We start from the raw sequence: 57671 nt of genomic DNA, 5'->3' as shown, positions 1-57671 counted from the left end.
AGGCGCGTAGCGCATTGGGACTCCCAGCGAACAAATTCGTAATCGCCTCAGGTGCTTTGAATCTAGCAGATCCGCGCAAAGGCGCGGATATCATGCGTCACCTGCTGCATGTTTACCGAGATAACAAAAACGTTCACTGGTGTTTGTTTGGCAAGGGACTTGCAGAACTGGTCGATCCGGTGCCTGAAAACTGCACAGGTTTTGGCCTCATCCGCGATGAAGTCACTCTTAACCAGATATATTCGGCGGCCGATGTGTTCGTGATGCCCTCACTTCAGGAGTCATTCGGCAAGGTCACGGTCGAGGCGATGGCATGCGGAACTCCTGTCATCGGGCTCTTTAAAACGCCAGCCGAGGAGATCATCAGCCACGGGCAGACCGGATGGTTGGTAAAGCACGGTGACGCTGATGCAGTAGCGGCCGCTATTGAGACAGCACGGGCCCTGCCAGTTCCATCATTAAGGAATTTTGGAGTGAGCGCACGCGCCGCCGTGATCGACAGATACTCACCAGAGGCTATCGCCCGTCGCTATATCGACCTGTATGAATCCTTGTTGAGTGGTGATCAAGCATGACCCGTGCCACACGTAACCGTCCTGAAGCGTGCCCGGGTCCTGAGGCTTCTGGTCACAGTCGTCGTCGCGCGATGCGGTGCTGGCCATGCCTCGATCTGTAACGGTACCATGCGGAACTCCGACTCGGATTCGTCAGACGTCAGTCGAAAAGATCATCTGGCAAGTGGGAAGTATGAACGAACCTTATCGTGCGTAAGATCTTTATAGCGTTCCGAACGTTTTCAAGTCTGGTTAGACGATACTGGAGGTTTATTTCAAACTCACTCTGGTTGATTTCCGACAGGCTGCTAGCAAGTCTGATAGGGCTTTTAGTTGTGGCGGTAGTGGCTCGCTATCTCGGGCCGAGCGAATTTGGATTGCTATCCTATACGTTCTCTACGGCACTCCTGTTTGCGGTCGTGGGACAACTTGGGCTCGACGGACTAGTCATTCGAGAAATCGTCAACCGCCCTGACGACGTGCCACGCGTACTCGGCACAGTGTTCGTCCTGAAATTCTCCGGGCATTTGCTGGGAGCCGCTGGTTTGGTCGTCTATGCGCTGTCTATCGGCGTGCATTCGACTGAGCGTGCAATGTTGTTTTTGGCCGCAGCCTTCATACCCTTGGCGTCGCTGTCAGGGTTCTTCGGCCTCTGGTTTCATTCGCGCGTTCAGGCCCGGTACAGTGCCATTTCCTCCAGCATATCCGCGCTACTGGTCGGCCTGGGAAAACTCGGTCTTGTATGGAGCGGGGCTGCAGTGATGGCGTTCGCCGCTGCAAATGTGGTCCAGGTGTTGATTGCGGCCATGCTCTCGTTTCGCTTTTACAAGCGGCAGAAAGGTCCGCCTTTGTCGGCATGGCGGTTCTCTCCGGCATTGGCGAAGGTGCTGCTCTCCGAGAGCTGGATGCTTTTTCTTGGATCCATATTTGCGATCGTCTACCTAAAAATCGATATGATCATGCTTCGCTGGCTGGCCGGGCCGGCAGAGGTTGGTACCTATGCGGTGGCGGCGACCCTTTCCGAGGCAGCATACTTCGTGCCGGCCGCGTTGGTCGCCAGTGTGTTCCCCAAGCTGATCGAGTCCGCGAAAACCGATCAGGATTTGTTCGGCAGGCAGCTTCAGACCGTTTTCGATGTCTTGTGGCTCGCGGGACTTGGCATGATCGCCACGATGTTCTTGCTTGGCGGGCCGCTTATCCGGCTCCTTTTTGGAGCTCAGTACGATGCATCGATCCCGGTGCTGCTGGTTCATGTCCTGTCTGCGCCCTTCTTGTTCATGCGAATCGCATTTACGAGATGGACCATCATAGGAGGCGGCGCCACATTCTTCATGTTAACCGAAGGCCTCGGTGCGCTTACAAACGTGGCTTTTAATTTTCTTCTCATTCCCCACTATGGGAGTATTGGTGCCGCGCTTGCGACGCTCGTGTCATATGCAACGGCCACCTACCTCGCCTTGGCCATCCCACGCCGAACGAGGCCGATTTTCGTAATGATGTCGCGCTCCGCCTTTATGCCGTGGCGCGCTCCCAAAGATTTCTTCAATTATGTAAGACGAAGCGCCCATGCCTGATCGATCAGTCAGTCCAACGGCAGGACCTCTTGGCGTTCAATTGCAGCTCGGGTGAACGGGCGTCCTTGTCAGTTTCAATGGCCGAAAGAAGTGGAGTTACGAGCGCATGACAGTGCTAAACAGGGTAGCGACAAAGTGGAACCACTTTGCGCAAGCTTCCAACAATACGCGAGCTGCGGTAGAATTATCCCGGCTTGGTCTGCCGTACTTGCCATGGTCCGACGCGTCCCTGCTTCCTTCTGCCCTGCAGGTCGTGCTCAACGAAATTGAAATCAATGCTCGCAAGACAGTCGCGGAATTTGGAAGTGGTATTTCCACGATTTACATTGCGCAGATCCTGTCACGGCTTGGCGGCCGGATTGTCAGCTTCGAGACCGACGCAGAATGGGCGACTTTCGTTGAGAACCGCCTCGCAGCGTTGAGCCTGTCCGAATTCGCCACAGTCGTTCGCGCGCCATTGGGACCCTGCACCTTGAGCAAAAATGGCTTGAGCTGGTACGATCAATCGATCGTCGCAGCGGCTGTACAGGATCTGTCGATTGATTGTGTGGTCGTCGATGGCCCGCCTGCTTACAAGACGGGATATGAATTGGCGCGTTATCCAGCACTTCCTGCACTTGAGGCACACCTCGCGCAAGATTACGTGGTGTTTCTCGATGATATCCATCGGCTGGGGGAGCAAGAGATATTACGGCTCTGGGCGGGTCTTTTCGGCATCGAATTCAGTTGCTATTTTTCCAAAGGTAACATAGCCCGCGGTATCCACGGCGTGGCACACTTCACCGTGTGAGTATACCCATTTCGGATTCCTCCGCATTGGACTCCACATGACGCGCGCGAAAATTATCTGCAGTCCTCTCCCGGAAGCACATGACGGCGAAGCTGTTGCAATGCCGCCCGTGCGTTATCGATTGCGAACAGACGTGTTCGTCAAAACGACTGGATATGCCTCAAGTAAATGCGATTGGCATTGCAGCATTGCTGTTTGAGCCGTGGCGAAGTTTGCGATCCGACGTTCCTCTGGGGGTTGTCGCTGGAATCGTTGTTGGGCTGATCGCTAGCTTGTTCACGTCTCTCATCGGGGATGCCCATTCCATAGCGGGCACTAAGCTCATTACGGTGGCGGCTCTTAGGCTCCGCCGCGAGCATCGTTTTAATGCAGATAGTCGTGACACTTATTATCTCCATCACGTTCGCGGATTCGGTGGCCTAAATGACGGAGCAAAAGTAGAATACAATGATCTTTAGCCGCCTATCCAGCGCTTCGATGGCATTTGTTCTGCTGTTTCCGACAGTTGGCTACTATACACTTGCTACATATGTGAATTTCATTATACCAGAAGGTAGTATTGGAGGTATTGCAATTAGAGTCATTTCTCTAGTTGTATTGCTGACCGCGTATGCACGACTTAGCCCAAGGATGACGAGGCCGGTTCTTCCAATTCTCTCATATGCATCTATATTTCTATTTATTTACTCATTTAGATTAATACAAAACATATATGTCGATGATATTTACTCTGGTCAGCGTGCGATATTAGTTATGTCAATATTTTTTCTTTCAGGAATCATACCGGCATATTTGTTGGCAGCAATAGAAAGAGGTATAAATGATCGCGAACTGGCCTGGGCTACTTCGGCGTTCTCTTTCGCGTTCGTGGTTGGGATAATCATCAACCGCGATGCGCTTGCTATGACATCTGAGAGTAGAATGACGCTGGATAAAGTGAACCCAATAGCACTTGCGTATGTGTCGTCCAGTTTCCTTTTGTTTTATTTTCTGCGCTTTACAAAGTCGAAATGGACAATACTAGAGGCTCTTTCTATCGTTCCTATCCTGCTGGTGGTTGTGTCGCTCTCGCGATCGCGCGGCATGATGATCTCTACGGCGATTACTTTCCTAGTTTACGTTCTGGTGCTCAAAGGAAACCGGAGAATATGGGCCGTAGCAGGACTGGCAACCGCTGCTGTCATGGTGCTGACATTTCTCAGCCCTGAATACCAATCTATAGTATTTGAAGCGCTGAGCAGGATCGACGTGGACAATGACATGTCGACCGCCGGCAGGGCGCTGGCATTTAAAGGAGCATGGGCTCAATTCCTTGAGAATCCTTTCTTCGGCCGCTACGTGGTTGAGCGGCTGACCGGCTATTATCCCCACAATATATATATTGAGTCTTTGATGTCAGTCGGTTTGGTCGGAACGGTACCCTTTGCTATCCACCTCGTTATGGCATTGAGGTCGTCAATTGGGCTAATTCGTAATTCAGAGGGGTCTTTTGCCGGAGCATTCGTCGCGTTGCTGTTTATAAGAGAAGCGGTGGGCGCTGCCGCGAGTGGCGGAATTTGGAGTGTTTCAGGATTTTGGATAAGCTCTTTTTTGGTCATAGTGATGTGGCAAAGTAAGAAAGTAGCTTTGACTAGATCAGCCTTTGATGCCCGTTCACTTGAAAGTATCAACGCAAGGGTCAGATATTTGCGAGGCAGGGGCTCGGCATGAGGTTTATAGTCGTACAACCTTCAGTTCCATTTTATAGGCTTGGGCTATTTAGCCGTCTAGCGAGCGAGTTGGGAAGGGATTTCACCGTATATGCATCATTTGAAGATCTAGGGGTGCTTAGCGAATCAACGTCGCTACCTGAATGGAAGACCTCGCTTGGTTCTATTTTTGCGATCGCTCCTGGTCTGTTCTGGCAGCGAGGCGCCTTATCGTTTCCCATTCAGCGAGATGACATAGTCGTTGTTTCCGGAGCGCCCCGCTGCATCTCCAATCTAGCACTGTTGGTCAAGGCACGGCTTCTAGGTGCCAAAACTGTGTGGTGGGGGCACTACTGGTCCGCAACTAGCCGAAACTGGAGCTCGCGGCTACGTTTGTTTGCGATGCGCTTCGCAGATTCGGTGTTGTTTTACACAGACGGGGAGGTCGAGGCGCATCGCGCAATGAGACGTCGCAACGACCGTCAACTCGTGTTTGCGTTAAATAATGGCGTTGAAACAACTGGAATTGCAGAATTTCGCGCTCTGTATGATGCGGAACGACGTCCGCGCGATTTACTATTTATTGGAAGAATTACCAAAAAGTGCGAGCTTAATCTATTGTTGGAGTCGCTGACCCATTCGAAATGTGCTTCTGTAACCCTGGACATAGTCGGAGCTGGCGAAGATAAAGACGCGTTACAGTCTCGCCTTGCCGAGAGTCAACTTGGTGACAGGGTGGTGTTGCACGGGGGCATGACCGACGAGGCCCGGATTGCTGAGATAGCGAACCAATGCAAGCTCTTCGTGTATCCTGGCAGCGTCGGGTTAAGTCTGATACATGCCCTCGCTTACGGCCTGCCCAGCGTGGTGCATGATGATCGCAAGACTCACATGCCGGAAATTGCTGCGCATGAAGAGCGAGTCAATGGGTTTTTATTTCGCAAAGGTAATGCGGAATCGCTCGCCAATACTATTGCAAACGCCCTGGCATCGCCGAAAGAACTTAATAGAATGTCTGGTGCGGCGTTGAAGACAACTAGTGAATCGTTTAATACCGCCGATATGGCGCGTCGTTTTTTGAAAATGTTTCGCGACATGGCGGCGTCTAGGCGTTGAAGATGTTTCATTTAGGTGCTTCAAAGGCTGCATTTTAAATTGCCCAAGATTATTCATACGATCTCCTCGATGGCAAGTGAGGCTGCCGGCACGACGATATGCGTGCGGAGGCTAGTCCAGGAAAGCATAGAGGCGGGCTGGCCAGCGGAAGTGGTGACCATCGAAGACGCAGATCTGTCGACCAATCAAAGCAACACAGGGTTCAAACTGCACGCATTTGAATCGAACTTCCGCAACTTGCCCTTGGTTCGCCGGTTAGGCGTGTCTCGCGCTCTTATTCCAGGGCTCGAGGCATTAGCCCGGGATGCGGCGGTTATTCATAATCACGGCCTTTGGATGATGCCAAACGTGGCATCTGGAATAGTCTCGAGCCGTGAAAGACTACCGCTTGTCATCAGTCCTCATGGGATGTTGGGGCCTGGCGCCTTGCAGTTTTCTCGCTGGAAGAAGCGCCTCTTTTGGTATCTGTTTCAGAAATCAGCTGCGGCTAGTTGCGCCTGTTGGCACGCTACAAGCGAGAAAGAGCTGGAGGATATTCGCTCATTCGGACTGAAAGCACCTGTGGCTGTCATTCCCAACGGAATTGACGATATGCTGCCTGCGGGACCCCTTGCTCATCGGAATACTGAAGCGCGCACCTTGCTATTTTTGGGACGCCTGCATCCCAAGAAGGGCGTCGATAGTCTATTACGTGTATGGTCTGGCCTTTCGTCGGAGTTTCCGGGTTGGCGCCTTGAGATTGCTGGGCCTCTCGATAATTCGTATGCGGCCGCCTATGAGAAGCTGGTGCGAGAAACGGCCGTTCCCAGGGTTAAATTCACCGGAGGGGTTTTTGGTCAGACGAAACTGGAAGCGTACCAGAAGGCAGAACTGTTTGTTTTGCCGACCCTTGATGAGAATTTTGGGATGACAGTGGCTGAAGCTCTCGTTTGCGGAACGCCGGTCGTTTGTTCGAGGGGCGCGCCTTGGTCTGAACTTGAGTCGCGTGGATGTGGTTGGTGGCCGGAGATTGGGGATTCTCCACTCGAGTATGCCCTTCGCGATGCCATGCACTTGTCGATGGACAAACTGTCGAAGATGGGCCAGCGGGGTCGGAGCTGGATGCTGAGCGACTATCGCTGGAATTCGATCTCCGATCGGATGCTGAGCGTTTACTCTTGGCTTCTTGGTCGCGGTAGCCGCCCCGATTGCGTTTTTCTATGATTTTTTCCTTTAAGATGCGTGATTCGCGACCGCCCGAATTTTCGAGTAAGCTCACTTCTTGGCGGGATTGATCTCGATCCAGATCTCCAATGGTATTGCCGCATTGCAGATCGTGCTGTTAAGGATTGAAATGGAAATAGACATGGAGCGACAGATGACGTCGCGCGCGGTTTTGCTACCGGCCCTATTAAAGAAGGCCCTTCACAAAGTCCGGCGAACTGTGCACCAACCTCGCGTATCTATTTCTGGCGCCCAAACAATGCGGCTCGGATCGGCGTATGGGGGATGGGATTTCATCGACGGGGAGGAGTTGCATGGCTCAACAGTGATCAGTTGTGGACTCGGAGAGGACGCCAGTTTCGACGTAGAGTTCGCGGCAAAATACGGTGCGCAGGTAATCATACTTGATCCCACCCCCCGGGCCATCGCCCACTACCAGGCGATTGTGGATCGAATCGCCCGCGGCGAACTGGTGCCGACTACAAGCGACCCGTGGCATCCAGGGAGGTACGATCTAACCAACATTAGGCCTTGGCAGCTGTTGCTGGTACGAAAAGCGTTATGGATAGAGGAGACATCTCTTAAATTCTTTGCGCCGTCTGATCCAACACACGTTAGCCACTCAATCATCGACTTTCAGAACAACTACCAAATGACGGGCACTCATATCCACGTTAGCGCCTTAACTATTGAAGCGATCTGCAGGGATCATAGCATAACAAAGCTGCCGTTATTAAAACTGGATATAGAAGGTGCAGAGGTTGATGTTCTAAAGCACATGATGCTCGGCAAAGTACGCCCCTCACAGATACTAGTCGAGTTTGATGAACTGACTCGCCCTTCGAAACGATCCACGGCGCGCTTTTTCGAAGGTCACGGGGCGCTGTTAAACGCCGGCTACCAATTGTGTTACAGGAAAGGTGCAAACTATCTCTACAAGCATGTTGGCTCGTCTGCGTCAGAGAAAAGTCCGTAGCGCTTCCTTTGATTTGTACAATAATGATGTACTATTAAAGTGCAGGATCAACCCGCTTATTTGTGTCTTTCTATGACTTATACCATTAGAACTCGTGATCCTCAATCGCTTGAGTTTTCGAGTACGCCGACTTCTAGGCCAGCGTTGACCTCGGTCCAGATCTCCAGAGGTATTGCTGCTTTGGCGATCGTACTGTTCCACCTAAGTGGAGCAATCGCCGCGCCGAAATATTTTGGCCAACCGCTTTTCAGCTATTACTTCCAGGCTGGTTCTGCGGGTGTGAATTTCTTTTTCGTTCTTAGCGGATTTATCATCACTTATGTACATTTTTCTGACATCGGCAAGCCTTCCAGGTTGTACCTGTATATTTTAAAACGTTGTTCACGTATTTATCCCCCATATTTGGTCATACTTGTCTCAGTTTCTGTAATTGCATTGTATGTACCTGGCGCATCAGAGTCTTTTCCAAAAGAGATTTCTGTAATTGCCAAAACGCTACTTCTTTTTCCGCAGGATCCTGCCGTTGTTGGAGGTACTGGTGCTCCGATTATAGTTGTAGCGTGGTCTCTTCAATATGAGGTGGTTTTCTATTTATTTTTTGCAATACTGATAGGCGGGTGGATGAGCGTTGCCCTGATTGGGGCAGCTGTGGTTGGATACTGGGCTCTTGATCTGCACTTTACGATTGCGTTTCTAAACGGGTACTTTATCACCCTTTTTGGACTCGGAGTTATTGTGGCACTATTGGTGCGCGCTCGTTATTTTAAGCCAGCGGCCGCGCCGGCTGTCGTTCTGGGCGCCGGCGGAATGACGTTAATGGTGATGTTGGTAAGCGTCAGCGAATTCTTTTCGGGGCCGGAATTCGATCTGCACAAGGACCCTGGTGGAATCCTTGCTTTCGGACTTTTTTCAAGCCTCCTCATTTTTGGACTGGTATCAAGAGAGCTTGCTGGGTGGAGGCCAGTCTCTGGCGCTGGGGAGTTGCTAGGGGATGCGTCCTATGTTCTATACTTAACTCATTTCCCAGTCATCAGTGTAATGTGCAAGTTAGCCAAGAAGGCGGGCTTGTCCGGTTTTGCAGGTGCGACGATCACATGGCTTTTAACCCTCGCTGTTTGTATTTTTGTCGCAATATTATTTCACTTTGTTGTTGAAAAGCCTCTGCATGCGATTTTCCGCGTTAAGGCAAAAACCTGAAGGGTTTTGCTATTTTAAGCCTCGATCAGGGGAAGGCTTTTTTTAACTGTGCCGCAGGTTCCTTCGAATGTTATTTGGAGCAGCATGGGCGAACGTCGCCCGGCAGAAAAGCAAGAGCCTTAATGAAGCTGCGGCCATAGAAAGCAGTAGACCGGCTTTCCCTGCGCGGTTCCTCGCTTCCTGATGTTGGTTCGCGCATAAGCGGCCCAAACGTCCTTGTCACCGTAAACCTGCAGAAGGAGAGGAAGAGCTCATCGACATAACGGACGAGTGCGGACCCGATTTTGATGTTTCAATCATTCTGCGCAACGGCCCCTTGCTCTCAAATGGTCCAGATCGGCAACGCGCTATAAGGGCCCAGCTTGACACTTGCATCTGCCTTTCTAAAGGCACAGCGCGTCTTTGGTGTTTTCTCAGTGGGCGACGCCTGTCTTGGCCCTTCATAGGCAGCATCCAAATGTCGATAGCGAGATGTTGATTGCTCCTCGCCAATGCCAGCGCTTGCTACACTGGCCGGCGTCGCGGACATCCGGTCTCAGAACATGAGAGTCGGCGATCGTAAGATGCTCGAAACCAAACGCCTGCGAATCGGGCCCGCCGGTGAAGTGTTGACCTTGAAGAGCTTGAGCGGAGCGCGTCTCGGTGGCTACGGACCAAGAGCTGACTAGAACGCAAATCGCGCAGAATATAGCCTTGCAAACATGATGGTTGAAACCCAGTATGGTGAACCGACGGATTTCCGCGTGGCCGAAGTTCGCATAATTCGATTCTCTTTTAGAACGACAGCTAGGACATTTAGAACGGCAGCTAGGATACGTGGCGGTCCTGCAGGCGCGCAAGTCGCGCAATTTTTCGCAGTGCCATGGGTCGGAAAAGGCCTGACGTGAAACTCGCGGTTTCGAAGCTTGCACCACCCAAGGGCCCGATCCTATACCGATATCCCGTATCAGCCACGCTTTGTAACATCTGAATAGGCCATGCCCGAATTGACCCTACGACGCCCTCGGCTGGAGGCGGTTCCCGCGCCAAGCTTCAAAGACAAAGTGAGGCGGTTGCAATGGCGCATTGTGGAAGCCACACTGTACAGATGGTCGCCTGTCCCAGTTCATGGTTGGCGGTGCTTTCTGTTGCGGCTATTTGGCGCCGCTGTAGGTAGGGGTGCTCATCCTTATCCAACAGCGCGCATTTGGGCACCGTGGAATCTGCGGCTTGGTGCTGCGAGCAGCCTCGGGCCCGGGGTGAACTGCTATTCGGTCGGGTCGATTACAATTGAGGATTACGTGACCGTTAGTCAAGGTTCTCATCTCTGCGCCGCAACGCATGACTATCGCGATCCTGCCTTTGCGCTGGTCGTTGGCGCAATCCAGATTGAGGCGGGCGCTTGGGTGGCGGCTGAGGCGTTCATCGGCCCTGGCGTGCGCGTGGGGCGCCGCGCTGTTGTAGGCGCGCGTTCGGTCGTCACTAAAGACGTCTCTGATGGAGTTGTGGTAGTAGGCAATCCCGCTCGTCAGATTAGTCTACGGTAGCGTAGGTATAATGGTCAATCTGACATGAGCAATGATGATAGTAGGGCACCGATCGCGATTCACGTCGTTATTCTGACCTTAAATGAGTCGATCCACATAGCCCGCTGCATAGAGAGTTGCAAAAATCAGGTTGAAAGCGTCACTGTCATCGATAGCGGCTCAACCGACGGGACGATCGAAATAGCTGAAAAGCTAGGTGCGGAAGTAATTAGTCACCCTTGGAAAAATTACGCGACACAGCTGAATTTTGGGCTCTCCGCCCTCGTTACCAGGGGCGGTTGGCTTATGCGTATCGACGCTGATGAGGTGCTGGATCCCGCAACGCCATGTTCGCTTTCTGAAACTGTTTCGCAAGTTGGAGATGATTGCGATGGCATACTCGTGCAGCGCCGAATCTATTTTCTTGGCCGCCGCATAAGGTATGGAGCAATCGAGCCTAGTTGGCAGCTTCGGCTTTGGCGCAATGGCCGAGGGCGGTGCGAACAGCGCTGGATGGACGAGCATGTGATAGTGAGCGGAAATGTCCAAAAATCAGGCGTGATAATTTCGGATATCAACCTGAATTCCTTAACGTGGTGGACGGCAAAGCATAATCAATATGCCTCTCGGGAGGCTATTGATTTGCTGAATGCACGATTCAAGTTTCTAAGAATAGACAAGCTGCCAGCTTCCGGTTCCAGCCCACAGGCCCGTGCGCGGCGCTTCCTCAAGGAAAAGGTTTATCTTCGAACTCCAGCCGGTGTTCGAACGATTGCCTACTTCCTCTACCGATATTTCGTGCGCCTTGGATTTCTCGACGGCAGGCCTGGGTTCTATTTTCACGTCTTGCAAGGGCTTTGGTATCGCGGTTTGGTTGACGCCAAGATTTTCGAAATAGAAGAACTCGCAAAGCAAAAGGGTGTGCCGATAGCAAAAGCTATCAAAGATCGTACGGGCTTTGTTGTGGATGAAAATTAAGCGGATTCCTGACTTTGGGTTAAGGCAGATCTAGGATAGTCAAAATGATTCAACTAAATAATCTAGAATATCTCTACGATTCTCCTGATGCGAATGATTCACATAGTATTTTATTACCTGCCGTTGATAAAATAGTGGAGGAGTTTTCTCCCGCCAGCATCTTTGATCTGGGGTGCGGCAACGGCAGCGTTGCAAAGCATCTCAGTGACAGGTATGTGGTCACTGGAATAGACCCGTCAACGTCTGCCGTAGCGATGGCTAACAAAGCCTATCCCAATATCAGGATCGAAAGCGGTTCGGCCTACGACGATCTGCGCGCTCGCTATGGCACTTTTGACCTGGTCCTCAGCCTTGAGGTCGTGGAGCATCTCTACGACCCAAGAGCATTTGCCAAAAATGTTTACGAACTCCTCAATCCAGGTGGCACAGCCGTCATTTCGACACCTTATCACGGCTATTTTAAAAATTTGGCATTGGCTGTCACCGGCCGGTTGGACTCCCATTTCTTGGCTCTGTGGGATGGAGGCCATATTAAGTTTTGGTCTATCCGAAGCCTTGGCATGCTACTCAACGAAGTAGGGCTAGAAGTTTTACGTTTCGAGCGCGTGGGTCGTATTCCTGCTCTTGCCAAGAGTATGATCGCGATCGCGCAAAAGCCTAGGTAGGGCGCTATGGGCCGGTGAAAAATGGCAGCTTATGCGGACTGCAGGCCCACCCCGCTCCAGCCTTCAAGTTTTGTCGCCGAGTTGGTGACTCAACCCTCGGCGGGTGCTCACAACCAAACTCTCTAATTAAGGGGTGCTTATGACCGAGCGGATCGTCAGTTATGTCATGAGCGGTGGCATTGGCTCCCGCCTATGGCCGCTGTCGCGCGAGGACAATCCCAAGCAGTTCCATGATTTTTCGGGCGATGGCTCGATGCTGGTCAAGACCTTGCACCGGCTGACGGCGCGGCCGAAGGGCGAAACGCCGGTCTTCCTGATCGCCTCGGAGCGGCACGCCGACCGCGTTCACGCCGATCTCGCCGGCCTCGACCTTTCCGGCGGTGGCCCGTTGTTCGAGCCGACCGGGCGCAACACCGCCGCCGCCGTTGCCCTGGCGACTCTGCGCACCCTGTCCGAATTTGGCGACAGCCTGGTGCTGGTGGTGCCGTCCGATCATGAGATTACGACCGCACGGCAATTCTGGCAGAGCGTGGAAAACGGCACCGGCGCGGCGCGTGCGGGCCGGCTGGTGGTGTTCGGCATCAAGCCTAGCCAGCCGGAGACCGGCTACGGCTATATCGAGGTCGCCGGCGAGAAGGATGGCATCCATGATGTCTCGCGTTTCGTCGAAAAACCGGACCTCGTGACCGCGCAGAGCTATGTGGCGGCCGGCAATTTCTACTGGAACACCGGCATCTTCCTGTTTCGCGCCAGCGCCATGCGCGACGCCTTCACTGCTTTCGAACCCGAGATCTGGAAGGCCACCGAAATTGCCTATCAGGCCGCGACCTCAGATCTTTCCGGTCTCTACATGCCTCTGGAACTCTACGCCGCCATTCCCTCGACGTCGATCGACTATGCCATCATGGAGCGCGCAAGCCACATCGCCATGGTGCCGGCCGGCTTCCGCTGGAACGATCTCGGCTCCTGGCAGTCGCTGCTCGATGTCGGTCCCTCCGACAATGACGGCAACGTCATCGTCGGCGATGTCGTCGCCATCGACTGTGAGAACTCCTATATCCGCAGCGACAGTCGTTTGCTCTCGGCCATCGGCTTGAAGGACGTTGCCATCGTCTCGACCGCCGATGCCACCTTCGTCGCGCCGGTCAGCCGCAGCCAGAACGTCAAGAAGATCGTCGAGCAACTCGAAAAGAGCGGCCGGCTGGAAACCAGGTTCACACCCGCCGGCGATCGCGTGATCGAAAGCGGCGCCTGGCGGCGCCGTGTTCATCACTGGCTGTTCGAAGAGACGGTGCCACTTTGGTCCACGGTCGGGGTCGATGAGCGCCATGGCGGGTTTCATGAGGCGCTCGGCTTTGACGCCACACCGCTGAAGAAGCCCAAGCGCATGCGCACCATGGCCAGGCAAGTCTACGCCTTCGCTGTCGCCAAGGCGCGCGGCTGGGACGGGCCTGCCGACCGGCTGATCAGCCACGGCCTCGAATTCATGGCCAGGAACGGCCGCACCGACAATGGCGGCTGGGTGCGTACGCTTAATGTCGACGGCACGGTCGCCGACCCCGCCGAGGATGCCTACGATCATTCCTGCGTGCTCCTGGCGCTGGCGCATGCTCATATGGTCGGCAATCCTGATGCATTACGGCTTGCCGAAGAAACGTTTTCGTTTCTCGACGCGCATCTCGAGGATCACCGCATGACCGGCTTTCTCGAAACGTCGAGCGGCGCGGGCGACCGGCGTTCCAACCCGCATATGCATCTGCTCGAGGCTTTCCTGGCCTGGCATCAAGCGACCGGCGAGCTCGCCTATCTTCGCCGCGCCGCGCGCATCGTCGATCTGTTTCGCAGCCATTTCTTCGATCCGGAAAGCTGGACGCTGGGCGAATATTTCGACGCCGAGTGGAGGCCGGCGGAGGGCGAGAAGGGTACATGGACGGAACCCGGCCACCATTTCGAATGGGCCTCGCTGCTGGTCGACTTTGCCGGGCGCAGCGGCCAGAGTGAACTGACCGGCTTTGCCAGAAAGCTCTATGCCTCGGCCATCGCCAACGGCCTCAATCGCGCCACCGGCCTCGCCTATGGCGCCGTCTCGCGGCAAGGCCTGCCGCTCGACCTTGTCTCGCGCAGTTGGCCGCAGGCCGAAGCAATCAAGGCGGCGATTGCACTCGACGGTTCAGGCGGCCCCGACCTCAAGCCCGAGATCGAAGCGCGTGTCGGCCGCCTCTTCCGTTGGCACATCAATCCGGCACCGCTCGGCCTGTGGATAGACCGGATCGACGAGCGCGGCCGCTCGCTGGCGACCGATGTGCCGGCAAGCATCTTCTACCACCTGGTCTGTGCGCTGACGCAATATCTCGACACCACCGTCGGCGAGCCTCAGTAGAGCGCCCCGCTTGGACACGCAAAGACGCTCTAACATTTTGGCCCTGCGCATGCCCCCTTTCTGGAAAACCGATTCCAATTTCCGGGCGGTAGGGCGGTAAGGCGGAATAGAAAATCTCTTGATTGAAATAGGCCAATGTTTTCGTGCCAATCATCGACCAGGCGACGGCGCGGTCGTGCGGATGTTCCGCTAGAGGCAAAGAGACGCGTGCCTGGACGCGGCGGGAGTGAGAATTTTTGTCGTTCAAGAAAATAAGCTTGCTGGCACTCGTTGCCTTGGCGTTTGCGGTTGGCTTCTTTGTCATCATCGTGAAAAAAGGAACGCCTGTTCGTCCGCCAAAGCCGCAAGCGGCACTTGAGCCGTTTGACGGCAAGCTTTCCATCCAGGCAGTCGATGATCTTCGCGTCGCCGGCCGCAAGATTGTGTTGTGCGGCGTGGCGTTTACCAAGCCGGGATCCATGCGTGCCATGGTAACGGAGGCGGCGCGCCGGGACTACCAAGGGGTCGCCCTGACCTGCAAGCCAGTCGGCATGGGGACGCCTTGCGACGGCAATGTCGCCGCAAAGTTTGGTGATGCCATCGTTGTGCAATGCCTCACGTCCGATGGCACGGATTTGGCCGCGAAACTTGCCGAGAATGGCATCTTGTGCGGACAGCCCGCGCAGGCGGGTTCGACCTACAAATCTTGCTTATCGGGTTCGTAGCTCACGGCTTCGCTAACTGCCCTCGCGTCCGTCATTCCCACGAATCGCGACTGTCATAAAACGAAAGGCAGGATGTGCGACAACGCCCCACGTCAAACAGAGTCGACCATAATCCCTGTACGAAGCCCGGCGCAATGGCGGCCATCAAAGGCCACGAAATAGACTTGCCTTTTCCGACAATTTCGACAGGGGCCGGCAGCAAAAATGGTAGATTCAAAGTTGGCAACTGAGTGTGTCCAATGAAACACAGGGGCAACCAAAAAGTCATCTCGCAAATGCGAAACATGTTGGAATCAAAGTAGAAAGCTGTTACGCGCTTCTATACCTTGGTGATCGGGCGGGGCTGAGGTACGGCGGGACAAAAAGGATCGAAACGAATGAACCTTATAGTTAAAAGTGCGTTAGCCGGAGTTGTCGCCTCGATCGGTTTCGGCCCGGTTTCGTCTTTCGCCCAAGACGCGCCATGCACATGTACGACAGCCTATCAGGCAGCAGCGAATTCGATTGGTTCCATCGGGCACGCCAATGGCGACGTGATGGTTTCGCAAGCGGCTGGCTATGGCCCGGCCAAGGCGGGAAATGCTCTGAATTTCGGCAGCCGCATAGTGGTCGGTGCTAAGGGATCGGCTTCGGTCAATGTCGGTGGCTGCAACCTGGATGTGCCTGCGAATTCAAGCCTCGACATTTCCCGTGTCGAGAACAATATCTGCCTGAAAGTCGTGGGTTCCGAGCAGACGGCTGCCGCCGTTAGCTCTGAGCATACGGGTCAGATTCCCCCGGGCGGCAACCAGTCCAACACTCCGTTCTATATTTTTGGGGGCATGGGTCTTGGCTCTGGTCTCCTTGCTGCAACGCAGGATGATGGCCGCGCCGTTAGCCGTTAGGCTCAGTTAAGGTAATACAGCAGAGGCATGTGACTGCCTCTGTTGTATTGTATTGCCGGCGCCTCTGTGCCGTAGCCTTGGCGCATCGGTTGGAGTCGGGATTGATGGAGTTCGTCAACCATACCGCTCTATTGATTGAGTTGAAGCTGAATGCGCTTCGTGCTGGGCGAGTTCGTCTCGCGCCGCTGGGCGGCGCTGTGACAGGTGGCGCGGCAACGCTGATCGTTAACTTGCACGCAGTCAGCGAATAGCTTGATTCTGGCATCTACCGCATTGCATGAACTTGCTAAACGCGTCATTCGCTATCGTGCGGATGGCGCATTTACCTGTTATCCGGGAGAAGTTGCTACGTTGCTTCAATGTGGCCACAAACGCCAATGATCGACCTGCATTCCCACATCTTGCCCGGTCTTGACGACGGCTCGCCCAGTCTTGCTGAGTCGCTGGAAATGGCGCGGCTGGCGGTGGCAGATGGAACGACGCATATGGCGTGTACGCCGCATATCGTGCCAGGCATGTACGAAAACGGATCGGCAAATATTGCCCGAGCGGTTCAAGGGTTGGAGCAGGCTCTACGCCGCGCGGCAATACCGCTTGCTCTTTACGTTGGGGCCGACGTGCATATAGCGCCGGATCTTCCGGAGCAATTGGCGCTAGGTAGCGTGCCGACCTTGAACAGATCTCGTTATTTTCTATTCGAACCGCCGCATCACGTTCTGCCGCCAAGACTGGAAGATCTTGCTCTGCGCCTCATAAACGCCGGGTTCATCCCGATTCTTACCCATCCTGAGCGGCTGACCTGGATCAAGACGAATTACGATGTTGTCGAGAGGTTGAATGCAATCGGCTGCCTTGTTCAGCTTACCGCAGACTCGATTGTTGGTGCTTTTGGACGCACAGCGCTCTACTACTCGGAAAAGCTGATTGACGAGGGCAGGGTGGATGTTATCGCATCGGACACCCATGGCGCCACCCGCCGGCGTCCTGGGCTTACGCAGGCCGTCGCCGCGGCGGCGAAGCGATGTGGGGAAGACGAGGCCCGCAACATGGTGTTGAAACGTCCAGGCGAAATATTGGCGAACCGGCCTCTCGAGCCGGTCGGAAAGGCAGGCTCGAAAAAGCCAAGCCCCGGCAACGTCGGTCGCTTTGCGGGATTGGGTCGCTTGTTGAAGGGTGGGACAGCGTAATGGGCGTTTTTCATTTCGCAAAAAGTTGCTTGGGCACGATATGTGTCTTGCTCGCTTCGCTCTCGATGTCTGCCTGCACGAGCACCTCGTCGACGGCATCGTCTTCGCCGACTTCGGTCGATGCGCTGCAACTGTCGTCATCGTCGGCGCCGCTTTCGGGCGGCGGCGCCCTGCAGGTCGTAAAGGACCTGCCTGCGCCGCAAAACACCGGGAACGGCAACGAGCAGCCGTTATCTCCGAACGATGTGATCGAGGTGAATGTGTTCCAGGTCGACAATCTGAACAGAACCGTTCAAGTCGACGCCGGCGGGCAAATTTCGCTTCCACTTATCGGAACCGTCACCGCGGCAGGAAAGACCGTCCGTCAGCTGGAGCAGGAAATCGAAACGGCCTACGGCGCCAACTATTTGCAGGCGCCCGATGTGTCGGTCTACGTTAAGGAATCGATCGGACAGCGCATTACCGTCGATGGCGAAGTCACCAGGGCCGGTATTTTTCCGGTGTCGAGCAATTCCTCCCTCATCGACGCGATCGCCCTTGCTGGAGGGTTCAATGCCGTTGGAGACGCAAAAAAAGTCTTTGTTTACCGCAATATCGGCCCAAACACATTGGTCGCAAATTACGATGTGGAGCAGATTCGCGCCGGCAAGAGCCGCAATCCACGCATCTATGGCGGCGACAAGATTGTCGTCTTCGCCTCGAAATCGAAAATTGCGCTGAACAATCTCAAGGACGCCCTCGGTGTCGCCTCGAGTGCAGCGCGAATTGCGGTGATCCCGGGAATATAACCATGGCCCGTCAGAATTCAGGATTTACAGACAAACCCAGGATTACTTCGCACCATGCTCGATCGTAACAGTCAGCATCAAATTGCAGGCCCAGGACATGGCCAAGCCTTGTCCCCCGATCTGTATTATGACGGTGCGCAAAACTATAGCTCGTATGGTCGCGATTATTCGGAGCAGGACGAGGGCTTCAATCCGCTCAGGCTGCTGTTTTACGTTGTCCAGTATCGGTGGCTGATCGTGATGATGGCTGCCGCTGGGCTAGTTGCCGGCGTCGTTGTTACCATGATGCAGACGCCAAAATATCGGGCAACAACGCAATTGGAAGTGTTGGTTCCTTCGGCCAAGGTCTTCCAGGACATTGAGGTGGTTTCTGAAAGCAGCGATCTGCGGGCCTTTCAAACCGCCCGTGAAAAGCTCAAAAGCCGCGCGCTGGCACAACGCGTGGTGTTCCAACTGGGGCTCAGCGAAAAGCCGGACTTCCTGTTTCCGACGCCGAGCTTCTCGCTTAGCAATATTTTCTATCGTGCGTTCGGAATTTCTAAATCGCCTTCCATCGAAGAGAAAACCCCAGAGGAACGTGAGAGGATTGCGATCGGTCGCGTTCTGAATGACCTCACGGTCAATCTTGTCACCAACACAAGCCTGCTGTCGATTACGTTTGCCGACCAGAAACCGAAATATGCAAGTGATGTAGCCAATCAGGTCGCGCAAAGCTTTATCGACCAGCGCCTCGATCAGACCAGCGAGACTTCAGACCTGGCACGGCAGTTCATCCAGGAACAGGTTTTGCAGGTAAAGCAAAAGCTGCAGAAATCCGAAGAAGACCTGGTCGCCTATGCAAAGGATGCGGGCATCACGATTACCGGCGATGAAAAATCGCTGATTGGGTCGAATATCGAGGCCCTGAACACCGCCCTCGCGACAGCAATCCAGGAACGTCTCGATGCCGGACGGATGGTGGACCAGATTGACAAAGGTCGCGGGTCGAGTCTCGGCCCAGTCTTGGAAAGCGAAGGCCTACAGAAGATCACCGACAAACTGGCGGATTTGACCAGCCAGTATCAGCAGAAGTTGGGCATATTGAAGCCTGGCTTTCCAGAAATGCAGCAGCTTCAGGCGCAGATCAAGGAGCTGCAACGGCTTTATAACAATGGCGTTTTGACCATAACCGATTCGTTGCGGCAGAAATACCAGGAAGCTCAGAACAAGGAGGCCGACCTCAAGTCAAAACTTGCCGAGATGGAGAAGCAGCAGGTCATCTTCAACGATAAAAACATCAAATACACGATCCTGAAGCGCGAGGTTGATTCAAACAGGTCTCAGTATGACAACCTTATTGCCAAGCTGAACGAGGTCGGTGTCAGCTCTGAACTCAAGACACAAAGCGCGGCAATCGTCGATTTCGCGACACAGCCTGGCAGTCCTTATTCTCCGCGTGTGAGCATCAATCTTGCGATCGCTCTGGCCCTTTTCTTAGCTCTGAGTGCATCAATTATTTACATTATCGAGTTGTTGAACAATACCTTTACCAACCCTGAGCAGATCGAAAAGGAACTGGGATTGGCGATGCTCGGCATCTTGCCGCTTGTCGACGACCGGGAACTCATAGCCAGCATCACCGACCAGAAGTCAGGACTGTCCGAGGCCTACCGTTCGCTTCGAACTTCGTTGCAGTTCTCCGGCGCCGAGGGTGCGCCGCGATCGCTGCTGGTCACGAGTTCGGAGCCGTCGGAAGGCAAGTCGACCACCTCGTTCAAGCTCGGGCAGGATTTTGCAGCGCTCGGTGCGAGGGTTCTCATTGTCGACGGCGATCTTCGAAAGCCGAACCTTCATCGGCTGTTTGGACTCGACAACACAATCGGACTGAGCAATCTGCTGACGAACACCGTCCGCAAGGAGGATCTGGCAAGCATTTTCAGAGCGACGAAATATCCTAATGTGACCGTCCTGACCTCTGGAACGATCCCGCCGAACCCTGCTGACCTGCTCTCTTCGCCGAAGATGGCGCTGATCATCACGAATCTCGGCAAGCGCTTCGATCTTGTCATAATCGATGCCCCGCCGATCGTCGGCCTTTCAGATGCCCCCATTCTCAGCCGGCTTGCCGAGGGCACATTGATGGTCATCTCTACCAACCAGGTGACACGCAAGTCAGCGAAGACGGCGTTGAAGCGCCTGCGAGCTGCCGGCGCGAACGTGGTCGGAGCCGCGATGTCGAAGTTTGCGGTGAACAAATTCGACTACAACTACGCCTACAAGTATATGAATTACCAATATTACGACTACGGCACCCCGAAACTTGAGGGCAAAGTCGATGACGGAGCAGACCAGCCCGCTTATGCGAAATCTCCGGCGTTCAGGCGTTTGGTTCGTCGCATCCGTTCTAGTGTTGGCGGCTTCGTCGATCGGGCTAAGTCGGTTTCTTGAAACCGAGACGCCAGTCGTTTCCCTCGCGCTGGATCCGTTGAACGTCAATGCCTTGATAAGCGAAATCACCGACGATCTGAACGACGCAACCAACGATCCTGATCTCGATGCGTTGCTCGCCAAGGCCGAAGGCGCGCTTCGCTTCGATCTGGCAGATGCACGTCTCTACAGCTTGATTGGCGAGATCAAATACCGACAGGGCAAAAAAGAAGAAGCCTATGAGTTCTTCGATCAAGCTCGAAAGTTATCCAAGACCGAGATCCACGCGCTCCAGAGGTCGATAGGCCACTCGATCGAGACAGGCGATCTGTCAAAGGCTGTCGGCGAGATCGATATATTGCTACGGCGATGGCCAGATCGATTTCCGGCCGTCGCCGAGGGTCTGCCGACAATCCTCTCGAGCCCCGATGGATACCAGGCCGTCCTGGCAGCCATCAAGGCGGAGGCACCTTGGAGAGCTAGTCTGTTCGCGGCTCTCGGCAAAACCCCCGCGGGGCTTAAGTCAGCAGATCGACTGCTGCTCGATTTGACTGGGTCAAGCGCGCCGCCAAAATCGAGCGAGTTGTCCCGGGTGATCTACGAACATATTCGTCAGAAGGAATATGAACAGGCCTATCGGTTGTTTCTTTTCAGCCTGTCTGATCAGGAACGGAAGTTGGGCGGGTACATTTTCAACAGTACCTTTGAACCGGTACCCAGCGGTAAACCTTTCGATTGGCAAATCGGCGAGCAGTCAGGTTTGGAAGTTACCTTTGTAACATCCCAGGATGCGGTCGAAGGTGAGGGTGGAGCGACGGTTCGCTTCCTGAACACGCCCGTCAAGAACGCTTCTCTTCAGCAGTATATTGAACTCCCTCCAGGTTCGTACAAGATTTCTCTGAATGCCTCTGCAAGGAACCTGAAACTTCCAAAGGAATTGTTCTGGTCGATCAGGTGCATGGGGCCTGCCGGCGAAACAGCGCGGTTCAAAATTCCTGAGGGTACATACAATCGTCAGGCCCTTAGTCAGGATTTTTCGATTGGACCGGCTGGGTGCCCCATGCAATTGTTACGGCTGGAGACGGCCGCCATTGCTGAGAGCTGGCGATTTCGCTACGTCGGTACGTTGGTAATGCACAAATTGAGCATCGAGAGACTTTCATCTTGAGCGACCGGCCATCGGAATGGGATAAATATCTCCTCGGATCGGTTCTGTTTACATCGCTGCTGATAGGCGGAGGGACTGCAAGCGGCCTCTATACGGATACGCTGGTTCAGGTTGCGGCAATCATCTCGGCGGCGACTGTTTTTTCGCAGACTTCTGGCCCAAGAATCCCCCATTCAATTCTGTGGCTGCTTATCTTCGCTGTGGCATTGGTGATTTTACAAATCCTCCCGCTGCCTGCCGTCATATTCAACGGGTCGCGACCAGAGTTGTTGCTTGGCGATCCATGGCTGGCGGGAGAAACCCGATCTCGCTTCGTCAGCGTCGGAGTCGGCCGAACGATCGAGTGTCTGTTGTATCTGGTGGCGTCAGCCGCGTTTTTCTTGAGCGTATTGCGTTTGCGCACCGAGCAGGTTCAAGGGCTTCTGCCGTTCTTTTTTATGGGCGTTATCTGCAATGGGTTAGCGGGAGCGATTCAATATTCGCTCTCTGACGACATCGCCATAGAGGGATTGTTGCCTTTTACGATCAACGCCGGGCTTTTTGCCAACCAGAATCATTTTGCGGCTTTGCTTTTTGTTTCTATCCCCTTCGTCGTTTATTACGGTCTGTTCCGTGGACATCTCTTGTCAGGATCGCTCGGACTGGTCTCGCTTTTGCTGCTCCTTCTGGCTGCCGGTTCGCGTGCTGGTGTTCTGATTGGGTTGGCGATCACCGTACTATCCATCGTCTTTCTTTCAGCGCGTTCCAGGGTGAGTGGATTGAGCATCCTGGCGATTTTCATCGGGCTCTCGGTCTACACGATAGGCGCGTGGACGAAGATCGATGCAAAGGTGCTTGATCCGGCTTTCGGGCGAGGAGAATTTGCGCGAACCACTATCGAGGGAATCAAAGAGAATTTGGCGACTGGCGTTGGGTTTGGGAATTTTCAAAAAGCCTATCAGATATACGAAAAAGAGGAGATGATATTCGAGAAATATGTCAATCATGCTCACAACGATTATCTTGAGATAGCCTTTGAGGGCGGATTTATAGCTATTCTGCTGATGGTGGTTTATTTCGTTTTACTGTTTGCGGCACTTGCCAGAATTCGCCGCGATCCACTTCAAAAGGCAGCTTTTCTCTCGGTGTCGTTTCTTCTCATCCATTCACTGGTTGATTACCCGTTACGGACCGAAGCCCTTGCAATGACGTTTGCCTATATGAACGCAATTATCTTTCACAAAGGATTTGCAGAGCGTCTGGCCCAGAAGAGCGAATTGATCGAGATCGACCACAACGGTGACAAATTATTTGTTCCCATCGGAACTTCGTCCCAGCGACGTCGTCCCGAAGCTTCGTGACTGAAATGGTTTCGGTGCGCTCTCTGATGTGTCGTAGACGATCGACAGGGCCGTCTCAGGCTAGGTGTTTGATCCCAGGCTTTGATGGGGCATCCTTGTCCTCCGAAATCAAGGGATGCACTATAGGCCAGGTTCTTCATGGGAGCGCCACGACGACAGAGGCGGTCCGTCGAGCGATAAAGCGAGATTAAAAGAACGCTTTCGCGGGACCAACTGAATGCAAAAGCGTTACCATTCGGCCCTTCATCTCAACACGCAGGGGGGCACTTCCGCATGTCGTTTCTACGCTAGTTGTCTCATTGTCCGACTGCCAAGGATTGATAGCCATCACAACGCAGTCGTCCTGCCCTACAACGATTTTTCGTACCAGCGGCAGCCTCTTGCTCCACAGATCATAGGTCGGAGTATCGACCACCAAAGTTCCGCGACCTATCAGTTCGGAAAGCTTCGAAACCCGCGCGAGTGATCGCATATATCGGTCAAAAACAGCATAGGGGGCTAAGTCGGGACGATCATCATTTGGTTCCCAGCCCCATAGAACTATTCCTTTTGCCCCGCTGAACCAAGGAACGATCGCCATCGCCTCAACCAGCCAAGGGTCGATTTCCCTGTTTTTTTCCCACTTGTTCGCGTTGTGATAGCGAAGCCACTCAAACGCATAGACGGGTCTGTTACCAAACTGCTTGGTGCGCGTATAGTTTTCCTCGACATTAGCGGCCATGTAGAAAACGGAATCAGCCGTCGGATAGAAGGCGTAGATGCTGGCGATATAGTAATCGACGTACCGATCAATATTTCGCCATAGCTCCAGGTCGGTAGCGTGAGAACCATCGATCTGACTGGCGCTCTTACCAGCGATGCCCCAGAAATCACGGCGGAAAGGTTGAACTCCGTACAGCCCTACAGGGGTCTGCGGATAGATCTCTTTCGTCCATTGCAGCGGAAGTGAAAACCAAGTCGACCACTCTTTGAGGTAGTCCTTCTCAAATTCCGGAAACGAACTGGCCCCAGATAGCTTACGTGTTTGCGCATTCTCCCAAGCCGCCTCCGCATCGTTGGAGTACGGAATTTCGATGTCGTGGAAGAAGATGCCTTCCGGTCTGCGCGCTTCGATATTTCGGCGCACAATGCGCTCAAAAAACGGAGGCTTCGCCCATGGATTGGCTAGAGCACTCTTTGCAAAGTTCGCGATATTTTCCTTCTGCTTTCCAGGATAGTCAGCAAAGGTGTTCAGAGCGGTGGAGAGCTGGAACCCGTGAGCCACCGCCTCCTTGCGATGTCTCTCACTCTGACTGCCACCCATAGCCCAGAAAACTGACAGCCCTCCACGCATTTGGACGGTAGGGATATCTATCCAGGGCGTTCGTTCTTCGGTAGAGCCACCATCCCGAGAGAGCATCGAGAGTAGCACTCCAAACGCGACCACGATTGATTTCATCTGCACCCAACCTTAACTCGGTAGTAGCGGACAATCCGAGTTGAAATGCCACTCGTTGTGACCGAGGTCAACTCCGCAAATGCCGCGATAGAAGGATGATCCTGCCGCAGTGCATCGATTAGATTCGGCATCGCGGCTAGGGTCGTCTGAACCAAACGCTGCATTGAAGAGGCTTGCCCGACAGACGGCTTGGCGATGAATTCCGGGATCTCGAAAACTTCCCACGGCGCGAAGCCATGGTCGCTCTGCCTCGAAGTTAAATTTTGCACAGGCGCCAGGATCCCAGAGAGTGGTAACTCAGGCCAAGACAAGCCGCCGCGCGAAACATAAGCTCGAACAAATTGCGTCGGCTGGGAAGCGAAGGCAGTTTTAGGAGAGCTTGAGAGGCATTATCCAGGCTGGGGGCAGCGGAACCCGGCTCTATCCGCTGAACTGTCGTACGACAGACGGCGGATGAACCCCTGTGAATCCTGTTACTAACACCTTCATTGTCTTGCCCGAACTTCTATCGGACTGTTGGTGCTATGGAGAGCGTCAGCTCTTCCATCAGAGGCAGGTGGCGTCCTGACGCAAGGCATGTTCCGGATACCAGGAACATCATTAGGATTGCGTCCAGAATATCGTGGCCGATCAGAACCATTCCGCCTGAGAGATAGGTGATCACCACAATTCCAGAATGGACAAGTAGATATTAACTCGGGAAGGCGTGAATTGACCTGTTATCGACGAAAACCGGCTCAAGGCTGCTGCTCGCCTTGTTCGGAGAGGTTTTCTGGGATGGGCTTTTCGACCGTGCTTGGCGCGACGGTCTTCAGGGTTCGTGCAAGTTGCATTACGAATGGCGACTTGTTTTCGGGAGCCAGTATAGCGGCTGATCATCGTTTTCCATAGTACGGCGAGACGGGATTGCCATCAAAAATCGACGGTGCTGCTCAATCTACGTGACCGCAGGAACGTGTAGCCGAGTTGACGCTGATCGCGGCCGCTCCAGGGAATATTTTTTCGGCCACCAAGCTCGCCAGCCCTTTGAGCAGGAATTTCCGGGTTCTGGTCCCCGCGTGGAAAATTCATTCCCGAACCACTCCAGGGCAGGCCCGTCTTGCATTGTTATAAACGATGGCGATCTGCTAGAAGGCCCGCACGAAGACACATTGTCCAGAAGTGAAGCTTGAACCGGGCCGCTGAAAATTGCGCCTGATGCATCGATGCAAGGTCTGGATTGGCACGAGAGAACGCTTGCAGTCCATGAATATCGCGCTTACGCACCTTCAGCGGCTTGAGGCTGAATCCATCCATATCTTTCGCGAGGTAGCGGCGGCCTTCGCCAAGCCGGTCATGCTCTATTCGGTCGGCAAGGATTCCTCCGTGCTGATGCATCTTGCGATGAAGGCGTTTTATCCGGCCAAGCCGCCCTTTCCCTTTCTCCACGTCGACACGACCTGGAAATTCCGCGAGATGATCGCGTTTCGCGATCAGATGGCGCAAAAGCTCGGCTTCGATCTCCTGGTGCATGTCAACGAAGACGGCGTACGCGACAACATCAATCCCTTCGACCATGGCTCGAACACCCATACGCATGTGATGAAGACCGTGGCGCTGCGGCAGGCACTCGACAAATACGGCTTCGATGCAGCCTTCGGCGGGGCGCGGCGCGACGAGGAGAAATCGCGCGCCAAGGAGCGGATATTCTCCTTCCGCAACGCCCAGCACGTCTGGGATCCGAAGAACCAGCGGCCGGAGATGTGGAAGATATTCAACACCCGCATCGCGACCGGTGAATCGATCCGGGTGTTTCCGTTGTCGAACTGGACCGAACTCGATATCTGGCAGTATATTCTCCAGGAGGACATCCCGATCGTGCCGCTCTATTTCGCCAAGGAGCGACCGGTCGTCGAACGCGACGGCATGCTCATTCTGAAGGATGACGACCGTATGGAACTGCGTCCCGGCGAGACGGTTGAGAACCGGCTGGTGCGGTTCCGCACGCTTGGCTGCTATCCGCTGACCGGCGCGATCGAATCCGACGCCGATACGCTGGAGGCCATTGTCGGCGAAATGCTGACGGCGCGCACCTCCGAACGGCAGGGCCGCCTGATCGACCGTGATGAAGCCGGTTCGATGGAAAAGAAGAAGCGCGAGGGGTATTTCTGAGCATGCGCCACATCACGGCCGAGAGCCTCGCGCCCACCGACGGCATTCGTGACTATCTGGCGGTGCAGGAACAAAAGTCGCTGCTGCGCTTCCTGACCTGCGGTTCCGTGGACGACGGCAAGTCGACGCTGATCGGGCGCCTGCTTTCGGATACCAAGCAGATTTTCGAGGACCAGCTTGCCGCGCTCGAGCGTGATTCGCGCAAGCACGGGACGACGGGCGACGACGTCGATTTTGCCCTGCTGGTCGATGGCCTTGAGGCCGAGCGCGAGCAGGGCATCACCATCGATATCGCCTATCGCTTTTTCGCCACGCCGAAACGCAAATTCATCGTTGCCGACACGCCCGGCCACGAACAGTACACGCGCAACATGGCGACGGGCGCATCGACCGCCGATCTTGCCATCGTTCTGATCGATGCCCGGCAGGGCGTGCTGCGCCAGACCAGGCGCCATTCGATCATCGCCTCGCTGCTGGGCATCCGGCACATCGTCCTGGCCGTCAACAAGATCGACCTCGTCGGCTTCGACAAGGCCGTGTTCGAACGGATCATCGAGGATTTCAGGCAGTTCTCGCACAAGCTCGGCTTCGAGACGATCGTGCCCATCCCGATGTCTGCCCGTTACGGCGACAACGTCACCAGCCGCTCGGACAAGACGGAATGGTATTCCGGGCCGACGCTGATCGAACATCTGGAAGCCGTGTCGGTCGATGAAGCCGTTGTCGAACTGCCGTTCCGTTTTCCGGTGCAGTATGTGAACCGCCCCAATCTCGATTTTCGCGGTTTTGCCGGCACGATTGCGTCCGGCTCCGTCTCACCAGGCGACGAGGTCGTTGTCGCCAAATCCGGCAAGTCCTCTCATGTCAGGCGCATCGTCTCGCATGGCGGCGACCTGAGCCAAGCGGTCGCCGGCCAGGCCATCACCCTTGTCCTCGACGACGAGGTAGAGGTCTCGCGCGGCAACATGCTGGTGTCGCCGGCGGCGCGGCCCCAGGTCGCCGACCAGTTCGCCGCCAACATCGTCTGGTTTGACGAGCACGCGCTGCTGCCTGGCCGCTCCTACATCCTGCGGACCGAGACCGATCAGACCAGCGCAACCGTCACCGACCTGAAATACCGCGTCAACGTCAACGACTTTGCTCATGAGGCGGCCAAGTCGCTCGAAATGAACGAGGTCGGCATTTGCAACATCTCGACGCGGGCGCCGATCGCCTTCGATACGTTCGCCGAGAACCGCACGACCGGCGCCTTCATCCTGATCGACCGCATCACCAACGCCACGGTCGGCGCCGGCATGATCCTGCATTCGCTGCGCCGCGCCGAGAACATCCACTGGCAATCGCTCGATGTCGGCAAGCACGGCCGCGCCGATCTGAAGAACCAGCGGCCCGCAGTGTTCTGGTTCACCGGGCTCTCGGGCTCGGGCAAGTCGACCATCGCCAATCTTTTTGAGAAGAAGCTGTTCGCCACCGGCCGCCATACCTACATCCTGGATGGCGACAATGTCCGCCACGGCCTCAACCGCGATCTTGGCTTCACCGACGCCGACCGCGTCGAAAACATTCGCCGCGTTGCGGAAGTGGCGCGGCTGATGGCCGATGCCGGGCTGATCGTCATCGTTTCCTTCATTTCGCCCTTCAGCGCAGAGCGGCGCATGGCCAGGGAATTGATGGCCAACGGTGAATTCGTCGAGGTGTTTGTCGACACACCTTTTGAGGAATGCGCCAGACGCGATCCGAAGGGCCTCTATGCGCGGGCATTGAATGGCGAAATCAAAAATTTCACCGGCGTCGATTCACCGTATGAAGCCCCGGAAAACCCCGAAATCCATCTCAAGACACTCGGCAAGTCTGCCGAGGAGATGGTAGAGGCCCTGGAACTCTGGCTGAACGAGCGCGACATTGCCGAAAACCAATACGATAGCGGCGGCGGCATCTGACGACGAAGCGATGCTCGGCCTGTTCGAGCGCCTTGCCTTGGCGGCGGGGCGAGAGGTGATGCGCGTCTTCGATGCCGGCTGCGCGGTCGACCAGAAATCAGACGCCTCGCCGGTGACCGAAGCCGATCGCCGGAGCGAAAAGATCATTCTCGCTGGGCTGCGCGCGGCGTTCCCCGATATCCCTTGCGTGGCTGAGGAAGAGGCATCGGCCGGCATCGTGCCGCCCGATCTCGACGCCGTCTTCTTCCTGGTGGATCCACTCGACGGCACCAAGGAATTCGTCAACCGCAGGACCGACTTCACCGTCAACATCGCGCTCGTTCGCCACGGCGTGCCGGAGATCGGTGTCGTCTTCGCGCCATGCACTGGACGCTTCTTTTCCGGCCGGCCGGGCAGCGCGGAAGCAATCGATGTCAATGGCGACTACCAGATCATCGGCCGTCGGCCGATTTCGGTGAGGGCGGGTGTGGCGCCACTGACCATCGTCGCCAGCCGGTCCCACAATACGCCGGAGACCGAAGCCTATATCCGCACGGTGGGCGCTGCCGAGATCGTCTCGGTCGGCTCGTCGCTGAAATTCTGTCTTGTCGCCAGCGCCGAGGCCGACGTCTATCCGCGCTTCGGCCGCACCATGGAATGGGACACCGCGGCCGGCGATGCGGTGCTGCGCGCGGCAGGCGGGATGACGCGCACGCTCGATGGTCAGCCGCTCGCCTACGGTAAGCGCAACCAGAGCGATGACGTGGATTTTGCCAATCCGCATTTCATCGCCAGCGGCAAGAGCGCGGGCCAGTAATCTCCCCCCTTGAGGGGGAGATGTCGCCGAAGGCGACAGAGGGGGTCGCCTCAGCAGGTGCGACGCATATGGAAACGAAAGAGGGAAGTCGGCGCTTCACGCGTGGCAACCCCCTCTGGCCTGCCGGCCATCTCCCCCTCAAGGGGGAGATTACGCGCCTACGCGGCCGCGACGTGCGCCGAATTCGAGCCGATATAATTGCGGATCGTCTCGATGATCCGGTCCTGGTCGGCCTCGCTCAGATAGGGGTGCATGGGCAGGCAGAGGATGCGCTTCGGCAGCCCCTCCGAAACGGCCAGTCCTGTCGGCGTGCGCGGATAGTCGCGGTAGGCGATCTGGCTGTGCAGCGGCTTCACGTAATAGATGACCGATGGGATGCCTTTTTCACCGAGATGTGCCTTCAGCCCGTCGCGCTTCGGCGTCTCGATGGCATATTGCGCCCAGGCCGAACGGCTGCCGTCCAGGTTGCGCGCCGCCTTGACGATGTCGCCGAGGCCTTCGGCATACCGATTGGCGACCGTTTGCCGGGCAACCATCTCGTCTTCGAGAATGGCCAGCTTCTCGATCAGGATCGCCGCCTGCAGAGTGTCGAGCCGCGAATTGATGCCGACGCGGACATTGTCATATTGGGTTTCGCCCTTGCCGTGGAAGGCGAACGAACGGAGCTGTTCGGCCAGCGCATCGTCATTGGTGAACATCGCGCCGCCATCACCATAGCAGCCGAGCGGCTTTGCCGGGTAGAAGCTGGTCGAGCCGACCGCGCCGAACGAACCTAACATCTTGCCGTCGATCGAGCCGCCGATCGCCTGCGCGGCATCTTCGATCACCATCAGCCCTTCGCGGTTGGCGATTGCCATGATCGCCTCATAATCGGCGGCGAGCCCGAACAGGTCGACGGGAATGATCGCCCTTGGCTTCAGCCGGCCTTCCGCCTTGATCATGGCGATGGCGGCTTCGAGGCTGGCGATGTCGATGTTGTAGGTCTGCGGATCGACGTCGACGAAAACCGGCTCGGCCTTGGCCAGCGCCACCACTTCCGCCGTGGCGGCGAAGGTGAAGCTCGGCACGAACACCGCGTCACCTGGGCCGATGCCGGCCGCAAACAGCGGCAGCAGCAGTGCGTCGGTGCCGTTGGCGCAGGCGACGACGTGCTTGGTGCCGATATAGGCGGCGAGCTTGTTTTCGAATTCGGTGACCTCAGGTCCCAGAATATAGCGCCCTTCGTCGACGACGCGGTCGATGGCTGCTTTCAGTCTGTCGCGGATTCGTTCGCGCTGCGCGCCTAGATCGATGAACTGCATGTCGGCCTCAAAACGGTACTAGCCAGATAACCGGCCGCTGGTAGCAGAGTTGCGCCAGCCGAGAAAGCTGCACGAACAGAACCACGAATTGCTCAAATGTCGCAGCCTGTTACCTCTGATTCCGACAGGTCCGCGTCAGACGCCGGAAATCCGGGGCTTTGTCGCGCACGATACGGCCTTTGTGTCGCACGCGCTCGGCGGGGCGAAACATAAAGTGATCGATGTCTCGCGCATCTTCAGCGCATCGCCGTCCAATTAGGCGATTTCATGCCGCCAGGGCGGATTGGCGCCGGCCCGCGACACGGTCACCGCCGCAGCCTTGGCGCCAAGCGCCAGCGCCTTGTGGATGGCGTCATCCGGCAAATTGGCGATCGCCTCCTTCGACAGCAGGCCTTGCTCGTGCAGCGAGGCCAGGATGCCGGCGTTGAACGTGTCGCCGGCCCCGACCGTATCGATCACCTCGACCTTGTCCGGCACGACCGTGACCTTGTGATCCCTGGTGTAGCCGACGGCGCCTTCGCTGCCATGGGTAACGACGATCAGCGTCGGGCCGCGATCCAGCCAGTTGCGGACGACGTCCTCATGCGAGCCGGCTTCGCCGAACCAGTTTAGGTCCTCATCCGACAGCTTCACGACATCGGCCATGGCCATCATCGAGCGGATGCGCCTGAGATGCTTGGCCTTGTCCGGGATGAAATTCGGCCGAATGTTGGGGTCGAGCATCATGACGCGGTGGCTGTGCTCGCGCCGCATGAATTCCTCATAGGCTGATCCGGCCGGCTCCGAGATCAGGCTGATGGCGCCGAACAGCATGGCTTCGATCTCGCTGCCGAGTTTCGGCAGATCGTCGATGGTCAGCATGCGTCCGGCTGTGTTTTCATCGTAGAACGTGTAGGTCGCCTGACCGTTGTCCAGCCGCACGAAGGCGAGCGTGGTCGGCCGGGGCGATGTGTGCGCATAGGTGGAACTGACCTGGCTTGCCCTCAGCGCGTCCTTGAACTGGCTGCCGAACAGATCCGTCGACAGGCCGGAAAAGAAACCGGCGGGCGCTCCCAGCCGGCCAAGCGCTATTGCCGTGTTGAAGACCGCGCCGCCGACATAGGGGGCAAAGGCCGGCTCGCCCTGTGTCGTGGTGCGTGGCAGCATGTCGATCAGGGCTTCGCCGCAACAGAGGATCATGATTTCCTGGTCTCCGGCGGATAGATCACACCCTTGCGGATGATGATGTTGGCGTAGAGCCGCGGCTCGCTTGTCGCGACGATCGCGTGCGCGGACCTGACCCGTAAATAGAAGTCGGCGCCGGCAAGCGCAACCACCTTGCGGCCCGGAGCACGCGTGGCGCAGATCGCCTCCATCTCGTGATGAACGGGATCGGCAAGCATGGGATCACCTTTGACCGAGGCGCGAAACAGCGCCGCCGGCACGGCGTCGTCGACAGGCAATACGCTGAGGATGGCGTCGAGCATCGGAACAAGATGATGACCGTCGGCGCGGATGAGCCGGTGTGCCTGTTCCTTCGCCGGGTAGTTTCCGTCGACAAGGGCGATCTCGTCGCCATGGCCCATGGCACGCAGCATCGCCAGAAGCTCCGGGCCGAGCAGGGCCGGGATTCCGATCAGCATTCAGGTGCTCCTGGAAATCGTGGTCGAACCGATGAGGAAGCGCTCGGAAAGCGGCAGGCTGGCCCCGCCCAGGGCACGTGCATGAATGCCGACAGTCCCCTCGCGAACGTCCGGAAGCTTCAGGCCTTCACCGTCGATCTTGCCGATGGCTTCGATAACGGCATCGACGAGCCGGCGCCGCACGGCCGTCGGCATCCATCCGTCGATCACCGCGGCCTCGAAATCGATAACCGAGGACGCCGCCACGATAGCATAGGCGAGCGCCTGCGAGGCGCAGCCGATCCAGTCGTCGAGCTCGACGCCGATCTCGCCCCAATCCTCCGGTGACGTCCACAGATGTGAGGCTTCGACGCCGCGCGCGTTGAGCGCCTTTTCCAGCATCGCGATCGACGCCACGTCGATCAATTGGGTCGGCTTGCCGTCCGGTCCGGGCACCGGCATCGAACCCAGCGCGCCGGCATTGCCGGTCGGTCCGCCGAAAAGGTGACCGTTCAGCACGATGCCGCCGCCGGCGAAGGCGCCGATATAGAAATAGACGAAGTCGCGCGCCGCACCCGCCTTGCCGAACACCAGTTCGGCGCCGCAAGCCGAGGTGGCGTCATTTTGCAGGTAGACCGGGAATTCGCACTGCGCCTGGATGTCGGCGCGGATGTCTCGGTGGCGCCATTCGTCCATGACGTCGCGCGGCGCACCTGCCGTATCGGCCCAGTTCCACAATTCGAACGGCATGGCGATGCCAAGTCCGGCAATGCGCTTGTCCTGCGCCGGGGTGAGTTCGCCGCGCATCGTCTTCATGCCGGAGGTGACGAATTCGACCGTCTCGCGCGGTGCCGGATAGCGGTAGGAATGCTGCAGCATCGAGCGCACATTGCCGAGAAAGTCGATCAGCACGAGTTCGGCGCTGCGACGGCCGATCTTCAGGCCGATGAAATAGGCGCCATCGGGATTGAGCGCCATCGGAATGGAAGGTTGACCGATCTTGCCGCGCAGCGGCGCCTGGCGGACAAGGAGGTTGTCCTCCTCGAGTTCACGCATGATGACCGAAACCGTCTGCGCAGAAAGTCCGGTCATGCGCGCAATGTCGGACTTGGCCAGGCTGCCGTGCTGACGCACCAGCGACAGCACCAGCCGCTCATTGTGGTCCCGCATGCCGCTCTGGTTGGTGCCGCGGTGAATGCGGCTCTCGGCTGCCTCGGGCGAACCGTGCCTTGTAGTGCCGGTCTCCACCCCTGTTCCTCCCGTCGTTTTCCCCTCAATGCTTTCGGGCCAGAATGGGTGAACGAGGCAACGCTGTCAATAATAAATAAGAGTGATTTAATTATTGACAGGAACCTCGGTCTGGTATTCTGTTAGGGCAGGCGTCCACGCTGGGAGAAGTCGCTGGATGCTTCGTGCAGATGCCGGTTGGCCGGCATCCGAAATGGTTCCACTGGGAGGAAAATCGTGACCAAGACAACACTATTGAAGTCCACCGTGTTTGCCGCGGCCGGACTGGGTCTGATGGCGTTCACCTCGGCTGCGTCTGCCGCCGATGTCGGCGCCTGCCTGATCACCAAGACCGACACCAACCCGTTCTTCGTCAAGATGAAGGAAGGCGCGAGCGCCAAGGCTAAAGAACTCGGCGTCGAGCTCAAAGCCTACGCCGGCAAGATCGACGGCGACAGCGAGAGCCAGGTGGCGGCGATCGAAAGCTGCATCGCCGACGGCGCCAAGGGCATCCTGATCACCGCGTCGGACACCAAGGGCATCGTCCCGGCGGTGAAGAAGGCACGTGACGCCGGTCTGCTCGTGATCGCGCTCGACACCCCGCTTGACCCGCTCGACGCGGCCGACGCGACCTTCGCGACGGACAATCTGGAGGCCGGCAAGCTGATTGGTGCTTGGGCCGCCGCGACGCTCGGCGACAAGGCGAAGGATGCCAAAATCGGCTTCCTCGACTTGACGCCCTCGCAGCCGACGGTCGACGTGCTGCGCGACCAGGGCTTTATGATGGGCTACGGCATCGACGTGAAGGATCCCAACAAGATCGGCGATGAGGACGATCCGCGTATCGTCGGCCACGACGTCACCAACGGAAACGAGGAAGGCGGCCGCAAGGCGATGGAGAACCTTCTCCAGAAGGACCCCGGCATCAACGTCATCCACACCATCAACGAGCCGGCAGCCGTCGGCGCCTACCAGGCGCTCAAGGCCGTGGGTCTCGAAGGCAACGTGCTGATCGTGTCGGTTGACGGCGGCTGCCCCGGCGTGAAGTCGGTCGCCGAGGGCGTGATCGGTGCGACATCACAGCAATATCCGCTGCAGATGGCGGCACTCGGCATCGAAGCGATCGCTGCTTACGCCAAGGACGGGACGAAGCCCAAGCCGACCGAAGGCAAGGATTTCTTCGACACCGGAGTCAACCTCGTGACCGACAAGCCCGCGGAGGGCGTGAAGTCCATCGACACCAAGGAAGGCCTCGCCAAGTGCTGGGGCTGATGCCGGTCTGACAGGCAACAGACCGAAGCGGCCAGGGGCTTGATCCCCGGCCGCTTCGGGTGGACGATGCGGTAGTCGCAAGCGCGAACAATTCCGGCGGCAGATCGGGAATGGTTGGACGGGCGTCGGCGCGTGGCTGAAGCCTCATGGGAGGAAACATGTCTCAGGTTCAGGAATTCGAAAAGGCTCTCGCGAACAGCGAGACAAGCGTTGCCGCTTTTGACGAGCACGGCACGTCGCTCGTCAAGCGCATCCAGCATTTCCTGCATTCCACTCCGGCTGCGGTGCCGCTGATCGTGCTGGTTCTGTCGATCGCTGTCTTCGGCGTCACCATCGGAGGACGGTTCTTTTCGTCCTATACGCTGACGCTGATCCTGCAGCAGATCGCCATCGTCGGTATTCTCGGAGCCGCGCAGACGCTGGTCATCCTGACAGCCGGCATCGACCTGTCAATCGGCGTGATCATGGTGATATCGGCCGTGATCATGGGCAATTGCGCCGTCACCTACGGTCTGCCGACCTTGCTTGCCGTGGTGATCGGGCTTGCCGCCGGCGCGGCTTGCGGGCTGCTCAACGGGCTGCTGGTCGCCTACATGAAGCTGCCGCCGTTCATCGTCACGCTCGGCACCTGGAACATCGTCATGGCCACGAACTTCATCTATTCGGCCAATGAGACGATCCGCGACGCCGACGTCGACGTCCAGGCGCCGCTGCTGCATCTGTTTGGCCTGAACTTCAGGATCGGCACAGCGGTGCTGACATTCGGCGTCATTGCCATGGTCGTGCTGGTGCTGATCCTCTGGTACGTGCTCAATCACACGGCATGGGGCCGCCATGTCTACGCCGTCGGCGACGATCCGGAGGCGGCCAAGCTGTCGGGCATCCAGACCAAGAAGGTGCTGATCTCGGTCTACACCCTTGCCGGGCTGATCGCCGCTTTCGCTGCCTGGGTCTCCATCGGTCGCAACGGCTCGATCTCGCCGTCCGCCGCCGTCACCGACTATAATTTGCAGGCGATCACCGCGACGGTGATCGGCGGCATTTCCCTCTTCGGCGGGCGCGGCTCGATTCTGGGCACGCTGTTCGGCGCGATGATCGTCGGCGTCGTTTCGATGGGCCTCAACATGCTGGGCGCCGATCCGCAATGGAAAGTGCTGCTCACCGGTGTGCTGATCATCGGCGCCGTGGCGATCGACCAGTGGATCAGAAAGGTTTCGGTGTAACCATGACCCAGGAGCCCATCCTCACCGCGCGCGGCCTCGTCAAACGCTACGGCCGCGTTACCGCACTGAACAGCTGCGACTTCGATCTCTATCCGGGAGAAATCCTGGCCGTGATCGGCGACAATGGTGCAGGCAAGTCGACGCTGATCAAGGCGATCTCGGGCGCCGTCGTTCCGGACGAGGGAATCATCGAGTTGGACGGCAAGCAGGTGCTCTTCAAGTCGCCCATCGAGGCCCGCGAAGCCGGCATCGAAACCGTCTACCAGAACCTGGCGCTGTCGCCGGCGCTGTCGATCGCCGACAATATGTTCCTCGGTCGCGAGATCCGCAAACCGGGTTTTCTGGGCGACTGGCTGCGCATGCTCGACCGCCCGGCAATGGAAAAGCGCGCCCGCGACAAGCTCACCGAACTTGGCCTGATGACCATCCAGAACATCAGCCAGGCCGTGGAAACGCTCTCGGGCGGCCAACGCCAGGGCGTGGCGGTGGCGCGCGCCGCCGCCTTCGGCTCGAAGATGGTCATCATGGATGAGCCGACGGCGGCGTTAGGCGTCAAGGAGAGCCGCCGCGTGCTCGAACTGATCCTCGACGTGAAGAAGCGCGGCCTGCCGATCGTGCTGATCTCCCACAACATGCCGCATGTCTTCGAGGTGGCCGATCGCATTCACATCCATCGGCTGGGCCGTCGCCTCTGTGTCATCGATCCCAAGCAATATACGATGTCCGACGCCGTCGCCTTCATGACCGGAGCGAAGCTTCCGCCGGAGGCGGCACTGGCGGCCTGATGCATGTCGCCCAAAAGCATGCCCTCGGGCGTGAACCGAGGGTGCGCAGCGGTTTTGGGATGACGACATGTACATAAGTAAGAACTTAAGGCGCGTCGCAGAGGCCGCCCAAAACGCGATGCGCTTTAAGTTTCTAATTGCCGCAGGGTAAGCTTCCCCGCGGCAATCTAACTCGATTGAACGCTTAACAATATGCGCTAGCATGGGCTGGGAGGAATGGTGAAAGCCGGTATGATCATGGCAACCGCACGAGAGGCAGCATGACGCGCGCGATGACATCCAAAGCTCCCATTCTCGAAAACTCCGATCCCAAGGCGCTTGCCGACGAAGTCTTGAAGGCCCTCAAATACAGGCTCGGCAAGGGGACCAGCGTCGCGACGCAATACGACTGGCTCACCGCCTCGATAAAGGTCGTGCGCGACCATATCGTCGATCATTGGATGCAGGCGACGCAAGAGGCCTACGCCCATCAGGAAAAGCGCGTCTATTATTTGTCACTGGAATTCCTCATCGGCCGCCTGATGCGCGACGCCTTCTCCAATCTCGGCCTGATGGACAATATGCGCGAAGCGCTGCGGTCTCTCGGCGTCGACCTCGACCTCATCGCGGCCCTCGAACCAGATGCAGCGCTTGGCAATGGCGGTCTTGGCCGGCTCGCCGCCTGCTTCATGGAAAGCATGGCAACCGTCGACATCCCCGCGCATGGTTATGGCATTCGCTACGCCAATGGCATGTTCCGGCAGGAAATCCATGGCGGCTGGCAGGTTGAGCTGCCCGAGACCTGGCTCGATCACGGCAACCCCTGGGAGTTCGAGCGGCGCGAACGCTCTTTCGAGGTCGGTTTCGGCGGCTCGGTCGAATCGATCACCTCGAACGACGGCAGGCTTGAGCGCCACGTCTGGAAGCCGATCGAACATGTTCTGGCGGTTGCCTACGATACGCCGGTGGTTGGCTGGCGGGCCAACCGCGTCAACACGCTGCGGCTCTGGTCCGGCATGCCGATCGATCCGATCCTGCTCGACAAGTTCAACGCCGGCGACCACATCGGTGCGCTCGCCGAAAGCAACAAGGCCGATGCCTTGTCGCGCGTCCTTTACCCTGCTGATTCCCACAAGGCCGGTCAGGAGCTGCGGCTCAGGCAAGAGTATTTCTTTTCCACCGCCTCACTGCAGGACATCATCCAGCGTCATCTCAGCCAATATGGCGACCTGCAGTCGCTGCCCGACAAGGCTGCGATCCATCTGAACGACACTCATCCGGCCATCGCCGTGCCCGAGCTGATGCGCCTTTTGATGGATGTCCACGGCATGGATTTCGACCAGGCCTGGAGCATCACCAAGCGCACTTTCGGCTATACCAACCATACGCTGCTTCCAGAGGCGCTCGAAAGCTGGCCGGTGCCGCTGTTCGAGCGGCTGTTGCCGCGCCATATGCAGATCGTCTACGCCATCAACGCAGAAGTGCTGCTGGAGGCGCGCGCCTCCGACCAGTTTTCTGACGAGCAGATCAGCCAAATCTCGCTGATACAGGAAAACGGCGAGCGCCGCGTGCGCATGGGCAATCTGGCGTTTGTCGGCTCGCACTCGATCAACGGCGTCTCTGCCCTTCACACCGAGCTGATGAAGGAAACGGTGTTTGCCGAGCTCCACCTGCTCTACCCCGACCGCATCAACAACAAGACCAACGGCATCACGCCGAGGCGCTGGCTGATCCAGTGCAATCCCGGTCTCACCGCGCTCACCCGCGAGGCGATCGGCGACCGCTTCCTCGACGATATAGACGCGATCAAAGAGCTCGATGCCTTTGCCGACGACGCCGCCTTCCGCGACAAGTTCGCGGCAGTCAAGCGGGCGAACAAGACCAAGCTTGCCAACCTCGTGGCCGACCGCCTCGGCATCAAGGTCGATCCCTCGGCGCTGTTCGACATCCAGATCAAGCGCATCCACGAATACAAGCGCCAGCTCCTGAACATCCTCGAAACAGTCGCCCTCTACGACCAGATCCGGTCCCATCCCGAGCGCAACTGGATGCCACGCGTCAAGTTCTTCGGCGGCAAGGCGGCGCCCAGCTATCATAACGCCAAGCTGATCATCAAACTCGCCAACGACGTCGCCAAGGTCATCAACCGCGACCCGGCCGTTCGCGGCTTGCTCAAAGTGGTGTTCGTGCCGAACTACAATGTCAGCCTGGCCGAGATTATGATGCCGGCCGCCGATCTTTCAGAGCAGATATCGACTGCAGGCATGGAAGCCTCCGGCACCGGCAACATGAAGTTCGCGCTGAACGGTGCGCTGACCATCGGCACGCTCGACGGCGCCAATGTCGAGATCAAGGAATGCGTCGGCGACGACAACATCTTCATTTTCGGCCTGACCACCGAAGAGGTCGCCGAGCGGCGCAGCAACGGCTACGATCCGCGATCGGTGATCGAAGCCTCTCCCGAATTGGCGCAGGCAGTGGCTGCCGTTTCGTCGGGCGTCTTTTCGCCTGATGATCCGGAACGCTATCGCGACCTGATGAACGGCCTCTATCAGAGCGACTGGTTCATGGTCGCCGCGGATTTCGATGCCTACGCCGCCACCCAGCGCGATGTCGACGCCGTCTGGCGCAACAGCCCGGATTGGTATGCCAAGGCAATCCGCAATGTCGCTCGCGTCGGCTGGTTCTCGTCCGATCGCACGATCCGCCAATATGCGAAAGAAATCTGGAACGTGCCCGTCTGATATGATTGCATGAGGCCACGAACAACGTGGTCCGGGTGCCGGGGAGAGTCACTGCCTGATGAGGAAGCCGCGCGCGACCGCTGCGACAAGCGGGCCGGATGGACTGGCGTCAGCCGGTGATGTCGCGGCAATTGTCGCCGGCACGCATGGTGATCCTTTCGCTGTCCTCGGTGTGCACGAGTTTGACAAGGGCTTTGTCGCCCGCTGCTTCGTCCCTCATGCCGAGTTCGTCACCGCCTATACGCTGACCGGCAAGAAAGCCGGCGAACTCTCCAGGCGCGACGAAGGCGGCTTCTTCGAGGGCAGCCTGTCGCTCAGAAAGCGTCAGCCGCTGCGCTATCACGCGCGCAATGCCGGCGGTGACTGGTGGCTGACCGATCCCTATTCGTTCGGTCCGGTGCTCGGTCCGCTGGACGACTATTACATCGCCGAAGGTTCGCACCTCAGGCTGTTCGACAAGCTTGGTGCGCATCTCATCGATCACGAGGGTGCGTCCGGCGTGCATTTCGCCGTCTGGGCGCCCAATGCAAGGCGCGTCTCGGTGGTCGGCGACTTCAACGAATGGGACGGCCGCAGGCATACGATGCGCGTCCGCCGCGACACCGGCATCTGGGAGTTGTTCATTCCCGACATCGGCGCCGGCCGGCCCTACAAATACGAGATCATCGGGCCCGATAGCGTGAGACTCCCGCTGAAGGCCGATCCGTTCGCTTTCAAGTCCGAACTGCGCCCGGCCACCGCTTCGGTGACGGCGCTTCCGCCGGCGCATCAATGGGGTGACGAAGCGCACCGCAATTTCTGGCGCAACGCCGATCCCAGGCGCGAGGCGGTGTCGATCTACGAGGTCCACGCCGGCTCCTGGCAGCTTCACGACGACGGCAGCTTCCTGTCATGGGACGAGCTTGCCGGCCGGCTGATCCCGTACGTCGTCGACACGGGCTTCACCCATATCGAATTCATGCCGATCTCCGAACATCCCTATGACCCGTCCTGGGGTTACCAGACGACGGGCCTCTACGCGCCGTCGGCCCGCTTCGGCGATCCGGACGGTTTTGCCCGGTTCGTCGACGGCGCCCACCGCGCCGGCGTCGGCGTCATCCTCGACTGGGTGCCGGCACATTTCCCGGTGGACGCGCATGGCCTAGCCAATTTCGACGGCACCGCGCTCTATGAGCATGCCGATCCGCGCAAGGGCTTCCATCCCGACTGGAACACCGCGATCTACAATTTCGGCCGGCGCGAGGTGGTCTCGTTCCTGGTCAACAACGCGCTGTTTTGGGCCGAGAAATACCATGTCGACGGTTTGCGCGTCGATGCCGTCGCCTCGATGCTCTACCTCGACTATTCGCGAAAGGCCGGCGAATGGATTCCCAACGAAAAAGGCGGGCGCGAAAACCTTGAGGCGGTCAGCTTCCTCCAGAGGATGAACAAGGAAGTCTACGGCCATCATCCGGGTGTGATGACGATCGCCGAGGAATCGACCTCATGGCCAAAAGTTTCGCAGCCGGTGCATGAGGGCGGGCTGGGTTTCGGCTTCAAGTGGAACATGGGCTTCATGCACGACACGCTGGAGTATTTCTCCAAGGAGCCGATTTTTCGCAAGCATCACCACGGCGACATCACCTTCGGTCTGGTCTACGCCTTCTCAGAGAATTTCGTGCTGCCGCTCTCCCATGACGAGGTCGTGCACGGCAAGGGGACGCTGCTCGGCAAGATGGCCGGCGACGACTGGCAGAAATTCGCAACACTGCGCGCCTACTACGCCTTCATGTGGGGCTACCCCGGCAAGAAGCTGTTGTTCATGGGGCAGGAATTCGCCCAGCGCCGCGAGTGGAGCGAGGCGCGCGCACTCGACTGGAACCTGCTCGATTTCCGGGCCCATCGCGGCGTCTGGCAGACGGTGCGCGATCTCAACTATCTCTACCGCTCGCGCCCGGCGTTGCATGCGCGCGATTGCGAGCCGGAGGGCTTTTCCTGGCTGATCGTCGACGATAGCGCGAACTCTGTCTTTGCCTGGCTGCGCAGCGCGCCGGGCGGAAACCCGGTCGCCGTCATCTCCAATTTCACACCGGTGCCGCATGACGATTATCGCGTGCCGTTGCCGACCGCTGGAAGATGGCGCGAGATCATCAACACGGACGCCACCGACTATGGCGGTTCCGGCAAGGGCAATGGCGGTGCCGTCGAGGCTCGGGCGGAAGGAGGAGGCATCTCGGCGACGATGCTGTTGCCGCCGCTGTCGACGATCATGCTCGAACTTGCTCCGGACTAAGCGATGTCTCGCAGCGCGTAACTTGGGAGGATAAAAATGGCAGAGATAAAACGGACCCAGCCGCTGGCGCGCGATGCCATGGCCTATGTTCTGGCCGGCGGCCGTGGCAGCCGCCTGAGGGAGTTGACCGACCGGCGCGCCAAGCCCGCGGTCTATTTCGGTGGCAAGACGCGCATCATCGATTTTGCGCTCTCCAATGCGCTCAATTCCGGTATTCGCCGCCTCGGCGTCGCCACCCAGTACAAGGCACACTCGCTGATCCGCCACCTGCAGCGCGGCTGGAACTTCCTGCGGCCCGAGCGCAACGAGAGCTTCGACATCCTGCCGGCCAGCCAGCGCGTATCGGAAACGCAATGGTATGAGGGGACGGCCGATGCCGTCTACCAGAACATCGACATCATCGAGGCCTACGGCCCCGAATACATGGTCATCCTGGCCGGCGATCACGTCTACAAGATGGATTACGAGCTGATGCTTCGCCAGCATGTCGACGCTGGCGCCGACGTCACCGTCGGCTGCCTCGAAGTGCCGCGCATGGAGGCGACCGGCTTCGGCGTCATGCATGTCGATAAGAAGGACACCATCATCTCCTTCATCGAGAAACCCGCCGATCCGCCCGGCATTCCCGACAAGCCGGATTTTGCCCTGGCTTCGATGGGCATCTACGTATTCAAAACCAAGTTCCTGATGGAGCAACTGCGTCGCGACGCGGCCGAACCGGGCTCAAGCCGTGACTTCGGCAAGGACATCATCCCCTATGTCGTCGAGCACGGGAAGGCGATCGCCCATCGCTTCGCCAAATCCTGCGTGCGCTCGACCGCAGAGAACGAAGCCTACTGGCGCGATGTCGGGACCGTCGACGCCTATTGGGAAGCCAATATCGACCTGACCGACATCACGCCGGAGCTTGACCTCTACGACCGCGACTGGCCGATCTGGACCTATGCCGAGCTGAAGCCGCCGGCAAAGTTCGTGCATGACGAGGATGGCCGCCGCGGCTCGGCGGTATCCTCGCTCGTCTCGGGAGATTGCATTGTCTCAGGCGCTTCGCTGAAGCGAAGCCTGATCTTCACCGGCGCACGCATCAACTCCTATTCGACGCTCGAGGACGTCGTCATGCTGCCCGACTGCCAGGTCGGCCGCAGCGCGAGATTGAAGCGCGTGGTGATCGATCATGGTGTCAGGATTCCCGAAGGCCTCGTGGTCGGCGAGGATCCCGTCCTCGACGCCAAGCGCTTCCGCGTTTCCGAAAAGGGCATCTGCCTCGTCACGCAGGCCATGATCGACAAGCTGGGATTGTAATGAATGCAGGTTCTGTCGGTCACGCCCGAAATTTTTCCTCTTATCAAGACTGGCGGGCTTGCCGACGTGACCGGCGCGTTGCCCATCGCATTGGCGGGCAAGGGCGTGACGATGCGCACGCTTGTTCCCGGCTATCCCCAGGTGATGGATGCCTTCAAGAAGAAAAAACCCGTTCACCAATATCCGCTGCTGCAAGGCGGCAAGGCTTCGGTCCATGCCGTCCAGATTGCCGGGCTCGACCTGTTCGTGCTCGACGCGCAGCATCTGTTCGATCGCCCCGGCGGTCCCTATGGCAATGCTACCGGCGCCGACTGGCCGGACAATTGGCGGCGTTTCGCGGCCTTGAGCCAGGTTGGCGGCGACATCGCCGGCGGCGCCATCTCGGGCTACCAGCCGGATATCGTCCATGCCCATGACTGGCAATCGGCGATGACGCTGGCCTACATGCGCTTCGGCAAGGCGGTCGGCACGCCGTCGATGATCACCGTCCATAACCTCGCTTTCCAGGGTCAGTTTGGCGCCGGCATCTTTGGCGAGCTTGGCTTGCCGGCGGCGGCCATGACGCTCGACGGTGTCGAATATTATGGCGGCGTCGGTTTCCTCAAGGCCGGCCTGCAGGCCGCCTGGGCCATCACCACGGTAAGCCCGACTTATGCGCAGGAGATCCGCTCGCCGGAATTCGGCATGGGGCTCGATGGCCTCGTCAATATGCGGTCCGTTGATCTTTATGGCATCGTCAACGGCATCGACACCGAGATATGGAACCCTGAAACCGACAAGCATCTGGTCTCCAACTACACGGCCAAGACATTGAAGGCGCGGCACCCCAACCGGACCGCCGTCGAGGATCGTTTCAATCTCGACCGCGACGACAGTCCGATCGTCTGCGTCATCAGCCGGCTCACCTGGCAGAAGGGCATGGACATACTGGCAGCGGCCGTCGACGGGGTCGTTGCCAGGGGTGCGCGCCTGGCGATCCTGGGGTCGGGCGATGCTGGCCTCGAAGGCGCGCTGCTGGCCGCCGCCGCCCGCCATCGCGGTCGCATCGGCGTCGTCGTCGGTTACGACGAGGCGCTTTCCCACACCATGCAGGGCGGCTGTGACGCCATCGTCATCCCGTCGCGCTTCGAGCCTTGCGGGCTGACGCAGCTCTATGGCCTGCGCTATGGCTGCGTGCCTGTCGTTGCCCGCACCGGCGGTCTTGCCGACACGATCATCGACGCCAATGAAGCGGCCGTTTCGGCAGGTGTGGCGACCGGCTTCCAGTTCGCGCCCGCCGATGCCGGCGCCTTGCTGCACGCCATCCGCCGGCTGGTCGAGGCGCATGCCAACCCCACGATCTGGACGTCGATGCAGCGGCAAGGCATGAAGGCCGATGTGTCGTGGGACAAAAGCGCGGAAAAATACCTCGAACTCTATCGCTTGCTGCTATCGAAAAGGGCTGTCTGACGCATGATACGAACCGTCGCCACCAAACCCTACTTAGACCAGAAGCCCGGCACTTCCGGGCTGCGCAAGAAAGTGCCGGTGTTCCAGCAGGAGCACTATGCCGAGAACTTCATCCAGGCGATCTTCGATGCGCTGGACGGATTTAAGGGCAAGACCCTGGTGATCGGCGGCGACGGCCGCTTCTACAATCGCGAGGTCACCCAGAAGGCCATCGCCATGGCGGCGGCCAATGGCTTCGGCAAGGTGATGGTCGGGCAGGGCGGCATCTTATCGACGCCGGCCGCTTCGCATGTCATCCGCAAATACAAGACCTTCGGCGGCATCATCCTGTCGGCCAGCCACAATCCGGGCGGCCCGCACGAGGATTTTGGCATCAAATACAATGCCGGCAATGGCGGGCCGGCGCCGGAAAAGCTGACCGAGGCGATCTTCGCCAAGACCAAGATGATTTCGAGCTTCAAGATCGCCGACATCGGCACGGTCGATCTCGACACGGTCGGCACGGTCGAGGCGGGCGGCATGACGGTCGAGGTGGTCGACCCAGTCGCCGATTATGCCGAGCTGATGGAAAGCCTGTTCGATTTCGATGCCTTGCGCGCACTGTTCAAATCGGGTTTCCGCATGCGCTTCGACGCAATGCATGCCGTGACCGGTCCCTACGCCAAGGAGATCCTGGAGAACCGGCTCGGCGCGCCGAACGGCACCGCCCGCAACTTCGTTCCCCTGCCGGATTTCGGCGGCCATCACCCTGACCCGAACCTGGTCCACGCAAAGCACCTCTATGACGAGATGATGGGACCGGATGCGCCGGATTTTGGCGCTGCTTCCGATGGCGACGGCGACCGCAACCTGATCATCGGCAAAGGCATTTTCGTCACCCCGTCGGACTCGGTGGCCATGCTCGCCGCCAATGCTCATCTGGCGCCGGGCTACAAGGCCGGCCTGAAAGGCATCGCCCGCTCGATGCCGACCAGCGGTGCAGCCGACCGCGTCGCCGAAAAGCTCGGCATCGGCATCTATGAAACGCCGACGGGCTGGAAATTCTTCGGCAATCTGCTCGATGCCGGCATGGCAACGATCTGCGGCGAGGAAAGTGCCGGAACCGGTTCCAACCATGTCCGCGAAAAGGACGGGCTGTGGGCCGTGCTTTTGTGGCTCAATATCCTCGCTGCCCGCGGCGAAAGCGCCAAGCAGATCGTCACCGAGCACTGGGCCGCCTATGGCCGCAATTACTACTCGCGCCATGACTATGAGGAGATCGAGACCGACCGGGCCAATGCGCTGGTCGACGAATTGCGGGCGAAACTCGCTTCCTTGCCCGGCACCAGCGTGCGCGGCATGAAGATCGCCAGCGCCGACGATTTCGCCTACCACGACCCGGTCGACGGCTCGATAGCCAGGAACCAGGGCATCAGAGTGCTATTCGAAGGCGGATCGCGCGTCGTCTTCCGTCTCTCCGGCACCGGTACCTCGGGGGCGACGCTGCGTGTCTATATCGAGCGCTACGAGCCGGACAAGTCCAGGCACGATCTCGACACGCAGGAGGCGCTTGCCGATCTGATTGCGGCAGCCGATGATATCGCCGGGATTCGTAGCCACACCGGCCGCGTCAAGCCGAGCGTGATTACGTGAAGCTGGCGCGGCGCACCTTTCCTTCTCCCCTTGTGGGAGAAGGTGGATTGGCGCGTAGCGCCGAGACGGTTGAGGGGTGTTGGACGGATCGTCGTAGGTGCCAGGCTGGACCACCCCTCATCCGTCGCCTTCGGCGACACCTTCTCCCACAAGGGGAAAAGGTGGAGCCAACCTGCCAACCCCTCAAACCGTCCACGATCTGCTGTTGTGAGTGCGCGTGAGCCAGCTCGGCGCAATCATCACCAAAGAAGGCGTTCGCTTCGCCGCATGGTCTTCGTCGGCTCGGCGCATCTGGGTCTCGATCTTCGACGATGAAGGAACCCGGGAGATCGACCGGCTCGAACTCCAGCCGGAAGGCGAGGGCTTTCACGCGGTTTTCGTTGCCGGCCTCGCCGCCGGCACCCGATACGGATTTCGGGCCGATGGCGAGTATGCCCCCGAGAAAGGGCTCTGGTTCGACCCCGACAAGCTGCTGGTCGACCCCTATGCCGTCGAGGTCGACAGGCCCTATGTCTATGACGGCAGGCTCGCCGCGCGTCGGGGCGAGGGCACCGACACCGCGCCGCTGCTGCCGAAGGCGATTGCCGCTACCCTGCCGCAACCGGTACCTGCCTTGCCGCCGCTATTCCAGCCCGGTGGTCTGATCTACGAAGTACCGGTGCGCGCCTTCACCATGCTGCATCCGGACATCCCGAAGCCCCAGCGCGGGACAATTGCAGCCCTTGCCCATCCGGCCATCGTCGAGCACCTGAAAAAGCTCGGAGTCGGGGCGGTTGAACTGATGCCGGTGACGGCATCGATCGATGAGCGGCATTTGCCGGCGCTCGGGCTGCGTAATGCCTGGGGCTACAATCCCGTGACCTTCATGGCGCTCGATCCGCGCCTCGCGCCCGACGGTCTCGCAGAATTGCGGCAGACGGTCGCCACGCTGCGTGAGGCCGGCATCGGCGTCATCCTCGATCTTGTCTTCAACCACACCGGCGAAAGCGACAGGCTGGGGCCGACGCTGTCGCTGCGCGGGCTCGACAGCCGCACCTACTACCGGCACTGGCCGGACGGCAGCTTGGCTAACGACACCGGCACCGGCAACACCGTCGCTTGCGATCATCCGGTCGTCCGGGAAATGGTCCTCGACACGCTTCGTCACTTTGTCTGCCGTGCCGGCGTCGACGGTTTCCGCTTCGATCTGGCGCCCATTCTGGGTCGGGTCGATGGCGTATTCGACGCCGCGGCACCGTTGCTCATGGCTATTCGGAGCGACCCGGCCCTTGGTGACAGGGTGCTGATCGCCGAGCCTTGGGATATCGGCCCGGACGGCTATCAGCTTGGCAATTTTCCGCCGCCCTTCCTCGAATGGAACGACAGATTTCGCGACGACATCCGCCGGTTCTGGCGCGGCGATAGCGGCATGGTCGGCGCGCTCGCCACCCGGCTTGCCGGCTCCTCCGACGTGTTTGCCAAGGCAGGCCAGCAGACAAGCCGCAGCGTCAATTTCATCGCCGCGCATGACGGCATGACGCTGGCCGACATTGTTGCCTATGAGCACAAGCACAATGAGGCCAATGGCGAGCAGAACCGCGACGGCCACGACGACAACCTGTCCTGGAACAATGGCGTCGAGGGTGAGACCGGCGACCGGGCGATCGTTACGGACCGTTTCGATGACCAATGTGCGCTGCTGGCCACGCTGTTTGCCTCCCGCGGCACGATCTTGCTGACGGCCGGGGACGAATTCGGCCGCACCCAGAAGGGCAACAACAACGCCTATGCGCAGGACAACGAGATCACCTGGCTCGACTGGGCCGGGCGCGACCAGGCGCTGGAACAATACGCCGTTTTGCTCGCCGCGATGCGTCGGTCCGTGCCGGCGCTTTCCGACACGCGCTTCCTGACCGGAGAGCCGCCGCCCGGATCAGAAAAACCGGACGTCGTCTGGCTCACTGAAACCGGCATGCCGCTCGACGAGGCAGGCTGGCAAGATCCGGGGCGGTACCGCCTGGTCATGATGCTCGGCGGCGATGATTGCCGCCTTGCCGTGGTCATCAATGGCGATCGCCGGACGTGTATGTTCACGCTGCCGGAGCGCGACGGATTTCGCTGGGAGCCAGCCATCGAAACACCGGGCGGCGCAGCAGGAATTTCACGGCCGGTGCCAGGGCGAACGCTGATTTTCATGATCGAACACAAAGCCGCGCAACCTCAGATAAAGGAGAACGGCGGTGGCAAGTGACAACGGCGAGTGGTGGCGCGGCTGCGTCATCTACCAGATCTACCCGCGCTCCTTCCAGGACACGACAGGGGACGGCAGCGGCGATCTGCGCGGCGTTGCCTCAAGGCTGGCTCATGTTGCATCGCTTGGCGCCGACGCCGTCTGGCTGTCGCCCTTCTTCAAGTCGCCGATGGCTGATATGGGCTACGACGTATCCGACTATACAGCCGTCGATCCGATGTTCGGCACATCAGACGATTTCGACGCGGTGGTCGCCGAGGCGCACCGTCTCGGCCTGAAAGTCATTATCGACCAAGTCCTGTCGCATTCGTCCGACCGGCACGAATGGTTCGTCGAAAGCCGCGCGGGCCGCGATAACCCCAGGGCGGACTGGTATGTCTGGGCCGATCCGAGGCCTGACGGCACCGCGCCCAACAACTGGCTGTCGGTCTTCGGCGGCCCAGCCTGGGAGTGGGACGCGACCCGCAGGCAATACTACATGCACAACTTCCTCGCCTCGCAGCCGGACCTCAATTTCCACAATCCGGAGGTTCAGGACGCCCTGCTGGAAACGGTGCGGTTTTGGCTGGAGCGCGGCGTCGACGGGTTTCGGCTCGATACGGTCAATTACTATGTCCATGACCGCTGGCTGCGCAGCAATCCGCCTTTGGCATCGAGCGTTGCCGACACCAATACCGAAACCAATCCCTACCTCTATCAGGAGCATCTGTTCGACAAGACGCAGCCCGAAAACCTCGCTTTCCTCAAGCGTTTTCGGGCCCTGCTCGACGAATATGAGGGCCGCGCCGCTGTCGGTGAGGTTGGCGACGAAACCCGTTCCTTGCAGACGCTCGCCGCCTATACCAGCGGCGGCGACAAGCTCGACATGTGCTACACATTCGACCTGCTCGGACTGCAATTCTCGGCCGCACACGTGCGCGGATGCGTCGAAGCGTTCGAAAGTGCTGTCTCCGACGGCTGGGTCTGCTGGGCGTTTTCCAACCACGATGTCGTGCGCCACGTGACGCGCTGGACAAGGCCCGGCGGCAATCCGGAGGCGGTGGCGAAATTCTCGATCGCGCTGCTGTCATGCCTGCGTGGATCGATCTGCCTCTATCAGGGCGAGGAACTCGGGCTGGAGGAAGCCGAATTGGCGTTCGAGGATTTGCGCGATCCATACGGCATCCGCTTCTGGCCCGGATTCAAGGGCAGGGATGGATGCCGCACGCCGATGGTCTGGGAGAAAGGCGCCGAGAACGCCGGGTTTTCAACAGGCAAGCCGTGGCTTCCGATCCCGGAAAGCCATCGCGCCCGCGCGGTCGATGTCCAGAACGGCGAGGCAAAGTCGGTTCTAGCCAGCTACCGCGCGATGCTGGCGTTGCGCAGGCAGCATGCCGCGCTGGTACAGGGTTCGATCCGCTTTCTCGATGCCGCGGGCGATGTGCTTGCCTTCATTCGCGAAGGCGGCGGCGAGAAGCTGCTCTGCCTTTTCAATTTCGCCGAGGAGCCGGCCAAATGGCCGTTGCCGCAGAGTATCGATGTCGCAGAGACGATCGATCTTGGTGCTGGTGCCGCCTTGCAGGGAAAAATTCTGTCGCTGCCGCCCTTGGGCTGCTTCCTCGGACGAGCCGGCTGATGTCGGTCATTTGTCAGCTCATTGAACGAGCACGGAGCGCCCGCAAGTCGCGCCCATGACCCGGACATCTGCCTCGCCGACATGCACGCCCAGCGCCGCAAGCACGTTATAAACCAATTCGTCGACCGGCGCCGTCACGGCGTTCAGAGCCGCAATCACCGCCGGCTTTACCGTTCCAAGCAGGGCGGTTACGTTCAGCAGCCCTAGTCCCAGCGCATTGATCGAGAGCGACAGTTCATCAACAAGCGATGTGGTGAGGGATTGCGTCAGGTTTTTCGTAGAAGCGGTCTTTATCGTCTTGTTGGCGATTTCGGTGCTGTTGAAGGTCAATGTCGTCGGATCGTTGTTGGTGATATCAAGCGCTGCAGACCCGTTCACCGACAGCAATGGAATGAGCAAAAGCCTCACTGCCGCGATCTGGGCATTAGAGAACGACTGTGGATTGCTGAAATCGGCAAAGGCGATGGGGCTGCTGTCGGCATCGCTGGCGGCAAGATGCAGCGAGGCAACGCCCGGGCGCGCCGCGATGGAAACCTCCAAACTGTCCGGGCGCCCCGTCGGGCAGCTGATGTCGGTCAGCTTGGCCTCGGCGTAGGCCACTTCGATATGCAGCGGAAGATTGACGGCCAGGAGAGTGGTGCCGCCTCCGAGATTCGAATTGCCGATGCCGACGGAGGCAACCAGCTTAATTCGTGTCTGCGCCGTGCGCACCACGGCTCCCTTCTCGCCGATTGTCAGCCACGGCGAGAATTGCGCAGGTTCGCCGATGGCGATGGCAAGCGTGGTCGAGGTAAGCCCCGGAATGGTGGCTCCCAGATTGAGCTCGACCTGCTTCGAGCCGTTTGCCAGTGCAGCGGCGGTGGTCAGCATTCCCATTGCGCTAGCGTCGACGGAAAAACCCGCCGACTGTTGTCCGAGGCCCAGTTGGCCCATTGATCCAAGGTCGACAAGGTGATTGAGCGGTATCTTGACCGTGCTGGTGGTCCTTGACGCGATTGTCTGCAAAGCAAGCTTGCTGGTGCTGCCAACGGGTGAAACATCAGCCATGGCCGTCGCTATCTGGCCCACCGTCGCTTTCGAAGCCAGCACCTCCGAATAGCTGACACCTGTCAGCTGCAACTGGACGGCAAGTGCGTCGAAGAACGAGAGCAGGTTGACGTCGGCAGCGATCAGCGCGTTGTAGTCCATGACGCTGAGCGAGATGTTGCCGCCCAGGAGCTTGCCGAGAAGAGCGTTGAGGATGCCGCCATTGACGCTGAGAAGCCTGGACCCGACTGAGAACATCGCCTGCGGCGCTACGCTGGCAACCGCTTGGGTGCCGATGACCGGCGTAGGGATAAGCGAACTTGCGAAATAGCGGGCAGGAATCTTTTTCAGCGTGACATGGACGGCGTTGTGGGGCGTCTTGCCGGCCTCGAAGCGCTTGTCGACGCCGAGCGACGACTCTGGTGAATATCGGCCGGCGGTGACCGACACGACGGTTTTTCCGAGGGCAGGGGCGATCGTCTGCCCTGCCTTCTGAACAACGATACCCGGCATTCCGTTGTCGCCGAGCGTCGCCACGACGGCGGCCTCAATGTTGTTGATGTTGGAGGCGGCGGTGATTGCCGCAAGATCGACCAGCGACTGGGCCTCCCGGCGCTCCACATAGATCGAGCCTTCATCAATGGCGAAGGCGGCCAGCGCCAGCGCGAACGGTGCGCACAGCGCCGTCATGACGGTGAAGTTCGCCTTCAGGTCGCCAAGCATCGAGCGGGCGACCCGGCCGATCCTCCCCGGCAAAGTTTCCGACATTCAGATGCCTCCGACCCGTATTGTCGACTCGCGTGAGATCGTGGTTCCGGGCATGGGCAGCGCCGGGAACAGATTCCAGACTGGGAGGTTACGGGCATCGTATTGGATGGACACGACGAACTGGTTTCCGTCGGCCGTGCTGTCCTTTGCCTGATAGGTCAGCTTGGTGGAATCGACGAAGGGATATCCGCCGGCATTGGTGTTGACGAAACTGGTCACCAGCGCCTGGCGCTCGCCTTCATTTAGCCCGGCTATCGCGGTGCGGGCGGCATCCGCTGCGATTTGCTGCACAGAGTTGCTTGCACCAAAATAGATACCGTATGCAACCATTCCGAGAAAAAGCAAGATGAAAATGGGCGAAAGCAGCGCGAATTCAATGGCGGATGTTCCGGACTGTTCTCTAAATTGGCATAATTTGAGTCTTAGCTGGCCCGTATTGCGCCGCCTTATAGAGATTGTCTCAGTTTCTGCGCTGTTCAATTCCTTCGCCCATCGAGACATACCGAAGCCCGCGAAGTTGTAACCGATGGTTGCTTAAAGACGGCTTAAGACATTTCGGCAAAGTGGAATAGACGACAGATTTCTTGCCGGTACCGAATGCTTGAAGTGTTGGGAAACGAAGCCAAGTCCATGGTTTCGACTGCTGTTCTGGCGGCCGCGAAAGTGGCTGTCAGCGCGCCTTACTTAGGGTGACCTCACGAGTCTGTTGAAATAAAAAATTGCCACGCTACTGTTTGGCCACCAGCTGCCGGAGAGGGAACCGGCGGCGCGCTCAAAGGGGCCATCTAATCGGTTTCGGGGCGTCAACACTCAAGAGGCGTAGCTGAAGGGCCGCCTCGACAGGGAGAACTTCATGCTGAAAAACATGCTGAAGGCGACGGTGTTCGCCACAACCATGGTCTTGGCCGCCGGCACGTTCTACACGCCGGCTTTCGCCGAGGTCGTTTATAACCGCGGCACCGCCGCCGAATCGGAGTCGCTCGACCCGCACAAGACCTCGACAATCTACGAAGCAAATATTTTGCGTGACCTGTTCCAGGGGCTGACCATGCAGGACGCAAAGGCGAACCTCATCCCGGGCGCCGCCGAAAGCTGGACAGTATCGGACGACGGCACCGTCTACACCTTCAAGCTGCGCAAGGGCGCCGTCTGGTCGGATGGTGCTCCGGTGACGGCAGATGACTTCGTCTACGCTTTCCAACGGCTGGAAGATCCGGCCACCGGCGCCGAATACGCCTCGATGCTCTATCCCGTGAAGAATGCCGAGGAGGTGAACACCAAGAAGGCGAAGCCCGAGGAGATGGGCGTCAAGGCAATCGATGCAAACACTCTGGAAGTGACACTGAAGGCGCCCACGCCCTATTTCCTCGAAATGCTGACCCACCAGGCGACCTTTCCGGTCAGCAAGGCCTCTATTGACAAGCTCGGCGCCGATTGGATCAAACCGGGCAATTTGGTCTCCAACGGTGCCTTTACACTGGAGGAGTGGGTCCCCAACGACCACATCAAACTGGTCAAGAATCCGAAATTCTGGGATGCTGCAAGCGTCAAGTTCGACGTCGTCAACTACATCCCGACCGAAGATCGTTCGTCGGCGATGAAGCGCTTCGAGGCCGGCGAACTCGACAGCTACGACGACCTCCCGACCGAGCAGCTCGCCGACCTCAAGGCCAAGTTTGGCGATCAGATTCGCGTCGGCCCTTACCTCGGCACCTACTATTTTGCGATCAAGACCGACAAGGCCCCGTGGGACAACGTCGAACTGCGCAATGCCATCTCCATGGCAGTCGACCGCGATTTCCTTGCCGAAAAGGTCTGGCAGAACTCAATGCTGCCCGGCTATTCGATGGTGCCTCCAGGCATTGAGGGCTATACGCCGGCAATCGCCAAATACGCGGACATGTCGCAGATCGACCGCGAGGATGAGGCCAAGAAGGTACTCGAGAAGCTTGGCTATACGCCCGAGAAACCGCTGAAGATGGAAATCCGCTACAACACGTCGGAAAACCACAAGAACACTGCGGTCGCCATCCAGGAGCAGTTGAAGCCGCTCGGCGTCGAAGTCACGCTGCTCAACACCGACACCAAGACCCACTACTCCTTCCTTGAGCAGAAGGGCGACTACGACGTGGCGCGTGCCGGCTGGATTGCGGATTACAAGGATCCGGAAACCTTCCTCGGCATCTCCCGCAAGGCAAGCGGCAACAACTATTCGGGCTACAACAGCCCGACATTCGAGAAGGCCATGGACGAGGCGGCCGCCGCCGGCGGCAAGCCCGAAGAGCGCATGAAAGAACTCGCCGAGGCCGAGCGCATCCTCGTCGACGAGGTCGGCAACATCCCGCTCCTCTACTATAGCTACAAGGATATCGTTTCTCCGAAGCTTCATGGCTTCGAGGACAACGTTATGGACGTGCATCCGTCCCGCTTCATCTCCAAGGACTGATCTCCTTGGCCGGACTGCCGCTCCTTTACAGCGCCGCGCGTCCTTCGGGACGCGCACACGGCGCTGTAACGCCTTGATTTTGCGCGTGATCCTTTCCGAACCTTCGGTTCGGGTCATGCGTTAGGGGCGGCGGCTCCGGTTTGCCAGCAAAGCGGGGAACCGATGCTACGATACGTATTCCGGCGGCTCCTGACCGCCATCCCGACGCTGTTCGTCATCGTGACCATGGCGTTCTTCCTGATACGTGTCGCGCCTGGCGGCCCGTTCAATCAGGAGCGGGGCCTGAGCCCCGAGATCAAGGCCAATCTTGAAGCGCAGTTCGGCCTTAATGACCCGCTCTGGCTGCAATATGTCCACTATCTCGGCAATCTGCTGCGCGGCAATTTCGGTCCGAGCTACAACATGCCGGATTTCACCGTCACCGAATTGTTTGCCAGGGGCCTGCCCGTTTCAATCCAGATCGGCGCCTCGGCCCTGATCCTGGCGCTGCTGCTCGGCGGCCTCCTCGGCACCATCGCCGCGCTCAACCAGAACAAGCTTGCCGACTACTCGGTGATTGCGCTGGCTGCCGCCGGCAGCACCATCCCGACCTTCGTCATTGCGCCGGTGATCCAGCTTTTGTTCGGTCTGACCTGGAAACTGCTGCCGATCGGCGGCTGGGGCGATGGCGCCCTGCTCAACAAGGTCGGGCCTGTGCTGACGCTCGCCTTGCCGCAGATTGCCATCGTCGCCCGCCTGATGCGCGGCTCGATGATCGAATCGTTGCGCTCTCACCACATCCGCACCGCACGCGCGCTCGGCCTGTCGGACTGGTCGGTCATCGTCAAGCATGCGCTGCGCGGCGCCATACTGCCGATCGTCTCCTTCACCGGCCCGGCGGCTGCCGCGCTCCTCACCGGTTCGATCATCGTCGAGACGATCTTTTCTATTCCCGGCATCGGCCGCTATTTCGTCGATGCCGCGCTCAACCGCGACTACACGCTGGTCATGGGCACCGTGGTGGTGATCGCGCTGTTCACCATCATCTTCAACCTGATCGTCGACGTCATGTATGCCTTCGTCGATCCCAGGGTGCGCTATGACTGACATCGCAGCCACCGCTCCGGCCGTCGTCGGCCGCTCCCTGTGGGGCGATGCCTGGGCACGGCTCAAGGCCAATCGCGCCGCCATGTTCAGCCTGTATTATCTTGCCTTCATCGCCGTCATCAGCGTGTTCGGGCCGTCTTTGCTGCCGCATCGATACACCACCATCTACGCCGACCATGTGCGCACGCCGCCGAGCTTCTCGGCCTATCCGAAGGCCGACATGGTCGAAACCGCGCTCAATGAGGCGATCAAGCGCATGCGTGTCGACATCAAGGAGTGGCGGCAGGAAGGCAACCGCATCTTCGTCACCGTCACATCGCCCAAGCCGATCGACGACCGCAATGTCCGCTACCTCGACCGTTCGGATGCCTTCGATGACACAAAGATCGAGGATAAATCGCCTGACGGCCTTGAAGCGGTGATGAGCGCTTCGATCAGGCAGCAGTATTTCCTGTTCGGCACTGACAATACCGGCCGCGATCTGCTGTCGCGAACGCTGATGGCTGGGCGCATCTCGCTGGCCATCGGCCTGCTCGCCGGGGTCGTCGCCGGCGTTATCGGCGTGCTCTACGGCGCTACGGCCGGCCTTGCCGGCGGCAAGGTCGACGAGGTGATGATGCGCATCGTCGATGTGCTTTATTCGCTGCCGTTCATCTTCTTCGTGATCATGCTCGTGGTGTTCTTCGGCCGGAACTTCGTGCTGATGTTCCTGGCGGTCGGCGCCGTGCTGTGGCTCGACATGGCGCGCATCGTGCGCGGTCAGGCGCTGTCGATCCGGCGGCAGGAATATGTCCAGGCGGCGGAGGCGATGGGCATCGGCCAGCGCGGCATCCTGATCCGCCACGTCATTCCCAACCTGCTTGGCCCGGTGGTCATCTACATGACGCTGCTGGTGCCGCATGTCATCATCCTGGAGAGTTTCCTGTCCTTCCTCGGGCTCGGCGTCCAGGAACCGATGACCAGCTGGGGCGTGCTGATCTCGACCGGCGCCAAGAACATCGGCACCGCCAACTGGCTGCTCTTGTTCCCTGCTTTCTTTCTCGTTTCGACGCTGTTCGCGTTGAATTTCGTCGGTGACGGCCTGCGCGATGCGCTCGACCCCAGGGATCGTTGAGATGGTCGCTTCCGAAACGATCCTCAGCGTCAAGGACCTTCGGGTCCGCTTCAGAACGCTCGATGGCGCGGTCGAAGCCGTCAAAGGCATCAGCATCCACGTCAATGCAGGCGAAACCGTTGCCGTGGTCGGCGAATCCGGTTCCGGCAAGAGCCAGACGATGATGGCGGCGATGAGCCTGCTGGCCTCGAACGGCGAGGCGACAGGCGTCGTCGACTATCGCGGCCGCAACCTTCTGACCCTAAGCAAGTCCGAGCTCAATCAGATCCGCGGCCGCAAGATCAGCATGATCTTCCAGGAGCCGATGACCTCGCTCGATCCGCTCTATTCGATCGGCAATCAGCTGATCGAACCGATCCGCCGGCATCGCGGGCTTGGCGCGGCGCAAGCACGCGAAGAGGCGCTCAAGCTCTTGCGTCTGGTCCATATTGCCGATCCCGAGCGGCGGATGAAATCCTATCCGCACGAAATGTCGGGTGGCCAGCGACAGCGGGTGATGATCGCCATGGCGCTGGCCAACGATCCCGACATACTGATCGCCGACGAGCCGACGACGGCGCTCGACGTGACGATCCAGGCGCAGATTCTCATGCTGCTTGCCGAACTGCAGCGCAAGCTCGGCATGGCGATCGTCTTCATCACCCACGATCTCGGCATTGTCCGGCGCTTTGCCGACCGCGTCTATGTCATGCGCTACGGCGAAGTCGTCGAGGAGGGCGAGGCGGAAGCAATCTTTGTCAACCCGCAGCATGCCTATACCAAGATGCTGTTGGCCGCCGAGCCGACCGGAACCAAGGCGCCGCCACCGCCAAATGCGCCCGTTCTGCTCGAAGGCAGAAATGTCGAAGTGACCTTCAAGATCGGCGGCGGGTTTCTCGCCGGCGAGCCGCTGATCCTGCGCGCAGTCGATCGCATTTCGATCCGGCTGAAACAAAACCAGACCATCGGCATCGTCGGCGAATCGGGTTCGGGAAAATCGACGCTCGGCCGGGCCTTGCTGCGGCTGCTGCCAAGCGACGGCCTCATCCGCTTTGGCGATCGCGATATTTCCGCCGCCGACCGTCAGGCCATGCGGCCGCTGCGGCGCGAATTGCAGCTGGTCTTCCAGGACCCGTTCGGTTCGCTGTCGCCGCGCATGACCGTCGGCCAGGTCATCACCGAAGGGCTTCTG

Annotated in this window: 44 protein-coding genes (1 of these 44 running past the window's edge); 36 read left to right on the top strand and 8 right to left on the bottom strand. The window is 58.5% G+C overall.

Annotation, left to right across the window (positions count from 1 at the left end; genetic code table 11):
- The 15 genes from CIT26_RS09485 to CIT26_RS09415 form a co-directional block, all read left to right on the top strand.
- Positions 1-575: the 3' end of a glycosyltransferase gene (locus CIT26_RS09485; RefSeq protein WP_095492337.1), read on the top strand. It extends 679 nt beyond the left edge of the window; the window shows 575 of its 1254 coding nt (coding positions 680-1254); its start codon lies beyond the left edge, outside the window; it ends in the stop codon at positions 573-575.
- A gap of 188 nt (positions 576-763) precedes the next feature.
- A complete protein-coding gene (locus tag CIT26_RS09480) occupies positions 764-2128 on the top strand; it encodes a flippase (RefSeq protein ID WP_095492336.1) in 1365 nt (454 codons plus the stop codon).
- Between the two features lie 106 nt (positions 2129-2234).
- A complete protein-coding gene (locus CIT26_RS09475; RefSeq protein ID WP_095492335.1) occupies positions 2235-2918 on the top strand; it encodes a class I SAM-dependent methyltransferase in 684 nt (227 codons plus the stop codon).
- Positions 2919-3395: 477 nt separating this feature from the next.
- Positions 3396-4628: an O-antigen ligase family protein gene (locus CIT26_RS09470; protein WP_167391344.1), complete on the top strand. Its 1233-nt coding sequence runs from the start codon at positions 3396-3398 to the stop codon at positions 4626-4628.
- A 440-nt stretch (positions 4629-5068) separates the two neighbouring features.
- Positions 5069-5722, top strand: a complete 654-nt coding sequence (locus CIT26_RS36495) for a glycosyltransferase family 4 protein (protein ID WP_167391343.1) — start codon at positions 5069-5071, stop codon at positions 5720-5722.
- A gap of 69 nt (positions 5723-5791) precedes the next feature.
- Positions 5792-6925 carry a glycosyltransferase gene (locus tag CIT26_RS09460; protein WP_245319310.1) on the top strand — a complete coding sequence of 378 codons (1134 nt, stop codon included), beginning with the start codon at positions 5792-5794 and terminating at the stop codon, positions 6923-6925.
- 58 nt (positions 6926-6983) lie between these two features.
- A complete protein-coding gene (locus CIT26_RS09455) occupies positions 6984-7901 on the top strand; it encodes an FkbM family methyltransferase (RefSeq protein WP_143747811.1) in 918 nt (305 codons plus the stop codon).
- A gap of 72 nt (positions 7902-7973) precedes the next feature.
- Positions 7974-9098: an acyltransferase family protein gene (locus CIT26_RS09450; RefSeq protein ID WP_095492330.1), complete on the top strand. Its 1125-nt coding sequence runs from the start codon at positions 7974-7976 to the stop codon at positions 9096-9098.
- A gap of 1550 nt (positions 9099-10648) precedes the next feature.
- The gene (locus CIT26_RS09440; RefSeq protein WP_206072742.1) at positions 10649-11581 is read left to right on the top strand and encodes a glycosyltransferase family 2 protein; all 933 of its coding nucleotides are present in this window, start codon (positions 10649-10651) and stop codon (positions 11579-11581) included.
- A gap of 44 nt (positions 11582-11625) precedes the next feature.
- Positions 11626-12246 carry a class I SAM-dependent methyltransferase gene (locus CIT26_RS09435; RefSeq protein ID WP_095492328.1) on the top strand — a complete coding sequence of 207 codons (621 nt, stop codon included), beginning with the start codon at positions 11626-11628 and terminating at the stop codon, positions 12244-12246.
- A 139-nt stretch (positions 12247-12385) separates the two neighbouring features.
- Positions 12386-14626 (top strand): AGE family epimerase/isomerase, encoded by a 2241-nt coding sequence (locus tag CIT26_RS09430; RefSeq protein ID WP_095492327.1) that lies wholly within the window; start codon positions 12386-12388, stop codon positions 14624-14626.
- A gap of 236 nt (positions 14627-14862) precedes the next feature.
- A complete protein-coding gene (locus CIT26_RS09425; RefSeq protein ID WP_095492326.1) occupies positions 14863-15330 on the top strand; it encodes a hypothetical protein in 468 nt (155 codons plus the stop codon).
- Positions 15331-15707: 377 nt separating this feature from the next.
- On the top strand, positions 15708-16214 hold the full coding sequence (locus CIT26_RS09420) for a hypothetical protein (RefSeq protein WP_095492325.1): 507 nt from the start codon (positions 15708-15710) through the stop codon (positions 16212-16214).
- A 101-nt stretch (positions 16215-16315) separates the two neighbouring features.
- Complete coding sequence (locus CIT26_RS36490; RefSeq protein WP_167391341.1) at positions 16316-16465, top strand: hypothetical protein; 150 nt, start codon at positions 16316-16318, stop codon at positions 16463-16465.
- 126 nt (positions 16466-16591) lie between these two features.
- On the top strand, positions 16592-17401 hold the full coding sequence (locus CIT26_RS09415; RefSeq protein ID WP_095492361.1) for a tyrosine-protein phosphatase: 810 nt from the start codon (positions 16592-16594) through the stop codon (positions 17399-17401).
- A 10-nt stretch (positions 17402-17411) separates the two neighbouring features.
- Here CIT26_RS09415 and CIT26_RS37445 read toward each other — a convergent pair whose 3' ends face one another.
- Positions 17412-17621 (bottom strand): hypothetical protein, encoded by a 210-nt coding sequence (locus CIT26_RS37445; RefSeq protein WP_245319301.1) that lies wholly within the window; start codon positions 17619-17621, stop codon positions 17412-17414.
- On the opposite strand from CIT26_RS37445, the gene CIT26_RS09410 reads away from it, so the two are divergent.
- The 4 genes from CIT26_RS09410 to CIT26_RS09395 are packed head-to-tail and all read left to right on the top strand — an operon-like array spanning position 17527 to position 23103.
- Positions 17527-18189, top strand: a complete 663-nt coding sequence (locus CIT26_RS09410; protein WP_280951103.1) for a polysaccharide biosynthesis/export family protein — start codon at positions 17527-17529, stop codon at positions 18187-18189. The two genes, CIT26_RS37445 and CIT26_RS09410, sit on opposite strands and share 95 nt — an antisense overlap.
- 54 nt (positions 18190-18243) lie before the next feature.
- Positions 18244-20616, top strand: a complete 2373-nt coding sequence (locus CIT26_RS09405; RefSeq protein WP_095492323.1) for a GumC family protein — start codon at positions 18244-18246, stop codon at positions 20614-20616.
- The gene (locus CIT26_RS09400; RefSeq protein ID WP_167391340.1) at positions 20504-21763 is read left to right on the top strand and encodes a tetratricopeptide repeat protein; all 1260 of its coding nucleotides are present in this window, start codon (positions 20504-20506) and stop codon (positions 21761-21763) included. Before CIT26_RS09405 ends, CIT26_RS09400 begins: the two co-directional genes overlap by 113 nt.
- Entirely contained in the window at positions 21760-23103 is a 1344-nt protein-coding gene (locus tag CIT26_RS09395; RefSeq protein WP_095492322.1) for an O-antigen ligase family protein, read from the top strand. Before CIT26_RS09400 ends, CIT26_RS09395 begins: the two co-directional genes overlap by 4 nt.
- Before the next feature lie 187 nt (positions 23104-23290).
- Here CIT26_RS09395 and CIT26_RS09390 read toward each other — a convergent pair whose 3' ends face one another.
- A complete protein-coding gene (locus CIT26_RS09390; protein ID WP_143747810.1) occupies positions 23291-24541 on the bottom strand; it encodes a hypothetical protein in 1251 nt (416 codons plus the stop codon).
- 1245 nt (positions 24542-25786) lie between these two features.
- Between CIT26_RS09390 and cysD the strand changes: the two genes are divergently transcribed.
- The 3 genes from cysD to cysQ are packed head-to-tail and all read left to right on the top strand — an operon-like array spanning position 25787 to position 29428.
- Positions 25787-26692: a sulfate adenylyltransferase subunit CysD gene (gene cysD / locus CIT26_RS09380; protein ID WP_095492359.1), complete on the top strand. Its 906-nt coding sequence runs from the start codon at positions 25787-25789 to the stop codon at positions 26690-26692.
- Between the two features lie 2 nt (positions 26693-26694).
- The gene (cysN, locus tag CIT26_RS09375; RefSeq protein ID WP_167391339.1) at positions 26695-28632 is read left to right on the top strand and encodes a sulfate adenylyltransferase subunit CysN; all 1938 of its coding nucleotides are present in this window, start codon (positions 26695-26697) and stop codon (positions 28630-28632) included.
- A 10-nt stretch (positions 28633-28642) separates the two neighbouring features.
- The gene (cysQ, locus tag CIT26_RS09370) at positions 28643-29428 is read left to right on the top strand and encodes a 3'(2'),5'-bisphosphate nucleotidase CysQ (RefSeq protein WP_167391347.1); all 786 of its coding nucleotides are present in this window, start codon (positions 28643-28645) and stop codon (positions 29426-29428) included.
- Positions 29429-29586: 158 nt separating this feature from the next.
- Here the strand turns inward: cysQ and CIT26_RS09365 are convergent, their stop codons facing one another.
- From CIT26_RS09365 to CIT26_RS09345, 4 genes are all read right to left on the bottom strand, one after another.
- Complete coding sequence (locus CIT26_RS09365; protein ID WP_095492318.1) at positions 29587-30729, bottom strand: DegT/DnrJ/EryC1/StrS family aminotransferase; 1143 nt, start codon at positions 30727-30729, stop codon at positions 29587-29589.
- A 255-nt stretch (positions 30730-30984) separates the two neighbouring features.
- Positions 30985-31908, bottom strand: a complete 924-nt coding sequence (locus CIT26_RS09355; RefSeq protein WP_095492316.1) for a carbohydrate kinase family protein — start codon at positions 31906-31908, stop codon at positions 30985-30987.
- Positions 31905-32351 carry an RbsD/FucU family protein gene (locus CIT26_RS09350; RefSeq protein WP_095492315.1) on the bottom strand — a complete coding sequence of 149 codons (447 nt, stop codon included), beginning with the start codon at positions 32349-32351 and terminating at the stop codon, positions 31905-31907. The genes CIT26_RS09355 and CIT26_RS09350 overlap by 4 nt, the downstream gene beginning before the upstream one ends.
- Entirely contained in the window at positions 32352-33578 is a 1227-nt protein-coding gene (locus CIT26_RS09345; RefSeq protein WP_095492314.1) for an ROK family transcriptional regulator, read from the bottom strand.
- 273 nt (positions 33579-33851) lie between these two features.
- On the opposite strand from CIT26_RS09345, the gene CIT26_RS09340 reads away from it, so the two are divergent.
- The 10 genes from CIT26_RS09340 to bglA all read left to right on the top strand — a co-directional run bounded on the left by CIT26_RS09340 (position 33852) and on the right by bglA (position 50060).
- Positions 33852-34829, top strand: a complete 978-nt coding sequence (locus tag CIT26_RS09340; protein WP_051505568.1) for a sugar ABC transporter substrate-binding protein — start codon at positions 33852-33854, stop codon at positions 34827-34829.
- A gap of 158 nt (positions 34830-34987) precedes the next feature.
- Positions 34988-36052: an ABC transporter permease gene (locus tag CIT26_RS09335; RefSeq protein WP_095492312.1), complete on the top strand. Its 1065-nt coding sequence runs from the start codon at positions 34988-34990 to the stop codon at positions 36050-36052.
- A gap of 2 nt (positions 36053-36054) precedes the next feature.
- Positions 36055-36837, top strand: a complete 783-nt coding sequence (locus tag CIT26_RS09330) for an ATP-binding cassette domain-containing protein (protein ID WP_023802796.1) — start codon at positions 36055-36057, stop codon at positions 36835-36837.
- Between the two features lie 260 nt (positions 36838-37097).
- A complete protein-coding gene (locus tag CIT26_RS09325; protein ID WP_095492311.1) occupies positions 37098-39560 on the top strand; it encodes a glycogen/starch/alpha-glucan phosphorylase in 2463 nt (820 codons plus the stop codon).
- A gap of 58 nt (positions 39561-39618) precedes the next feature.
- Positions 39619-41832, top strand: coding sequence for a 1,4-alpha-glucan branching protein GlgB (gene glgB / locus CIT26_RS09320; RefSeq protein WP_095492310.1), 2214 nt, complete (start codon positions 39619-39621; stop codon positions 41830-41832).
- A gap of 36 nt (positions 41833-41868) precedes the next feature.
- Complete coding sequence (glgC, locus tag CIT26_RS09315; protein WP_095492309.1) at positions 41869-43134, top strand: glucose-1-phosphate adenylyltransferase; 1266 nt, start codon at positions 41869-41871, stop codon at positions 43132-43134.
- A gap of 3 nt (positions 43135-43137) precedes the next feature.
- Complete coding sequence (glgA, locus tag CIT26_RS09310) at positions 43138-44583, top strand: glycogen synthase GlgA (protein WP_095492308.1); 1446 nt, start codon at positions 43138-43140, stop codon at positions 44581-44583.
- A 3-nt stretch (positions 44584-44586) separates the two neighbouring features.
- A complete protein-coding gene (locus CIT26_RS09305) occupies positions 44587-46215 on the top strand; it encodes an alpha-D-glucose phosphate-specific phosphoglucomutase (protein ID WP_095492307.1) in 1629 nt (542 codons plus the stop codon).
- Positions 46216-46432: 217 nt separating this feature from the next.
- On the top strand, positions 46433-48445 hold the full coding sequence (gene glgX / locus CIT26_RS09300) for a glycogen debranching protein GlgX (protein WP_095492358.1): 2013 nt from the start codon (positions 46433-46435) through the stop codon (positions 48443-48445).
- Positions 48435-50060, top strand: coding sequence for a beta-galactosidase BglA (bglA, locus tag CIT26_RS09295; protein ID WP_095492306.1), 1626 nt, complete (start codon positions 48435-48437; stop codon positions 50058-50060). The genes glgX and bglA overlap by 11 nt, the downstream gene beginning before the upstream one ends.
- Positions 50061-50078: 18 nt before the next feature.
- Here bglA and CIT26_RS09290 read toward each other — a convergent pair whose 3' ends face one another.
- Complete coding sequence (locus tag CIT26_RS09290; protein ID WP_245319297.1) at positions 50079-51854, bottom strand: pilus assembly protein TadG-related protein; 1776 nt, start codon at positions 51852-51854, stop codon at positions 50079-50081.
- Positions 51855-52304 carry a TadE/TadG family type IV pilus assembly protein gene (locus tag CIT26_RS09285; RefSeq protein WP_245319308.1) on the bottom strand — a complete coding sequence of 150 codons (450 nt, stop codon included), beginning with the start codon at positions 52302-52304 and terminating at the stop codon, positions 51855-51857.
- 403 nt (positions 52305-52707) lie between these two features.
- Here CIT26_RS09285 and CIT26_RS09280 point away from each other — a divergent pair, with 403 nt between their 5' ends.
- The 4 genes from CIT26_RS09280 to CIT26_RS09265 all read left to right on the top strand — a co-directional run.
- Positions 52708-54300 carry a peptide ABC transporter substrate-binding protein gene (locus CIT26_RS09280; RefSeq protein WP_095492304.1) on the top strand — a complete coding sequence of 531 codons (1593 nt, stop codon included), beginning with the start codon at positions 52708-52710 and terminating at the stop codon, positions 54298-54300.
- Between the two features lie 162 nt (positions 54301-54462).
- Positions 54463-55386, top strand: coding sequence for an ABC transporter permease subunit (locus CIT26_RS09275; protein WP_095492303.1), 924 nt, complete (start codon positions 54463-54465; stop codon positions 55384-55386).
- Positions 55379-56500 (top strand): ABC transporter permease, encoded by a 1122-nt coding sequence (locus CIT26_RS09270; RefSeq protein WP_095492302.1) that lies wholly within the window; start codon positions 55379-55381, stop codon positions 56498-56500. The genes CIT26_RS09275 and CIT26_RS09270 overlap by 8 nt, the downstream gene beginning before the upstream one ends.
- A 1-nt stretch (position 56501) precedes the next feature.
- A partial coding sequence (locus CIT26_RS09265) for an ATP-binding cassette domain-containing protein (RefSeq protein WP_095492301.1) occupies positions 56502-57671 on the top strand: 1170 nt, incomplete at its 3' end.

The organism is Mesorhizobium temperatum (genome assembly GCF_002284575.1).
GTDB classification, from domain to species: domain Bacteria; phylum Pseudomonadota; class Alphaproteobacteria; order Rhizobiales; family Rhizobiaceae; genus Mesorhizobium; species Mesorhizobium temperatum.
Note: the sequence above shows the minus strand (reverse complement) of the source record. Positions and strands in the feature narration are given on the sequence as shown.

Coding starts and splice junctions, on each gene's coding strand:
- CIT26_RS09430 (WP_095492327.1), top strand. CDS start 12,386: ATGACCGAGCGGATCGTCAGTTATGTCATGAGCGGTGGCATTGGCTCC.
- CIT26_RS09460 (WP_245319310.1), top strand. CDS start 5,792: ATGGCAAGTGAGGCTGCCGGCACGACGATATGCGTGCGGAGGCTAGTC.
- CIT26_RS09340 (WP_051505568.1), top strand. CDS start 33,852: ATGGCGTTCACCTCGGCTGCGTCTGCCGCCGATGTCGGCGCCTGCCTG.
- CIT26_RS09405 (WP_095492323.1), top strand. CDS start 18,244: ATGCTCGATCGTAACAGTCAGCATCAAATTGCAGGCCCAGGACATGGC.
- CIT26_RS09325 (WP_095492311.1), top strand. CDS start 37,098: ATGACGCGCGCGATGACATCCAAAGCTCCCATTCTCGAAAACTCCGAT.
- glgB (WP_095492310.1), top strand. CDS start 39,619: ATGAGGAAGCCGCGCGCGACCGCTGCGACAAGCGGGCCGGATGGACTG.
- CIT26_RS09355 (WP_095492316.1), bottom strand. CDS start 31,908: ATGATCCTCTGTTGCGGCGAAGCCCTGATCGACATGCTGCCACGCACC.
- CIT26_RS09415 (WP_095492361.1), top strand. CDS start 16,592: ATGATCGACCTGCATTCCCACATCTTGCCCGGTCTTGACGACGGCTCG.
- cysD (WP_095492359.1), top strand. CDS start 25,787: ATGAATATCGCGCTTACGCACCTTCAGCGGCTTGAGGCTGAATCCATC.
- CIT26_RS09475 (WP_095492335.1), top strand. CDS start 2,235: ATGACAGTGCTAAACAGGGTAGCGACAAAGTGGAACCACTTTGCGCAA.
- glgA (WP_095492308.1), top strand. CDS start 43,138: ATGCAGGTTCTGTCGGTCACGCCCGAAATTTTTCCTCTTATCAAGACT.
- CIT26_RS09270 (WP_095492302.1), top strand. CDS start 55,379: ATGACTGACATCGCAGCCACCGCTCCGGCCGTCGTCGGCCGCTCCCTG.
- CIT26_RS09280 (WP_095492304.1), top strand. CDS start 52,708: ATGCTGAAAAACATGCTGAAGGCGACGGTGTTCGCCACAACCATGGTC.
- cysN (WP_167391339.1), top strand. CDS start 26,695: ATGCGCCACATCACGGCCGAGAGCCTCGCGCCCACCGACGGCATTCGT.
- CIT26_RS09435 (WP_095492328.1), top strand. CDS start 11,626: ATGATTCAACTAAATAATCTAGAATATCTCTACGATTCTCCTGATGCG.
- cysQ (WP_167391347.1), top strand. CDS start 28,643: ATGCTCGGCCTGTTCGAGCGCCTTGCCTTGGCGGCGGGGCGAGAGGTG.
- CIT26_RS09305 (WP_095492307.1), top strand. CDS start 44,587: ATGATACGAACCGTCGCCACCAAACCCTACTTAGACCAGAAGCCCGGC.
- CIT26_RS09420 (WP_095492325.1), top strand. CDS start 15,708: ATGAACCTTATAGTTAAAAGTGCGTTAGCCGGAGTTGTCGCCTCGATC.
- CIT26_RS09450 (WP_095492330.1), top strand. CDS start 7,974: ATGACTTATACCATTAGAACTCGTGATCCTCAATCGCTTGAGTTTTCG.
- CIT26_RS09290 (WP_245319297.1), bottom strand. CDS start 51,854: ATGTCGGAAACTTTGCCGGGGAGGATCGGCCGGGTCGCCCGCTCGATG.
- CIT26_RS09470 (WP_167391344.1), top strand. CDS start 3,396: ATGGCATTTGTTCTGCTGTTTCCGACAGTTGGCTACTATACACTTGCT.
- CIT26_RS09350 (WP_095492315.1), bottom strand. CDS start 32,351: ATGCTGATCGGAATCCCGGCCCTGCTCGGCCCGGAGCTTCTGGCGATG.
- CIT26_RS36495 (WP_167391343.1), top strand. CDS start 5,069: ATGAGACGTCGCAACGACCGTCAACTCGTGTTTGCGTTAAATAATGGC.
- CIT26_RS09335 (WP_095492312.1), top strand. CDS start 34,988: ATGTCTCAGGTTCAGGAATTCGAAAAGGCTCTCGCGAACAGCGAGACA.
- CIT26_RS09330 (WP_023802796.1), top strand. CDS start 36,055: ATGACCCAGGAGCCCATCCTCACCGCGCGCGGCCTCGTCAAACGCTAC.
- CIT26_RS09440 (WP_206072742.1), top strand. CDS start 10,649: ATGAGCAATGATGATAGTAGGGCACCGATCGCGATTCACGTCGTTATT.
- CIT26_RS09365 (WP_095492318.1), bottom strand. CDS start 30,729: ATGCAGTTCATCGATCTAGGCGCGCAGCGCGAACGAATCCGCGACAGA.
- CIT26_RS09275 (WP_095492303.1), top strand. CDS start 54,463: ATGCTACGATACGTATTCCGGCGGCTCCTGACCGCCATCCCGACGCTG.
- glgC (WP_095492309.1), top strand. CDS start 41,869: ATGGCAGAGATAAAACGGACCCAGCCGCTGGCGCGCGATGCCATGGCC.
- CIT26_RS09390 (WP_143747810.1), bottom strand. CDS start 24,541: ATGAAATCAATCGTGGTCGCGTTTGGAGTGCTACTCTCGATGCTCTCT.
- CIT26_RS09400 (WP_167391340.1), top strand. CDS start 20,504: ATGACGGAGCAGACCAGCCCGCTTATGCGAAATCTCCGGCGTTCAGGC.